Source organism: Pseudomonas sp. CDFA 610, assembly GCF_021147865.1.
Lineage (GTDB): Bacteria > Pseudomonadota > Gammaproteobacteria > Pseudomonadales > Pseudomonadaceae > Aquipseudomonas > Aquipseudomonas alliivorans.
Genome location: NZ_JAGTPM010000005.1, coordinates 173015 through 227344 on the forward strand (window position 1 = coordinate 173015; position 54330 = coordinate 227344).

The 54330-nt window shown below is 59.8% G+C and carries 60 protein-coding genes (1 of these 60 running past the window's edge); 32 read left to right on the forward strand and 28 right to left on the reverse strand.

The genetic code is table 11. The annotated features are described in order from the left end of the window. A protein-coding gene (gene fmt / locus KDX39_RS10775) for a methionyl-tRNA formyltransferase (protein ID WP_231660352.1) crosses the window boundary here: on the reverse strand, window positions 1–294 show its 5' portion. 663 nt of this gene lie to the left of the window's left edge; 294 of the gene's 957 nt are visible here — the first part of the coding sequence; its start codon is at window positions 292–294; the stop codon falls past the left edge of the window. 59 nt (window positions 295–353) lie between these two features. Further along, complete coding sequence (gene def / locus KDX39_RS10780; protein ID WP_210041867.1) at window positions 354–860, reverse strand: peptide deformylase; 507 nt, start codon at window positions 858–860, stop codon at window positions 354–356. Between the two features lie 123 nt (window positions 861–983). Here def and KDX39_RS10785 point away from each other — a divergent pair, with 123 nt between their 5' ends. The 3 genes from KDX39_RS10785 (at window position 984) to KDX39_RS10795 (ending at window position 3840) form a co-directional block, all read left to right on the forward strand. Beyond that, window positions 984–2009, forward strand: a complete 1026-nt coding sequence (locus tag KDX39_RS10785; protein WP_099231058.1) for a LysM peptidoglycan-binding domain-containing protein — start codon at window positions 984–986, stop codon at window positions 2007–2009. 123 nt (window positions 2010–2132) lie between these two features. Further along, window positions 2133–3245 carry a DNA-processing protein DprA gene (gene dprA, locus KDX39_RS10790; protein WP_231660354.1) on the forward strand — a complete coding sequence of 371 codons (1113 nt, stop codon included), beginning with the start codon at window positions 2133–2135 and terminating at the stop codon, window positions 3243–3245. A 37-nt stretch (window positions 3246–3282) separates the two neighbouring features. After that, entirely contained in the window at window positions 3283–3840 is a 558-nt protein-coding gene (locus KDX39_RS10795; protein WP_099231054.1) for an L-threonylcarbamoyladenylate synthase, read from the forward strand. 24 nt (window positions 3841–3864) lie between these two features. Here the strand turns inward: KDX39_RS10795 and KDX39_RS10800 are convergent, their stop codons facing one another. Continuing rightward, the gene (locus KDX39_RS10800; RefSeq protein WP_231660355.1) at window positions 3865–4842 is read right to left on the reverse strand and encodes an NADPH:quinone reductase; all 978 of its coding nucleotides are present in this window, start codon (window positions 4840–4842) and stop codon (window positions 3865–3867) included. A gap of 165 nt (window positions 4843–5007) precedes the next feature. On the opposite strand from KDX39_RS10800, the gene hemF reads away from it, so the two are divergent. Both hemF and aroE read left to right on the forward strand, forming a co-directional pair. Then, window positions 5008–5922, forward strand: a complete 915-nt coding sequence (gene hemF / locus KDX39_RS10805) for an oxygen-dependent coproporphyrinogen oxidase (RefSeq protein ID WP_099231052.1) — start codon at window positions 5008–5010, stop codon at window positions 5920–5922. A gap of 144 nt (window positions 5923–6066) precedes the next feature. After that, the gene (gene aroE / locus KDX39_RS10810; RefSeq protein WP_184322444.1) at window positions 6067–6888 is read left to right on the forward strand and encodes a shikimate dehydrogenase; all 822 of its coding nucleotides are present in this window, start codon (window positions 6067–6069) and stop codon (window positions 6886–6888) included. A 28-nt stretch (window positions 6889–6916) separates the two neighbouring features. Here the strand turns inward: aroE and KDX39_RS10815 are convergent, their stop codons facing one another. The 4 genes from KDX39_RS10815 to betC all read right to left on the reverse strand — a co-directional run bounded on the left by KDX39_RS10815 (window position 6917) and on the right by betC (window position 11646). Beyond that, window positions 6917–8485 (reverse strand): SulP family inorganic anion transporter, encoded by a 1569-nt coding sequence (locus KDX39_RS10815; protein WP_231660357.1) that lies wholly within the window; start codon window positions 8483–8485, stop codon window positions 6917–6919. A 235-nt stretch (window positions 8486–8720) separates the two neighbouring features. Then, a complete protein-coding gene (locus KDX39_RS10820; protein ID WP_231660359.1) occupies window positions 8721–9038 on the reverse strand; it encodes a hypothetical protein in 318 nt (105 codons plus the stop codon). 139 nt (window positions 9039–9177) lie between these two features. Next, window positions 9178–10104, reverse strand: coding sequence for a choline ABC transporter substrate-binding protein (locus tag KDX39_RS10825; protein ID WP_231660360.1), 927 nt, complete (start codon window positions 10102–10104; stop codon window positions 9178–9180). A gap of 36 nt (window positions 10105–10140) precedes the next feature. Beyond that, the gene (gene betC / locus KDX39_RS10830; protein ID WP_231660362.1) at window positions 10141–11646 is read right to left on the reverse strand and encodes a choline-sulfatase; all 1506 of its coding nucleotides are present in this window, start codon (window positions 11644–11646) and stop codon (window positions 10141–10143) included. A gap of 114 nt (window positions 11647–11760) precedes the next feature. Here betC and KDX39_RS10835 point away from each other — a divergent pair, with 114 nt between their 5' ends. The 3 genes from KDX39_RS10835 to KDX39_RS10845 all read left to right on the forward strand — a co-directional run bounded on the left by KDX39_RS10835 (window position 11761) and on the right by KDX39_RS10845 (window position 14126). Beyond that, window positions 11761–12711 carry a choline sulfate utilization transcriptional regulator gene (locus KDX39_RS10835; protein WP_231660363.1) on the forward strand — a complete coding sequence of 317 codons (951 nt, stop codon included), beginning with the start codon at window positions 11761–11763 and terminating at the stop codon, window positions 12709–12711. A 31-nt stretch (window positions 12712–12742) separates the two neighbouring features. Beyond that, window positions 12743–13075 carry a DOPA 4,5-dioxygenase family protein gene (locus KDX39_RS10840; RefSeq protein WP_231660364.1) on the forward strand — a complete coding sequence of 111 codons (333 nt, stop codon included), beginning with the start codon at window positions 12743–12745 and terminating at the stop codon, window positions 13073–13075. A gap of 226 nt (window positions 13076–13301) precedes the next feature. Beyond that, on the forward strand, window positions 13302–14126 hold the full coding sequence (locus tag KDX39_RS10845; RefSeq protein WP_231660365.1) for an alpha/beta fold hydrolase: 825 nt from the start codon (window positions 13302–13304) through the stop codon (window positions 14124–14126). Window positions 14127–14190: 64 nt separating this feature from the next. Here the strand turns inward: KDX39_RS10845 and KDX39_RS10850 are convergent, their stop codons facing one another. The 3 genes from KDX39_RS10850 to trpB form a co-directional block, all read right to left on the reverse strand. Continuing rightward, window positions 14191–14664, reverse strand: a complete 474-nt coding sequence (locus KDX39_RS10850) for an anti-virulence regulator CigR family protein (RefSeq protein ID WP_231660366.1) — start codon at window positions 14662–14664, stop codon at window positions 14191–14193. 125 nt (window positions 14665–14789) lie between these two features. Beyond that, window positions 14790–15602, reverse strand: coding sequence for a tryptophan synthase subunit alpha (gene trpA, locus KDX39_RS10855; protein WP_099231020.1), 813 nt, complete (start codon window positions 15600–15602; stop codon window positions 14790–14792). Beyond that, window positions 15599–16828 carry a tryptophan synthase subunit beta gene (trpB, locus tag KDX39_RS10860; protein ID WP_231660367.1) on the reverse strand — a complete coding sequence of 410 codons (1230 nt, stop codon included), beginning with the start codon at window positions 16826–16828 and terminating at the stop codon, window positions 15599–15601. The genes trpA and trpB overlap by 4 nt, the downstream gene beginning before the upstream one ends. A gap of 79 nt (window positions 16829–16907) precedes the next feature. Here trpB and KDX39_RS10865 point away from each other — a divergent pair, with 79 nt between their 5' ends. Continuing rightward, window positions 16908–17864, forward strand: coding sequence for a LysR family transcriptional regulator (locus KDX39_RS10865; protein WP_269439882.1), 957 nt, complete (start codon window positions 16908–16910; stop codon window positions 17862–17864). Here KDX39_RS10865 and KDX39_RS10870 read toward each other — a convergent pair whose 3' ends face one another. Next, entirely contained in the window at window positions 17865–18191 is a 327-nt protein-coding gene (locus KDX39_RS10870; RefSeq protein WP_099231014.1) for a DUF883 family protein, read from the reverse strand. It abuts the gene before it with no gap. Window positions 18192–18357: 166 nt separating this feature from the next. Here KDX39_RS10870 and KDX39_RS10875 point away from each other — a divergent pair, with 166 nt between their 5' ends. Both KDX39_RS10875 and KDX39_RS10880 read left to right on the forward strand, forming a co-directional pair. Next, entirely contained in the window at window positions 18358–18576 is a 219-nt protein-coding gene (locus tag KDX39_RS10875; RefSeq protein ID WP_004882494.1) for a dodecin, read from the forward strand. A gap of 147 nt (window positions 18577–18723) precedes the next feature. Continuing rightward, on the forward strand, window positions 18724–18948 hold the full coding sequence (locus tag KDX39_RS10880) for a DUF1161 domain-containing protein (protein ID WP_231660369.1): 225 nt from the start codon (window positions 18724–18726) through the stop codon (window positions 18946–18948). A 133-nt stretch (window positions 18949–19081) separates the two neighbouring features. Here KDX39_RS10880 and KDX39_RS10885 read toward each other — a convergent pair whose 3' ends face one another. Beyond that, on the reverse strand, window positions 19082–20083 hold the full coding sequence (locus KDX39_RS10885) for an LLM class flavin-dependent oxidoreductase (protein WP_231660371.1): 1002 nt from the start codon (window positions 20081–20083) through the stop codon (window positions 19082–19084). Window positions 20084–20297: 214 nt separating this feature from the next. Here KDX39_RS10885 and KDX39_RS10890 point away from each other — a divergent pair, with 214 nt between their 5' ends. Together KDX39_RS10890 and KDX39_RS10895 are read left to right on the forward strand one after the other, a co-directional pair. Further along, the gene (locus KDX39_RS10890; RefSeq protein ID WP_231660372.1) at window positions 20298–20729 is read left to right on the forward strand and encodes an OsmC family protein; all 432 of its coding nucleotides are present in this window, start codon (window positions 20298–20300) and stop codon (window positions 20727–20729) included. A gap of 148 nt (window positions 20730–20877) precedes the next feature. After that, a complete protein-coding gene (locus KDX39_RS10895; RefSeq protein WP_099231006.1) occupies window positions 20878–21111 on the forward strand; it encodes a DUF1161 domain-containing protein in 234 nt (77 codons plus the stop codon). Here KDX39_RS10895 and KDX39_RS10900 read toward each other — a convergent pair whose 3' ends face one another. Next, the gene (locus tag KDX39_RS10900; RefSeq protein ID WP_231660373.1) at window positions 21112–21525 is read right to left on the reverse strand and encodes a PA0061/PA0062 family lipoprotein; all 414 of its coding nucleotides are present in this window, start codon (window positions 21523–21525) and stop codon (window positions 21112–21114) included. 93 nt (window positions 21526–21618) lie between these two features. On the opposite strand from KDX39_RS10900, the gene KDX39_RS10905 reads away from it, so the two are divergent. Continuing rightward, entirely contained in the window at window positions 21619–22674 is a 1056-nt protein-coding gene (locus KDX39_RS10905) for an aminopeptidase (RefSeq protein WP_231660374.1), read from the forward strand. Window positions 22675–22827: 153 nt separating this feature from the next. Here KDX39_RS10905 and KDX39_RS10910 read toward each other — a convergent pair whose 3' ends face one another. Together KDX39_RS10910 and KDX39_RS10915 are read right to left on the reverse strand one after the other, a co-directional pair. Further along, window positions 22828–23481: an HAD family hydrolase gene (locus KDX39_RS10910; protein ID WP_231660529.1), complete on the reverse strand. Its 654-nt coding sequence runs from the start codon at window positions 23479–23481 to the stop codon at window positions 22828–22830. A gap of 23 nt (window positions 23482–23504) precedes the next feature. Next, the gene (locus tag KDX39_RS10915) at window positions 23505–24053 is read right to left on the reverse strand and encodes a gamma carbonic anhydrase family protein (RefSeq protein ID WP_231660375.1); all 549 of its coding nucleotides are present in this window, start codon (window positions 24051–24053) and stop codon (window positions 23505–23507) included. Window positions 24054–24129: 76 nt separating this feature from the next. On the opposite strand from KDX39_RS10915, the gene prlC reads away from it, so the two are divergent. Together prlC and KDX39_RS10925 are read left to right on the forward strand one after the other, a co-directional pair. Beyond that, window positions 24130–26217, forward strand: a complete 2088-nt coding sequence (gene prlC, locus KDX39_RS10920) for an oligopeptidase A (RefSeq protein ID WP_231660376.1) — start codon at window positions 24130–24132, stop codon at window positions 26215–26217. Further along, window positions 26214–26501 (forward strand): YheV family putative zinc ribbon protein, encoded by a 288-nt coding sequence (locus KDX39_RS10925; protein ID WP_099230989.1) that lies wholly within the window; start codon window positions 26214–26216, stop codon window positions 26499–26501. Before prlC ends, KDX39_RS10925 begins: the two co-directional genes overlap by 4 nt. A gap of 65 nt (window positions 26502–26566) precedes the next feature. Here the strand turns inward: KDX39_RS10925 and KDX39_RS10930 are convergent, their stop codons facing one another. Further along, window positions 26567–26854, reverse strand: a complete 288-nt coding sequence (locus KDX39_RS10930) for a hypothetical protein (RefSeq protein ID WP_231660377.1) — start codon at window positions 26852–26854, stop codon at window positions 26567–26569. 63 nt (window positions 26855–26917) lie between these two features. Next, on the reverse strand, window positions 26918–27148 hold the full coding sequence (locus tag KDX39_RS10935) for a hypothetical protein (protein ID WP_231660378.1): 231 nt from the start codon (window positions 27146–27148) through the stop codon (window positions 26918–26920). Between the two features lie 220 nt (window positions 27149–27368). Here KDX39_RS10935 and KDX39_RS10940 point away from each other — a divergent pair, with 220 nt between their 5' ends. The 3 genes from KDX39_RS10940 to KDX39_RS10950 all read left to right on the forward strand — a co-directional run bounded on the left by KDX39_RS10940 (window position 27369) and on the right by KDX39_RS10950 (window position 31008). Further along, window positions 27369–28427, forward strand: a complete 1059-nt coding sequence (locus KDX39_RS10940) for a PA0069 family radical SAM protein (RefSeq protein ID WP_231660380.1) — start codon at window positions 27369–27371, stop codon at window positions 28425–28427. Window positions 28428–28633: 206 nt separating this feature from the next. Further along, window positions 28634–29374 carry a carbonic anhydrase gene (locus KDX39_RS10945; RefSeq protein WP_004882512.1) on the forward strand — a complete coding sequence of 247 codons (741 nt, stop codon included), beginning with the start codon at window positions 28634–28636 and terminating at the stop codon, window positions 29372–29374. A 101-nt stretch (window positions 29375–29475) separates the two neighbouring features. Beyond that, window positions 29476–31008 carry a SulP family inorganic anion transporter gene (locus tag KDX39_RS10950; RefSeq protein ID WP_231660381.1) on the forward strand — a complete coding sequence of 511 codons (1533 nt, stop codon included), beginning with the start codon at window positions 29476–29478 and terminating at the stop codon, window positions 31006–31008. Between the two features lie 123 nt (window positions 31009–31131). On the opposite strand, the gene KDX39_RS10955 is transcribed toward KDX39_RS10950, so the two are convergent. Beyond that, window positions 31132–31782 (reverse strand): hypothetical protein, encoded by a 651-nt coding sequence (locus tag KDX39_RS10955; RefSeq protein ID WP_231660384.1) that lies wholly within the window; start codon window positions 31780–31782, stop codon window positions 31132–31134. 352 nt (window positions 31783–32134) lie between these two features. Here KDX39_RS10955 and coxB point away from each other — a divergent pair, with 352 nt between their 5' ends. The 4 genes from coxB (at window position 32135) to KDX39_RS10975 (ending at window position 36523) form a co-directional block, all read left to right on the forward strand. Next, complete coding sequence (coxB, locus tag KDX39_RS10960) at window positions 32135–33256, forward strand: cytochrome c oxidase subunit II (RefSeq protein ID WP_231660386.1); 1122 nt, start codon at window positions 32135–32137, stop codon at window positions 33254–33256. 196 nt (window positions 33257–33452) lie between these two features. After that, a complete protein-coding gene (ctaD, locus tag KDX39_RS10965; RefSeq protein WP_231660388.1) occupies window positions 33453–35045 on the forward strand; it encodes a cytochrome c oxidase subunit I in 1593 nt (530 codons plus the stop codon). A 7-nt stretch (window positions 35046–35052) separates the two neighbouring features. After that, window positions 35053–35631 carry a cytochrome c oxidase assembly protein gene (locus tag KDX39_RS10970; protein WP_231660389.1) on the forward strand — a complete coding sequence of 193 codons (579 nt, stop codon included), beginning with the start codon at window positions 35053–35055 and terminating at the stop codon, window positions 35629–35631. Between the two features lies 1 nt (window position 35632). Beyond that, a complete protein-coding gene (locus tag KDX39_RS10975; protein ID WP_231660390.1) occupies window positions 35633–36523 on the forward strand; it encodes a cytochrome c oxidase subunit 3 in 891 nt (296 codons plus the stop codon). A 73-nt stretch (window positions 36524–36596) separates the two neighbouring features. Here the strand turns inward: KDX39_RS10975 and KDX39_RS10980 are convergent, their stop codons facing one another. Then, window positions 36597–36791: a twin transmembrane helix small protein gene (locus KDX39_RS10980; RefSeq protein ID WP_231660391.1), complete on the reverse strand. Its 195-nt coding sequence runs from the start codon at window positions 36789–36791 to the stop codon at window positions 36597–36599. A 74-nt stretch (window positions 36792–36865) separates the two neighbouring features. Here KDX39_RS10980 and KDX39_RS10985 point away from each other — a divergent pair, with 74 nt between their 5' ends. The 5 genes from KDX39_RS10985 to KDX39_RS11005 are packed head-to-tail and all read left to right on the forward strand — an operon-like array spanning window position 36866 to window position 40755. After that, entirely contained in the window at window positions 36866–37615 is a 750-nt protein-coding gene (locus tag KDX39_RS10985; RefSeq protein WP_231660392.1) for an SURF1 family protein, read from the forward strand. Next, complete coding sequence (locus KDX39_RS10990; protein ID WP_231660393.1) at window positions 37581–38165, forward strand: hypothetical protein; 585 nt, start codon at window positions 37581–37583, stop codon at window positions 38163–38165. Before KDX39_RS10985 ends, KDX39_RS10990 begins: the two co-directional genes overlap by 35 nt. Before the next feature lie 12 nt (window positions 38166–38177). Beyond that, entirely contained in the window at window positions 38178–39230 is a 1053-nt protein-coding gene (locus KDX39_RS10995) for a COX15/CtaA family protein (protein WP_331462075.1), read from the forward strand. After that, window positions 39227–40126: a heme o synthase gene (cyoE, locus tag KDX39_RS11000; protein ID WP_231660394.1), complete on the forward strand. Its 900-nt coding sequence runs from the start codon at window positions 39227–39229 to the stop codon at window positions 40124–40126. Before KDX39_RS10995 ends, cyoE begins: the two co-directional genes overlap by 4 nt. Next, on the forward strand, window positions 40123–40755 hold the full coding sequence (locus tag KDX39_RS11005; RefSeq protein ID WP_231660395.1) for an SCO family protein: 633 nt from the start codon (window positions 40123–40125) through the stop codon (window positions 40753–40755). The genes cyoE and KDX39_RS11005 overlap by 4 nt, the downstream gene beginning before the upstream one ends. A gap of 198 nt (window positions 40756–40953) precedes the next feature. On the opposite strand, the gene KDX39_RS11010 is transcribed toward KDX39_RS11005, so the two are convergent. The 3 genes from KDX39_RS11010 to KDX39_RS11020 are packed head-to-tail and all read right to left on the reverse strand — an operon-like array spanning window position 40954 to window position 43461. Beyond that, window positions 40954–41727, reverse strand: coding sequence for a MetQ/NlpA family ABC transporter substrate-binding protein (locus tag KDX39_RS11010; RefSeq protein WP_099230960.1), 774 nt, complete (start codon window positions 41725–41727; stop codon window positions 40954–40956). A gap of 52 nt (window positions 41728–41779) precedes the next feature. Next, window positions 41780–42454: a methionine ABC transporter permease gene (locus KDX39_RS11015; RefSeq protein WP_083181110.1), complete on the reverse strand. Its 675-nt coding sequence runs from the start codon at window positions 42452–42454 to the stop codon at window positions 41780–41782. Then, window positions 42454–43461, reverse strand: a complete 1008-nt coding sequence (locus KDX39_RS11020) for a methionine ABC transporter ATP-binding protein (RefSeq protein WP_231660396.1) — start codon at window positions 43459–43461, stop codon at window positions 42454–42456. The genes KDX39_RS11015 and KDX39_RS11020 overlap by 1 nt, the downstream gene beginning before the upstream one ends. 158 nt (window positions 43462–43619) lie before the next feature. Between KDX39_RS11020 and KDX39_RS11025 the strand changes: the two genes are divergently transcribed. Together KDX39_RS11025 and katE are read left to right on the forward strand one after the other, a co-directional pair. Next, complete coding sequence (locus KDX39_RS11025; RefSeq protein ID WP_180274445.1) at window positions 43620–43772, forward strand: hypothetical protein; 153 nt, start codon at window positions 43620–43622, stop codon at window positions 43770–43772. Beyond that, a complete protein-coding gene (katE, locus tag KDX39_RS11030) occupies window positions 43772–45919 on the forward strand; it encodes a catalase HPII (protein ID WP_231660397.1) in 2148 nt (715 codons plus the stop codon). Before KDX39_RS11025 ends, katE begins: the two co-directional genes overlap by 1 nt. A gap of 150 nt (window positions 45920–46069) precedes the next feature. Here the strand turns inward: katE and KDX39_RS11035 are convergent, their stop codons facing one another. From KDX39_RS11035 to KDX39_RS11050, 4 genes are read right to left on the reverse strand one after another with little or no spacing between them, the layout of a single operon-like run. Further along, window positions 46070–46786: a PA5502 family lipoprotein gene (locus tag KDX39_RS11035; RefSeq protein ID WP_184322425.1), complete on the reverse strand. Its 717-nt coding sequence runs from the start codon at window positions 46784–46786 to the stop codon at window positions 46070–46072. Window positions 46787–46824: 38 nt separating this feature from the next. Continuing rightward, window positions 46825–47613 (reverse strand): zinc ABC transporter permease subunit ZnuB, encoded by a 789-nt coding sequence (znuB, locus tag KDX39_RS11040; RefSeq protein WP_231660398.1) that lies wholly within the window; start codon window positions 47611–47613, stop codon window positions 46825–46827. Continuing rightward, the gene (znuC, locus tag KDX39_RS11045; RefSeq protein WP_231660399.1) at window positions 47606–48403 is read right to left on the reverse strand and encodes a zinc ABC transporter ATP-binding protein ZnuC; all 798 of its coding nucleotides are present in this window, start codon (window positions 48401–48403) and stop codon (window positions 47606–47608) included. Before znuC ends, znuB begins: the two co-directional genes overlap by 8 nt. Then, complete coding sequence (locus KDX39_RS11050; RefSeq protein ID WP_231660400.1) at window positions 48403–48885, reverse strand: Fur family transcriptional regulator; 483 nt, start codon at window positions 48883–48885, stop codon at window positions 48403–48405. The genes znuC and KDX39_RS11050 overlap by 1 nt, the downstream gene beginning before the upstream one ends. A 67-nt stretch (window positions 48886–48952) precedes the next feature. Between KDX39_RS11050 and KDX39_RS11055 the strand changes: the two genes are divergently transcribed. Beyond that, window positions 48953–49891 (forward strand): zinc ABC transporter substrate-binding protein, encoded by a 939-nt coding sequence (locus tag KDX39_RS11055; protein WP_231660401.1) that lies wholly within the window; start codon window positions 48953–48955, stop codon window positions 49889–49891. Window positions 49892–50027: 136 nt separating this feature from the next. Here the strand turns inward: KDX39_RS11055 and KDX39_RS11060 are convergent, their stop codons facing one another. Together KDX39_RS11060 and KDX39_RS11065 are read right to left on the reverse strand one after the other, a co-directional pair. Further along, window positions 50028–50978, reverse strand: coding sequence for a homoserine kinase (locus KDX39_RS11060; RefSeq protein WP_231660402.1), 951 nt, complete (start codon window positions 50976–50978; stop codon window positions 50028–50030). A 34-nt stretch (window positions 50979–51012) separates the two neighbouring features. Next, a complete protein-coding gene (locus tag KDX39_RS11065) occupies window positions 51013–51300 on the reverse strand; it encodes a DUF2782 domain-containing protein (protein WP_231660403.1) in 288 nt (95 codons plus the stop codon). 74 nt (window positions 51301–51374) lie between these two features. Between KDX39_RS11065 and polA the strand changes: the two genes are divergently transcribed. Next, window positions 51375–54140 (forward strand): DNA polymerase I, encoded by a 2766-nt coding sequence (polA, locus tag KDX39_RS11070; protein ID WP_231660404.1) that lies wholly within the window; start codon window positions 51375–51377, stop codon window positions 54138–54140. The last annotated feature ends 190 nt before the right edge of the window (window positions 54141–54330 follow it).

Consider the following 54330-nt stretch of genomic DNA (forward strand, 5'->3'; position numbering starts at 1 on the left):
CACCTGCGGCAGGATCAGGCCGTAGGCGACCACCACCATCAGGTCCGGCTTCAACGCCGCCAGCTCTGCCTGGGCTTCGGGTGCTCGCAGCGTCGGCGGCTGCATGACAGGCACGTTATGCTCGAGCGCCAGCTGCTTGACCGGGCTGGGCATCAGTTTTTGTCCACGACCGGCCGGGCGATCAGGCTGGGTGTAGACCGCAACGATCTGATAAGGGCTGTCGAGCAGGGCCTTGAGGTGTTCGGCGGCGAATTCCGGAGTGCCGGCGAAGACGATGCGCAGTGGCTCAGTCATGGACTTCTCGTTCTGGAAAAAGAAAAAGGCCTTCGACAGGCCTTTTGGGTGATGACGGATCAGGCGTTGAGCTTGTGCTGCTTTTCCAGCTTCTTCTTGATCCGGTCACGCTTGAGGTTGGAGAGGTAGTCGACGAACAGCTTACCGTTCAGGTGATCGCACTCATGCTGAATGCAGATCGCCAACAGACCTTCAGCCACCAGTTCGTAAGGCTCGCCGTCGCGGCCCAGCGCCTTGATGCGGACTTTTTGCGGGCGGTCGACGTTCTCGTAGAAACCGGGCACCGACAGGCAGCCTTCCTGATACTGATCCATTTCATCGGTCAGCGTTTCGATTTCAGGGTTGATGAATACGCGCGGCTCGCTGCGATCTTCACTCAGGTCCATCACCACCACACGCTTGTGGACGTTGACCTGGGTCGCTGCCAGCCCGATGCCAGGCGCTTCGTACATGGTTTCAAACATGTCGTCGACCAACTGGCGAATGCCGTCGTCTACTATCGCCACAGGTTTGGCGATGGTGCGCAGGCGCGAATCGGGAAATTCGAGGATGTTTAAAATAGCCATATACGTAAGAGCTGCACTGTTAAGGTAAAGTCAATGTCGGCTGCGGGCTCGGACGTCAAAGCGGGCAGCCCATGATGGGACTCTATTGTTCACGCGAGGCAACATGATAAAGGGATTCACCGCATGAGGAAATCACTACTCGCCTTGCTGCTGTTGACCGCCAGCGGTCTTGTCCAGGCGCAAGTGCAGCTCAGGGAAGGCCATCCGCAGACTTATACCGTCGCCACAGGCGACACCCTCTGGGATATTTCCGGCAAGTTTTTGCGTGAACCGTGGAAGTGGCGCGAGATATGGCGCGCCAACCCGCAGGTACGCGATCCCGATCTGATCTACCCGGGCGACACGCTTTCGCTCTCCTACGTCGATGGCCAGCCACGCGTGACATTGAACCGGGGCGAGTCCCGAGGCACGATCAAATTGTCACCGCGTGTGCGCAGCACGCCGATGGTCGAGGCGATCCCCAGTATCCCGCTGGGCGCCATCAATGCGTTTCTGATCAGCAACCGGATTGTCGATAACGTCGAGCAGTTCCAGCAGGCGCCTTACATCGTTGCCGGCAACGCCGAGCGCGTGCTCAGCGGCAGTGGCGATCGGGTCTATGCGCGCGGCGCACTGGATCCGGCTCATACCGTTTATGGCATTTTTCGGCAGGGCAAGGTTTACACCGATCCCGACACTGACGAGGTGCTGGGCATCAATGCCGACGACATCGGGGGCGGTGAAGTCGTGGCCACCGAGGGCGACGTATCCACGCTGATGCTTCAGCGCTCGACTCAGGAAGTAAGGCTGGGCGACCGTCTGTTCGCCAGTGAAGAGCGGGCGATCAATTCGACCTTCATGCCCAGCGCTCCTCAGACGCCGGTGGAAGGATTGATTCTGGATGTGCCACGCGGTGTGACTCAGATTGGTGTCATGGACGTGGTCACGCTGAACAGAGGACGGCGCGACGGCCTGACCGAAGGCAACGTGTTGGCAATCTACAAGACCGGAGAAAGAGTGCGTGACCGGGTCACCGGCGAGTCGGTGAAGATCCCGGACGAGCGGTCGGGACTGCTGATGGTGTTCCGCACCTACGACAAGCTTAGTTACGCCTTGGTCCTGCACGCCAATCGATCTTTGGCCATTATGGACAAGGTCCGTAACCCATAGCGCCATGTTGCAGTTTTGATACGGATTTTTCCTGAGGCGCGCCCACTTATCATATTGTTGTCAACAGAGTTATCCACAGGTTTGTGCACTGCTTGAGGTGCACAATTGATCAAGGACGATCTCATGCCGCTGTTCGAAAAAGCCGTTCCGTCGCCCTCGGAGCTGGAAGCGCGTCTTCGCTTGCATCGTTTGCCGGAAGTCGGCCTGAAACGCTTCTCCCGATTGATTGATGCCTTCGGCAGCGCGTCAGCGGCACTCTCCGCACCCGCCAGCGCATGGCGGGCGCTGGGTCTTCCAACGGCCAGCGCAGAGGCTCGCCGCGACCCGTCGGTACGCGATGGTGCAAGCGCCGCACTGGCCTGGCTGGAGCGTCCCGGCCAGCATTTACTGATGTGGGACGACCCTGGCTACCCTGCCTTGCTGGCGCAGATCGCCGATCCGCCGCCCCTGCTGTTCATTGCCGGTGACCCTTCAATTCTTGATCGACCGCAGTTGGGAATGGTCGGCAGCCGACGTGCATCCAGACCTGGGCTGGACACTGCCGCAGCGTTCGCCCGAAGTCTGGCCGGTGCCGGTTTTGTGATCACCAGCGGTCTGGCACGCGGTATCGACGGTGCTGCACATCAGGGCGCACTGGATGTCGGAGGCCTTACCATCGGCGTCCTGGGCACGGGACTCGAAAAACTTTATCCACAGCAGCATCGGACACTCGCCGCGCAGATGGCCGCGCAGGGCGGCGCTGTGATTTCCGAGTTCCCTCTGGACGCTCAAGCGCAGCCCAGTAACTTTCCGCGGCGCAATCGAATCATCAGCGGCTTGTCCCTTGGTGTGCTGGTGGTTGAGGCCAGTATCGCCAGCGGTTCGCTGATCACGGCACGTCTTGCAGCGGAACACGGGCGCGAGGTGTATGCGATACCAGGCTCGATCCACCACCCAGGTGCCAAAGGGTGTCACCAGTTGATTCGTGATGGCGCAACACTGGTCGAGACGGTCGATCACATTCTGGAGGGCTTGCAACACTGGCACGTGACTGCCCCCGACAACGCCGACTCTGCTCCAGTCTCTGCCTGCGATCACCCGCTGCTCGACTTGCTTCACGCCGCGCCCCACACCAGCGAGGGCTTGTCGGTCTCAATCGGCTGGCCGTTACCCAAGGTGCTCGCGGCACTCACCGAGCTTGAACTCGACGGAAGGATCAGCAGTGAAGCCGGACGATGGTTCGCCAGAGCCCCCTGAGGTTAAACTGCCGCCAGGATTTCGTGGAGAGACGACAATGGTCAGCAGTTGGCGTGTGCAACAAGCCGCTCGTGATATTCGAGCCGGAGCAGTCATCGCCTACCCGACCGAGGCAGTCTGGGGGCTGGGGTGCGACCCATGGGACGAAGAGGCGGTCTATCGCCTGCTGGCAATCAAGTCACGGCCTGTGGAAAAAGGACTGATTCTGATCGCCGATAACATTCGCCAGTTCGACTTCCTGTTCGAGGACTTTCCCGAGCTGTGGCTGGACCGCATGGCCAGCACCTGGCCCGGCCCGAACACCTGGCTGGTGCCCCATCAGAATCTGTTGCCGGAGTGGATTACCGGGATTCACGAGACTGTCGCCCTGCGCGTAACAGATCACCCGACGGTGCGTGAACTGTGCGCGCTGGTCGGTCCGTTGATCTCGACATCCGCCAACCCTGCGGGCCGGCCTGCTGCCAGGTCGCGGTTGCGCGTCGAGCAGTATTTCCGTGGCCAGATCGATCTGGTGCTCGGTGGCAGCCTGGGCGGTCGCCGAAACCCTAGCGTGATTCGCGATATTGCAACCGCGCAGGTCGTTCGCGCGGGCTGAGCCGAACGCGAACGACGGCACGCTTCACGGGATCAGAATGGTCGATCCCGTGGTGCGACGGGCAGACAGCTCAATGTGTGCCTGTGCTGCATCGGCGAGCGCGTACTGCTTGATCTCGCCAACCTTCAGTTTGCCGCTGGCGAGCATGTCGAACAGCTCGTCGGCCATGGTCTGCAGGTTTTGCGCGTTATTGGCGTAGCTTCCCAGCGTCGGGCGGGTGACGTAGAGCGAGCCCTTCTGCGAGAGGATGCCCAGGTTTACCCCGGAGACCGCTCCGGAAGCATTGCCGAAACTCACCATCAGACCGCGCGGCGCAACGCAATCCAGCGACGTGAGCCAGGTATCCTTGCCGACACCGTCGTAGACCACCGGGCATTTGCGGCCGTCTGTCAGCTCCAGCACTCGCTTGGCGACATCTTCATGGCTGTAATCAATGGTTTCCCAGGCGCCCAGCGCTTTGGCGTGCGCCGCTTTCTCCGGCGTGCTGACCGTGCCGATCAGTTTTGCGCCCAACGCCTTGGCCCATTGGCAGGCCAGCGAACCCACGCCGCCAGCGGCAGCATGAAAAAGGATGATCTCGCCCGGTTTGACCTGATACGTCTGGCGCAGCAGGTATTGAACGGTCAGTCCCTTGAGTATCACGGCGGCGGCCTGCTCGAAGCTGATCGCGTCAGGCAGCTTCACCAGATTGGCTTCCGGTAACGCATGAACATCGCTGTAACTGCCGAGCGGCCCCGTGCCGTAGGCAACCCGGTCACCGACCGCAAAGCGCGTCACTTCAGCGCCCACGGCCTCGACCACGCCTGCCCCTTCGGTGCCCAGGCCGGACGGCAATTCGGGTGCCGGATACAGACCACTGCGGTAGTAGGTATCAATGAAGTTCAGGCCGATGGCCTTGTTGCGTACAAGCACTTCCTGCGGACCAAGCGCTTCGGGCTCGAAGTCGATGTATTCAAGTACCTCGGGTCCTCCGACAGTGCTGAACTGGATACGCTTTGTCATTGTTCTCTCCATGATTAAACAGACTGCAAAACGGCTATCCAACTCCTTCCCCCGACCCTCGTCAACTGCCACACCCGTCTGCCGATGGTATGCTACGCGCCAATTTGCCTGCGCCGCTTGTGTTCCGTGGGCTCAGCCGTTTGAAGTCAGCCGTAAGGGATCGCCATGAGTACCCGTACCGAGGCCGTGAAGGCTTACCTGCTCGACCTGCAGGATCGCATCTGTACTGCGCTTGAGCAGGAAGATGGCAACGCGCACTTCGTCGAAGACGCCTGGACTCGTCCGGCAGGCGGTGGTGGCCGTACGCGCGTGATCGAGAACGGCGCGGTCATCGAGAAAGGCGGCGTGAATTTCTCTCACGTCTTCGGCAGCAACCTGCCTCCTTCGGCCAGTGCGCATCGTCCCGAACTGGCCGGACGTGGTTTCGAGGCGCTGGGTGTGTCGCTGGTCATCCATCCGCATAACCCGCATGTGCCGACGTCCCACGCCAACGTACGGTTTTTCATCGCCGAGAAAGAAGGCGAGGAACCGGTCTGGTGGTTCGGTGGCGGTTTCGATCTGACGCCCTACTACGGCGTCGAAGAAGACTGCATCCACTGGCACCGGGTTGCCGAGCGGGCCTGTGCGCCGTTTGGCGATGATGTCTATCCGCGCTACAAGGCCTGGTGCGACAGCTACTTCCACCTCAAGCATCGCGATGAACCGCGCGGGATCGGCGGTCTGTTTTTCGATGATGTAAACCAGTGGGATTTCGAGACCAGCTTTGCGTTCATCCGGGCGATTGGCGATGCGTTCATCAACGCTTATCTGCCGATCGTGCGCCGCCGCAAGGCCAACGCCTACACCGTTCAGCAACGCGAATTTCAGGAATTCCGCCGCGGGCGCTATGTGGAATTCAATCTGGTGTATGACCGCGGCACGTTGTTCGGTTTGCAATCGGGTGGCCGTACCGAATCGATCCTGATGTCGTTGCCGCCGCAAGTGCGCTGGGGCTACGACTGGAAGGCTGCGCCCGGCAGTGAAGAGGCTCGCCTGACCGAGTACTTCCTGACGGATAGGGACTGGCTGGCTGAGGAATGATTGCACTGTGCAGTCAAGCCCGTGGAAGGCTTCACCACGTCTCCAGGCACCCACCGGGAGTCGTGGGAGCTTTTCTTCAGTGGGCTGAACGTCGTTTGCGAGACCGAGCGCTGCAGGCGCTGCAATACATCAACAGGAACCACAATGGACCAGTACGTCGTCTTCGGTAACCCCATCGGCCACAGCAAGTCGCCACTGATTCATCGTCTGTTCGCCGGGCAGACCGGGCAGGCGCTGGATTATCAGGCATCGCTGGCCCCGCTGGACGATTTTACTGCGTTCGCTCGGGCGTTTTTCCTGCAAGGACGTGGCGCCAACGTCACAGTCCCGTTCAAGGAAGAAGCCTTTCGGCTTGCCGACAGCCTGACCGAACGGGCCCGGCGGGCAGGTGCGGTCAACACCTTGAGCAGGCTCGACGACGGCTCTGTGTTGGGTGACAACACTGACGGCGCCGGCCTGGTGCGCGACCTGACCATCAATTGCGGCGTCAGTCTACGCGGGCAGCGCATTCTGTTGCTGGGTGCGGGCGGAGCCGTTCGCGGTGCGCTGGAACCGCTGCTTGCACAACAGCCGCTGGCGCTGGTGATTGCCAATCGCACGGTGGAAAAAGCTGAAAAACTGGCTCAGGAATTCGCGGACCTCGGCCCTGTATTTGCCAGCAGCTTCGACTGGCTTCAGGAGTCGGTGGACGTGATCATCAACGCCACCTCCGCGAGCCTTGCCGGTGAACTGCCGCCGATCTCACCCAGCCTGATCGAGCCGGGCCATACCTTCTGCTACGACATGATGTATGGCAAGGAGCCTACGGCGTTCTGCCGCTGGGCCACTGAGCAGGGCGCTGCGCAGTCGGTCGATGGCCTGGGCATGCTCGTCGAACAGGCTGCTGAAGCTTTTCTGCTGTGGCGCGGTGTCCGCCCTGACTCAGCGCCGGTGCTTGCCGAACTGCGCGGGCAGTTGGCCGGCTGAGGCTGCCCGGGACGCTTTCGATCAACCTTTAATCCTCAAACACAATCGGGCATTGATCGGCACCTTCCAGCTTGTGCAGTTCCTCGATCACCTGCGGTCTCGCATGGCGCAGCACCAGCGCCCTGCCCTGTCTGGCCAGGCGGCGCGCTTCCTGATGCAGCATTTCGACACCTGAATAATCAATGAAGTTGATCTGTTGCGCCTCGATCACTACACGCTGGCCCTGGGTGCGTTGCAGGCGGGTTTGCAGGTAGTGGCTGGCGCCGAAGAAGATCGAGCCGCCGATGCGCAGGATGTCCTCGTCGCCTTCACGCAGCTGCTGCACGCGCGGCTGCGAGGTGCGTTTGAGGTAAAAGAACAGTGAAGCCAGCACGCCCGCGTAAATAGCCGTCTGCAGCTCCAGCAGCAAGGTGGCCAGGCAGGTCAGCGCCATCACGAAGAACTCCGAGCGACTGACCCGGAACAACGCCGTAATACCACGACGATCAATAAGCCCCCAACAGATCAGCAGAATGGACGCCGCCATGCTGGGGATCGGTATGTGCGCGACTACCGAAGCCCCGGCAACCGCAAACAATGCGACCCACAAAGCCGAAAAAACCCCAGCCAGTGGCGAGCGGGCACCGGCTTCGTAGTTGAGCGCAGCACGCGTGAACGAGCCTGCCGACAGATAGCCGGAGAACAGCGGCCCGATCATGTTCGACAGGCCCTGTGCCCGGACTTCCTGGTTGGCGTTGAGCATCTGTTGCGAACGCGTCGACAGCGAGCGGGCAATCGACAGGCTGTTGACCAGCCCGAGCATGCCGACGGCTACGGCCGTCGGCAGCAGTTTGAGGATCAGCTCGGCATCCAGCGGCAGAGGGGCAAAGGGTGGCAGGCTTCCGGCAAAGGCGCTGACCAGCCTGACGTGGCCGAACATCGCAGGCCATAACCAGACCAGCAGGCTGCTCGCGACCAACGCGATCAGCAGCGTGGGCCAGCGCGGCACCAGCAACTTCAGGACAATGCCCAGCGTGAGGGTCACCAGACCCAGCGCGAGCGACAGCGTGTCGACCTCGCCCCGGTGCTCAAGCAATGCGGTCAGGCTGTCGAGGGCTGTGGTCTGGCTGGGCAGATTGATGCCCATCAAGTTGGGCATTTGCCCCAACGCGATCACGACAGCAGCCCCCAGCGTGAATCCGATCACCACCGAGTGCGAGACGAAATTCACCAGCGCACCGAAGCGCACCATGCCGAGCAGGAGCTGGAAGACCCCGGCAATGAACGTCAGTAACAGGATCAGGGTGATGTAATCCTGACTCGCCGGAACCGCAAGCGGGCTAACGCTGGCATACAGCACGATTGAGATGGCGGCGGTCGGGCCGCAGATCAGATGCCAGGAAGAGCCCCACAGGCAGGCGATGATCACTGGGACGATCGCGGCATACAGGCCGTACTCCGGAGGCAACCCTGCGATCAGCGCGTAGGCGATGGATTGCGGCAGGGCCAGAATGGCGCCGCTCAACCCCACTAATGCATCACGCCCGACGCTGGTGCGGGTCTGCTGAGGAAGCCAGGCCAGAAAAGGCAGGAATTTATGGCGGTTGAGCCAGCGCATCGGTCCCTCATGATTGGTGAATTGCTGCCAGATTACACGCCTGTGGCTCGACCTGATCGTGTACATGCCCTGTGCATGTTGTTAATTCTGCCTGAATAAACGCAGGCGTTAGTGTGGGAGCGGACTCGTCCGCGAGCGTTGCACTTCGGTCCATGCTTTTCTATCGCGTGTCAGCGCCTCGTCGCTGACACGTCTTGCGGCTGATATGGCGTCGATGGGTAGCAGATGCTTCAATCTAATTCATCACATAACACTTCGACGTTGCGACGTTCTGGTCCGACCCCATGCCGGCACCTTTGAGCATGCAGATGGCATAGTGTTTCTTGTTGAGCACCGTCACCACCGGGCCGTCCTGCGCCACGTAGGAAGACACCACTTTTGCGCCGTCATTGAGCATCTTCTCCAGAGAAACGTCGGTCGCTTCCAGCTTGGTCGGGACTTCCAGTGCATTGCCCACCACTTTGGCCCCGGTCTCTGGTGGCCAGCCCGCTGCCGAGGCGAAAGTCGTACTCAGGACGAAAGCCAGCGGAAGCGACATCAGTAATTTATTCATCAGTATTCTCCAGTTCAGCCGGTAGGTGCTGCACGGATGCAGCGACGCCCGTATTTAGCACGTACCCGCACGCGCTGAAGAAATGTGAGGAAAACTTAATCCGTCGCTACCTGTCTTGCAGGGCGGCGAGAACGTGTGTTCAAAGCTTCGCCTTCACCGCCGCCAGCGCTTCCTTGTCGTCGATGGTTTTCACCCCATCCAGCCATTTATCCAGTACCGCCGGGTTGGCCTTGATCCACGCCTTGGCAGCTTCGGTGTTGCTGACCTTCTTGTTCACCACATCGGCCATGATGGTGTTTTCCATGTCCAGCGTGAAGCTCAGATTGGTCAGGAGTTTGCCTACGTTCGGGCAGGCTTCGGCGTAGCCTTTACGGGTCAGGGTAAAGACAGAGCCGGTGTCTCCGAAGTATTTTTCGCCACCCTTAAGGTAATGCATGCCCTTGATCTGCACATTCATCGGGTGCGGGGTCCAGCCCAGAAACACCACGAACGATTTGCGCTTCACGTTACGATTGACCTCGGCGAGCATTGCCTGCTCGCTGGATTCCACCAGCTTCCAGCCGCCCAGATCGAACTCGTTCTTCTTGATGATTTCCTGAAGCGACAGGTTGGCGGGCGCGCCGGAGCCTATGCCGTAGATCTTCTTGCTGAACTTGTCGGCGAATGTGTTCAGGTCGGCGAAGGTGTGTACGCCCGCATCCCAGACGTAGTCGGGCACGGCCAGGGTAAATTCGGTACCTTCCAGGTTTTTCGCCAACTGGGTAACGTCACCGGTGGCCACGAATTTGTCGTAGAAGCCCTGCTGCGCCGGCATCCAGTTGCCCAGAAAAACGTCCAGTTGTCCGTCTTTCAGACCACCGTAGGCAATCGGCACCGCAAGGGTGTCGACCTTGGTCTTGTAACCGAGGCCTTCAAGCACAACGCTGGTGATTGCATTCGTGGCGGCGATGTCGCTCCAGCCAGGGTCTGCCATCCGGACGGTGCTGCAACTGGCATCTGCGGCGTGGACCGCAACGCTCCCCAACGTCATGACACTGACCGCCAGTGTGGTGAATAGCTTTCTCATCGGTGTACCCCTTTTGATTTTTTGGTGTGGGCAGGGTCAGGGTTGCGGATAACGTGCCTTGCGCTCCAGATCGTCCAGATCAATGTGGTTGCGCATGTATTGCTGACTGGCGTCGACCAGTGGCTGGTGATCCCAACTCTTCAGCTTGCCGGTTGCCAGCGATTTGGCGACGAAGCGCCGCCTGCGCTGGCTAGCGAGCACCTGATGGTGTATCGCCGGTATGTCCCATCTGGCCCGTGCTTCGGCCAGGAAGTCGTTGAACAGTTGTTGATAGTCGGGTGACTGGCTCAGGTCCTCCAGTTCCTCCGGATCGTTCTTCACATCGAACAGCAGGCAGGGATCCTGCTCCGAATAGATGAATTTGTAGGCGCCGCGACGGATCATCATCAACGGGCTGGTCGTGCCTTCGGCCATGTATTCGCCAAAGACTTCATCGTGACCGGCCTTGCCTTTCAGGTGCGGCAGCAGGGAGCGACCGTCCAGCGGCAATCCTTTGTCCAGCTTGCCGTCGGCCAGATCGACGAAGGTCGGCAACAGGTCGGCGGTGGACACTGAGGCTTTCACGCGACGTGGCTTGAACTGGCCAGGCGCGTACACCACCAACGGCACGCGCGCGGCCATCTCGAACCAGTGCATTTTGTACCAGAGGCCCTTCTCGCCCAGCATGTCGCCGTGATCGCCGGAGAACACCACGATGGTGTCTTCGGCCAGCCCTACCTCGGAAAGCGTCTGCATCAATTTGCCGACGTTCATGTCAATGTAGCTGCAGGCGCCGAAGTAGGCGCGCCGCGCATCGCGGATCTTGTGCGCCGGCATGGGTTTGTCCCACAGGTCATAGACCTTGAGCAGGCGTTTCGAATGCGGATCCAGCGCGCTCTGATTGGCGTGCAGCGGCGGCATCGGTATTTCGACGTCGTCGTACAGGTCCCAGAACGGTCGGGTGATGGTATACGGGTCGTGGGGGTGGGTCATCGAGACCGTCAGGCAAAACGGCGCATCGCCGTCCTCGCGCACGTGGTCATAAAGGTACTGCTGCGCCTTGAAGACGACTTCCTCATCGAAATCCAGCTGATTGGTGCGTACGCAGGGCCCGGCCTGCAGCACTGACGACATGTTGTGATACCAGGTTGGGCGTACGTCCGGCTCGTCCCAGTTCACGGCCCAGCCGTAATCCGCCGGGTAGATGTCGCTGGTGAGGCGTTCTTCGTAGCCGTGCAACTGATCCGGTCCGCAGAAATGCATCTTGCCGGCCAGTGCCGTCTTGTAGCCCTGAGCCCGCAGGTAGTGAGCGTAGGTCGGAACGTCAGCCGGGAAATCGGCAGCGTTGTCGTACGCGCCGATCTTGCTGGGTAACTGGCCGCTGACCAGCGTAAACCGCGAGGGTGCACACAGCGGGCTGTTGCAATACGCCGAATCGAACACCACGCCTTGAGCGGCGAGGCGGGACAGGTTCGGCATCAGAATCGGCGAGGGGGCGTAGAACGGCAGCATCGGCGCGGCCATTTGATCGGCCATGATGAACAGAATATTTTTGCGCTTCATGTAATCGCTGCATCCCATAGTGAAGAGTTATGCGAAAGTGCCGGTAACGAGAATGAAGGCCACAGTAGCTGTGGTAAAGCCCATATGAAGAGATGTCTAGGATAAGCTCAGCTTATGTATGAACTCCTCGGTGATCTGTCACTGGATCTGTTGCGCTCGTTCGAAGCGGCGGCCCGGTTGCGCAGCTTCACGGCAGCCGCCATCGAACTGGGCACCACGCAGCCTGCGGTCAGCCAGCAGATCAAGCGTCTGGAAGAACAACTGGCGACGCGACTGTTTGATCGTATCTATCGGGGCATCGAGTTGACCGAAGCGGGCGAGGTCCTGTTCAGTCACGTACAGGCTGGCATGCAGTCCATCGAGAGCGGTCTGGTGGCGATCACCGACCAGGGCCAGCATGAGGTGCTTCAGGTCGCCACGGATTTTGCTTTTGCATCCTATTGGCTGATGCCCAGACTGCACCGTTTTCACAAGGTCAATCCGGACGTGGACGTCAGCCTGGTGACCAGCGAGCGTACCCATAGCATGCTGCGCCCGGATATCGACGTCGCTGTGCTGTTCGGCGATGGGCGCTTCAAGCAGGGCGAAAGTCATTGGCTGTTCAGCGAGGAGGTATTTCCAGTATGCAGCCCACAGTTGATTGCAGGTCGAGCACTGCCTTTGCCCAACGACGCCTTGCGTGAGTTTCCGCTGCTGCACTTGCGCGGTGAAAGCAACAACAACTGGTTCGATTGGGGCGGCGTATTTCGAGCGCTGGACATACCCCAGTCACCGGCACCAGGACAATTGCGTTTCGACAATTACACGCTGCTGATCCAGGCTGCGATTGGCGGCCAGGGCGTGGCCATCGGCTGGCGGCATCTGATCGACGATCTACTCGAGCAAGGCCTGTTGTGTAGACCTGTCGCGGCTTCGGCGGTGTCCGGTTACGGGTACTACGTGGTACTGCCACAGCGCAAACGCCGTGTGCAGATCGTCCAGCAGTTCGTCGACTGGTTGACCCGCGAGCAGGCACTGAGTGGTGTTTCTCTGACGGGCAGGCCGTTGCCTTTCATTGCGGTGTGATCGGATTATTTTCAGGTTAAGGAGGACGCTCATGGCGGGTATTCAGGGTTATCACGCCCACGTTTATTTCGATGCAAACACGCTCGAGCAGGCGCGCGCCCTGTGTGAAGCGGCCGCTGACAGGTTTGCCGTGAAGATGGGACGGGTTCATCAGAAACGCGTCGGCCCGCACCCTGACTGGAGCTGTCAGTTGGCGTTCGGACACGCGCAACTGGCCGACCTGATGCTCTGGCTGGCGCTTAACCGCAACGGACTGGTGGTGTTCACCCATCCGCTGACAGGCAATGAGCGACTCGATCATACCGAGCATGCCATCTGGATGGGCGTAATGCGGCCTCTGGACCTGAGCGTTTTCGACGACTGACAAGTTTGGCACCGGGTCTTTCTCTCGATGATGCTATGTCGACCGTCAGCCAAAATCTGCGGTGTAACATGGCCCCGCCAAAAAACGTGACCGGTCGGTCCGTTGAAGTGCAGATCAGCGAAAAGTGATCAATCATTTGCCTGTTTATCAGGCATCAGGGGCGGTTGCAGGCCACTTTTCTGGCCTGCACTGAATGCTGAGAGACCAAGACAGAGGATCATGAGAGATGCCGGATCTAATCATCGAAGGCAAGAAGCTTCATTATTCTGACCAAGGCAGCGGGCCGGTTCTTTTACTCGGGCACAGCTATCTCTGGGACCGGAACATGTGGAGCGCGCAGATTGACCTTCTGGCCAGTTATTATCGTGTGATCGTGCCTGACCTTTGGGGGCATGGTGATTCCGGTGCGTTTCCTGACGGCACCGGGAATCTGAGCGATTTTGCCCGCCACGCGCTGGCGTTGCTCGACCACTTGAACATCAGGCGCTGCACCATTATAGGTTTATCGGTCGGCGGCATGTGGGGCGCAATCGCTGCGCTTTCCGCGCCTGAGCGCATCAACGGTCTGGTGCTGATGGACACCTATCTGGGCAGTGAATCAGAGGCCATGAAAGCCTACTACTTCTCCCTGCTCGACAAAGTGGAAGCCGCGGGCAGCTTTTCCGAACAACTGCTGGACGTGGTGGTGCCGATCTTCTTCCGCCCCGGCATCGATCCGCAGTCGCCCGTGTGCCTGGGACTGAGAACCGCACTGGCCAGCATGAGCTCGGAACAACTGCGCCAGATCGTGGTGCCGGTCGGTCGTATCATTTTCGGACGTGAGGATCGGCTTGGGCTCCTGCATCAGCTGGATGCCGATACCACATTGATCATGTGCGGCGACGCCGACATTCCGAGGCCGCCAACGGAAACCCGCGAGATGGCCCGCCTGATTGGCTGTCCTTATGTGCTGGTACCAGAGGCCGGGCATATCGCCAATCTGGAAAACCCGGCGTTCGTCTCGGGTGCCCTGATGGCGTTTCTGGCCGGGCTGCATCAAAAGACCGCGTAGTGTATTTCCCACGTTGGAATGCGCGCCCCGCGTGGGGTGCGGACGTGTCCGCGAAGTTACCGGGTCAGTTCAGAACACCGTCCAGAATGGCATAGACAATACCCGAGCCGACGGCGATCAGCACGACGTCGGTGCCCAGTCGACGCCATTCATACCCGTCGTAATGCGGCAGCAATTGCAGCGAGCGAGGGTCCAGACGTTTGCCGTAGCCTGGCGGCAATGGTCGGCCTTTGGCGATATGAACGCCCGGAGGCAACGGCTGGCCACGGCCGATAACGTCACGGTGTTGCTGGAAGGTCTCGCGCACCGGCCCGAAGTCCTGTGGCGGGCCGCGACGATTGTCGTGGCTGGCTGGCCCCGGACCTTTGCCATTGCCGCGATTGCCGGGGCCGTCGTTGTCGCGCGGGCCTTGCTGGTGGCCGCCGCGATTGTCGTCCGGGCCGTTGCCACGCTGATCGGGCGGTGCTGCCTGGAGCAGCGGACTGGCGCTGATCAACAGGATACCCAGACCGTTGATGATACGGTTTGGCAGTTTCATGGGATGCTCCTCGGTTCCACGCTGTGCAGTAAAAAGGGGTTCATGAACTGGTCATGAACCCCTCGTGTCTTGCTACATAGAACCGCTGCTGACGCTTTGATTCCTCTGTATCGGAATCTTTACCCTCAGCTGACGCGGGCGTTACGTACGCCCTCTGCCAACGCCGCGCACAAGGTCAGCACGCCATCCACCGCATGCTCCGGCGACTCGGCAGTGGCGATCTTGTCGACCAGCGCCGACCCCACCACCACGCCATCGGCCAGACGTGCAATGGCAGCGGCCTGCTCTGGCGTACGAATACCAAACCCGACGCTGATTGGCAGGTCGGTGTGACGACGCAGGCGCGCGATGGCCTCGGTAACGTGTTCGGTGGTCGCCGAACCCGCACCCGTCACACCTGCGACCGACACGTAGTAAACGAAGCCGGAACTGCGCTCCAGCACGCGTGGCAGACGCGCATCGTCTGTGGTCGGCGTGGTCAGACGAATGAAGTCGATACCGGAGGCCTGTGCCGGTGTCGCCAGTTCCGCGTCGTGTTCAGGCGGCAGGTCGACGATGATCAGGCCATCGACGCCCGCTTCCCTGGCTTCAGCCACGAACGCTTCGACGCCAAAACGGTGAATCGGGTTGTAGTAACCCATCAGCACGATAGGTGTGGTCTGGTCTTCGACACGAAACTCACGAACCATTTGCAGGGTTTTCGGCAGGGTCTGACCCGCATCCAGCGCACGCAGGGTCGCCAACTGAATGGCAACGCCGTCGGCCATCGGATCGGTGAACGGCATGCCCAGTTCGATCACGTCTGCGCCGGCAGCCGGCAGGCCTTTAAGGATTTTCAGCGAAGTGTCATAGCCGGGGTCGCCTGCGGTGACGAAAGTAACCAGAGCCGCACGACCTTCAGTTTTCAGCTGGGCAAAACGTTGTTCAAGGCGGCTCATACCAGCATCTCCTGAGTCTTTTCGGCAGCGGCCATGTGGTTCATGACAGTCTGCATGTCTTTGTCGCCGCGTCCGGACAGGCACACGACCATCAGGTGGTCGTCGCGCAGGTTGGTGGCGCGCTTCATGGCTTCAGCCAGGGCGTGGGCAGTTTCCAGCGCCGGGATGATGCCTTCGAGCAGGCAGCACTGATGGAAAGCGTCCAGGGCTTCTTCATCGGTGATGCTCACGTATTCGACGCGCTTCACTTCATGCAGGAAAGCGTGCTCCGGGCCGATACCCGGGTAGTCCAGACCTGCGGAAATCGAGTGAGCATCGGTGATCTGCCCGTCCTTGTCCTGCAGCAGGTAGGTGCGGTTGCCGTGCAGTACGCCCGGAACACCGCCGTTGAGGCTGGCCGCATGCTTGTCGGTCTCGACGCCATGACCGCCCGCTTCCACGCCAATGATTTCCACGCTGGCGTCATCCAGGAACGGATGGAACAGGCCCATCGCGTTGGAGCCGCCGCCGACGCAGGCGACCAGACTGTCAGGCAGACGCCCTTCCTTCTCCAGCATCTGCTCTTTGGTTTCCTTGCCGATGATGGCCTGGAAATCACGCACCATTGCCGGATACGGGTGTGGACCGGCCACGGTGCCGATCAGGTAGAAGGTGTCTTCAACGTTGGTGACCCAATCACGCAGGGCCTCGTTCATGGCATCTTTCAGGGTGCCGGTGCCGGAAATGACCGGGACGATTTCGGCGCCTAGCAGCCGCATGCGGAACACGTTGGCCTGCTGGCGCTCGATGTCGGTAGCACCCATGTAGATCACGCAAGGCAGACCGAAACGTGCAGCGACGGTCGCCGTGGCAACGCCGTGCATGCCTGCACCGGTCTCGGCGATCAGGCGTTTCTTGCCCATGCGCTTGGCCAGCAGTACCTGGCCGATGCAATTGTTGATCTTGTGCGCGCCGGTGTGGTTCAGCTCTTCGCGCTTGAAATAGATCTTCGCACCGCCGCAGAACTCGGTCAGGCGTTCGGCGAAATACAGTGGATTCGGACGACCCACGTAATCGCGCTGGAAGTACGCCATCTCTTTGATGAATTCAGGGTCGGCCTTGGCGGCTTCGTACTCGCGGTTCAGGTCGAGAACCAGCGGCATCAGGGTTTCAGCAACGTAGCGGCCGCCGAAGGAGCCGAACAGGCCGTTGGCGTCGGGGCCGTTGCGCAAATTGGTCTGGGTCATGAAGTGCTCCAGTGGGTATATCAAACGAATGAGATGAGCCGGTCTGGCAATGAGTCCACTTTAACCAGCGCACGCCCGGATGAAAACCGATAAGATCGCCACAACCTGTCAGGAAAACTCACAGATCATGAGCCGCGATCTTCCACCGCTGAATGCGTTGCGCGCCTTTGAAAGCACCGCCCGCCTGGGCAGTGTCAGTCAGGCGGCCGAGCAACTGCACGTTACGCACGGCGCCGTCAGCCGTCAGTTGAAGCTGCTCGAGGAGCATCTGGGCGTCAATCTGTTCAGCAAGGATGGACGCGGCCTGAAACTCACAGATGCAGGCATCCGACTGCGTGATGCCAGTGGTGAAGCATTTGATCGGTTGCGCAATGTGTGTGCTGAACTGAGCCAGGGCAGCGCCGATGCACCGTTCGTGCTGGGGTGTTCCGGGAGCCTGCTGGCGCGCTGGTTCATTCCGCGCCTCAGTCGCTTGAATGCCGAGTTGCCGGATCTGCGCCTGCACCTGTCGGCAGGCGAAGGCGATCTGGACCCGCGCCGTCCCGGTCTTGACGCCTTGCTGGTATTCGCCGAACCGCCCTGGCCTGCCGACATGCAGGTGTTCGAACTGGCCAGCGAACGAATCGGCCCTGTGCTGAGCCCACGCTTCGCGCGCTTCGACAGCCTGCGAAACGCGCCCGCGAATGCACTGCTGGAAGAGTCCCTGCTACAGACCACCTCTCGACCGCAGGCTTGGCCAAGCTGGGCACAGCACAACGGAATCGACCCGCAATCATTGCAGTTCGGACAGGGTTTCGAGCATTTGTATTATTTGCTGGAGGCGGCCGTGGCAGGCCTTGGAATCGCAATCGCGCCGGAGCCGCTGGTGGTCGATGACCTCAGGGCCGGACGCCTGGTTGCGCCATGGGGCTTCAGTGAAACCCCGGCGCAACTAGCGTTGTGGGTCCCCAGACGTGTGGCCGATGGCCGTGCGCAGCAGTTGGCTCAATGGCTGAAAAATGAGCTGCTGCGGTCTGAAGATCCGATCAGAATCTGATCAGTTGCCGCGCTTGCACAGCAGGTAGGCTGCCAGCAGGCCGAGGGCACCGACAGCGACGCCAGCGGTAGTCCAAGGGTGCTCCTGAGCATAGTCACGAGTGGCCAGAGCATTTTCGCGGGTTTTCTCTTTGACGTCTTCGTAGACATCGCTGAGCAGGCTGCGCGAATGGCTCAGAGCACTTTCAGCATTGGCCTTGAGATTTTTCAGGGTCTTGCGCGACTCGTCAGTGGCGTCGGCTTTCAGACCTTCAAGAGACTTCAAGAGGCTCTCGATCTCCGCTTCCATACTCTGCAACGAGGCCTTGCGAAGTGAATTACTAGCCATGGTGTTTCTCCTGCAATGATGAGTGGGCGTGTGATGATTCCGACTGCGGGCTTATTGGAAAGTGCGATGCCATTTTGCAAAGTCTGAACTTTTACCCGCTTTTTCCTGACAGAAGTCTGGAGCGTTGGTTTTAACGACGTGTTCCCAGACCTTCAGGAGAACTGCCATGAGTGATCATCACACGTACAAGAAAGTCGAAATCGTCGGATCGTCCACCACCACAGTCGAAGACGCCATCCAGAACGCGTTGGCTGAAGCCAGCAAGAGCATCAAGAACCTTGAGTGGTTCGAAGTGACTGAAACCCGTGGCCACATCGTCGACAACAACAAGGTCGGCCACTACCAGGTCACTTTGAAAGTGGGCTTTCGCATTGAACGTAGCTGATCGTCCCTGAACCTTTCGGCTGGCCGATTGCCATAACCTGCGCTACACACTTACATGAGCCATCATGGCTCACATGTGGGCGTAGGGATGTTTAATGGGCGCCTGTTCCGATGGCGTCTTTATTTGGCCGGACGAGAGGGGATACCCATGAAAAAGATTTTGTTGGCAGCATGTTTGTTGAGCATCGCGGGCACTGCTCTGGCGGCAGGCAAGCCGTGTGAGGAGCTGAAAAGCGAAATCGACGCCAAGCTTCAGGCCAAAGGCGTTTCTTCCTACACGCTTGAAGTGGTCGAGAAAGGCAGTGCCGCTGATCAGCAAGTGGTTGGCACCTGCGAAGGTGGCGCCAAGGAAATCGTTTACAAGCGCGGTTGATAGTCAGGCCGGCTCGATGTAAATCCAGCCCGTTGCTCGACCCCGTGTTCACGCTGTAAAAAAGCCCGTGCCACACGCTGAACAGTGATTCAGCGGGTGGCGCGGGCTTTTCCGTTTCTGTGCAGCAAGGCGCTTAGCCGCGTGCGACCTGCGCCAGAATCTCGTAGGACCGCAGACGGTCTTCATGCTCGTACATGTCGCAGGTGAAGATCAGTTCATCGGCGTCGGTCTGCTCAAGCAGCACATCCAGCTTGGCGCGGATTTTGTCCGGTCCGCCGACCATCGCCAGCCCCAGAAAGCTCGCCACCGCTTCGCGTTCATGAGGCAGCCACAGGCCATCCATGGACTCCACGGGTGGGCGCTGCATCAGGCTGTGGCCACGCATCAGCGCCAGAATGCGCTGATACACCGATGTCGCCAGATATTCGGCCTTTTCGTCCGTTTCTGCGGCCGACAGCGGCACGCCCAGCATCACGTAAGGCTTGTCCAGCACCGCCGAGGGCTGGAAGTGATTGCGATAGACGCGAATCGCTTCATGCATGTAGCGCGGCGCAAAGTGCGAAGCGAAGGCGTATGGCAAGCCACGTATGCCCGCCAGCTGTGCGCTGAACAGACTTGAGCCCAGCAGCCAGATCGGCACATGGGTACCCGAACCCGGCACGGCGATCACTTTTTGATCAGCTGTACGCGGCCCCAGGTATTCCATCAATTCGGTCACGTCATCCGGGAAGTCATCGGCACTGCCGGAACGTTCGCGACGCAGCGCACGGGCAGTCATCTGATCGGAGCCTGGCGCACGGCCAAGGCCCAGATCGATCCGGTCCGGATACAGGCTGGCCAGGGTGCCGAATTGTTCTGCGATCACCAGTGGCGCATGGTTGGGCAGCATGATCCCGCCTGCGCCGACCCGGATAGTCGAGGTGCCGCCTGCCAGATACGCCAGCAGCACTGACGTTGCCGAACTGGCGATGCCGTCCATGTTGTGGTGTTCGGCAACCCAGAAACGGTTGTAGCCCAGTTTCTCGACGTGTTGCGCCAGATTAAGCGAGTTGCGCAGGGAATCGGCGGGGCCTTTGTCGTGGCGCACGGGCACCAGATCCAGGGTGGAAATCTTTACATCTGCCAGACGTTTCATAGGCCGGGGTAGCTCCTCGAATTGTGTTGGGTCGGCTCAAGGAGCTGCCCACGATGAAACAACAGTGCGGGCACAAGCTTGGTGTTTCAATAGATGAACCGGAAAAAACCTACTTAAATGCTAGGTCTTTAGTCAGTTTGAACTTTCCAGTGCCGTCTATCCTCAGAATCCTGTCACGTGTAAAAGACTCAACCCATTCCTTCAAGGAGCGACCATGAGCATCGTCAAGAAAGCATCGGCACACTGGGCCGGTGATCTGAAAACCGGCATCGGCAGCATCTCGACTGAAACCGCAGCACTGCGCGAGCACCCGTATGGCTTCAAGGCCCGCTTCGAAGGCGGCAAAGGCACCAACCCGGAAGAACTGATCGGTGCGGCGCATGCCGGCTGCTTCTCGATGGCGCTGTCGATGATTCTGGGTGACGCAGGCTTCACTGCCGATAGCATCGACACGCACGCTGAAGTGTCTCTGGATCAGGTCGAGGGTGGATTCGCGATCACGGCTGTGAAGTTGATCCTGAAGGCCAAAGTGCCAAACATCACCCAGAAAGAGTTCGACGAACTGACCACCAAAGCCAAAGAAGGCTGCCCGGTGTCCAAGGTGCTGAACGCCAACATCACGCTCGACGCTACCCTGTTGAGCTGATCCGGTCGTTCGGATTTCGTGTGAGGTGGCTGGCCGACGATAGCGTCAATCCAGCTGTTGCCGGATTGGTCAGGCTATTGATTCGTCGGCAAGCCGCTTCCCACCTATAGTTTTTCGGTTGGCTGTGTGTCGTCAATGAGGGTCAGGCATGAAACGTTTTGCTTTGGCAGTGGCCTGTACACTGCTGGCTGTAAATGCTGTAGCAGCCCCGAAGTCCTGTGATGAGCTCAAGGACGAGATCGAGGCGCGGATCCAGGCGAACAATGTCACGTCCTACACACTGGAAATCGTCACCAATGACGAGGTTCAGGACCCGAACATGGTCGTGGGCAGCTGTGAGAACGGCACAAAGAAAATCATCTATCAGCGCAATGATCGCTGATCAGATGCAGTGAACATTCCCTTCCTCTGCGACCACTTTGCGTTCAGCGTCATATAGCCACGCATCGACATCGTTGGTCAGAGACCTCACCTCAAGCACATAGCGCTGCCCCGCAGCGAAATGCGTGTAATCGATCTCCACGAAACAGGTGATCTCGGTGTAGTCGTCGCCCATCAGACCCAGGCTTCCGTAGCGGTATTCATAGTCGTAACGCACCTGCAGCGAATGGCTGCCAGGCGTGACCTGAAAGTAACGACCGTCATACGTGTTCTTGCCGTCGAGTTTGTCGGCCATCACCACTTTGCCGGTGATGGTGTGCAGATCGACCCACGCCATGTTCGGGTCAACGGCAGGTAATGGACCGGCGCAACCGGCAAGGGTGGTGAGGGCAAGAATCAGTGTCATGACGCGCATGCTGTGCTCCGTTTCTGAACCGGCGGCGATGTTAGTTGCGTCGGTCTTGTCTGTCCTGCATAACAGCACTGTGTTCCGATTTGAAGGCTGTGTATGCCACGACTCATTGTTTTACGCCTTTGGCAGGTTTTGCCGGTACTGGCGGTTTTGTTGCTCGGTGGCTGTTCCAGCGTGGCCTATTACGGTCAGTTGGCGCAGGGGCAGTGGCAACTCTTGCAGGCCCGCGAACCGGTGGACGATATCATCGCCGATCCCGGTCGCAATCCAACGCTTCGTGCCCACCTGGCCCAGTCGCAAAAGGCCCGCGCCTTTGCCAGCCAACACCTGCATCTGCCGGACAACATGAGTTACCGTCTGTATGCCGATCTGGGCCGTCCTTACGTGGTATGGAACGTGTTCGCCACTGACGAGTTCTCCCTCGATCCCGTTACGCACTGTTTTCCGATTGCCGGTTGCGTGGCCTACCGTGGCTATTACAGCCCTGGAGGTGCTCGCGGTGAAGCCGCGTTGCAGCGTCAGGCAGGCAAGGACGTGTACCTCAGTGGCGTAGAAGCCTATTCGACATTGGGCTGGTTCAATGACCCCATCCTGAGCACGATGCTGGGCTGGGGCGACGAGCGACTGGCCACGCTGATTTTTCATGAACTGGCGCATCAGCGCTTCTATGTGAAAGACGACACGGAATTCAACGAATCTTACGCCAGCTTCGTCGAGCAGGAAGGCACGCGTCAGTGGAGAGAAGCCCGTGGCCTGCCGCCGGAGAGTGTCTCGCAGTCCAGGCGACGCGATCAGTTCATCCAGTTGGTGCTCGACACACGCGAGCGTCTGAAAACCCTTTATCGCCAGCCGTTGACGCCTGATGCCATGCGTGAACGCAAGGCCGCCGAGTTCGAACGCTTGCGCCGCGATTATCGACAACTTCGCGACGGGCAATGGGGTGGCGACAAACGTTTCGACGGCTGGATCAACAGCCCGATGAACAACGCCAAACTGCTGCCCTTCGGGCTTTATGATCAATGGGTGCCTGCGTTCGAAGCGTTATTCAAACACGTGAATGGCGACTGGGAAGGGTTCTTCCAGGCAGTGGAGAAGCTCGGTGGCTTGCCTGCTGAATCACGCAAGGCGGCGTTGCAGCGATTGATGCCGTGAGCGCGCACCAGAGCCGAAACGAAAGTGCCTGACTGAATGCATACCCCGTGAGACGGTTTGCTGGCGATGGCGTCCGTTCAGTTATTGATATATCGCTTCAGAAAAAGCCTCGCCGGCAAGCCGCCTAACCACAGTCCTTTGAGTGGCGTCACATCAAGGCTTGCCCACAAAAGCCCGATGCAACTCGGCCACTGTCGCAAAGTGATACGTGGGATTTTCCGCCGTCAGCTCTTCATGGCTGCCGAACCCGTAACCCACCGCCGCAACGTCCAGCCCATTGCGGATGCCGCCGATCAGGTCGTGTTTGCGGTCGCCGATCATCAGGGTGTGCGCCGGGTCGAGTTTTTCTTCGGCGAGCAGGTGGGCGATGAGTTCGACCTTGTCGGTTCGGGTACCGTCCAGTTCGCTGCCGTAAATCACAATGAAGTGCCTGGCAAAATCGAAATGCCGGGCGATTTCCCGGGCGAACTCCCAAGGCTTGGACGTGGCGATATAGAGACGTCTGCCCTGCTGACCCAGCGTTTCAAGCAGCTCGGCAATGCCGTCGAACACTTCGTTTTCATACAGCCCGGTCACACGGAAGCGCTCGCGGTATAAGCCGACGGCTTTCCACGCGCGCGCTTCGTCCATGTCGTAAAACTGCATGAACGCCTGCAACAACGGCGGACCGATGAAGTGTTCCAGTTTAGTGATATCCGGCTCGTCGATACCCAGCCGGGCCAGCGCGAACTGGATCGAGCGAGTGATGCCCAGACGCGGGTCGGTCAGCGTGCCGTCGAGGTCGAAAAGGATGTTCTGGTAATGCATGGGCGCCTCGAACTGCACATTCTTCAGCATGGCTGGTCAAAGCCTTCTGCCAGGTGCTGGTCCTTGAGTTTCACGTAGTTGGTCGCGCTGTAAGGAAAGAACGCGATTTCCTTTTCGGTCAGCGCCCGCACCTGTTTTACCGGGCGGCCGACATACAGGAAGCCGCTTTCCAGCACCTTGCCCGGCGGCACCAGGCTTCCCGCGCCGATGATCACCTGATCTTCCACCACTGCACCGTCCATGATGGTCGAGCCCATGCCGATCAGGATACGGTTACCGATGGTGCAGCCATGCAGCATGGCTTTGTGGCCGATGGTCACTTCATTGCCGATCAGCAGCGGAAAACCGTCGGGGTTGAACGGTCCCGCATGAGTGATGTGCAGCACGCTGCCATCCTGCACGCTGGTACGGGCTCCGATGCGGATGCGGTGCATGTCGCCGCGCACCACGGTCAGTGGCCAGATGGAGCTGTCGGCACCGATTTCCACATCGCCGATCACCACCGCCGAATGATCGACGAAGGCCCGTTCGCCGAGGGATGGTGTGTGGTCCTGAAACTTGCGAATGGCCACGATAGGCTCCTTCTTTGGCAGTGATAGGTGAGTGAAGCGGGTTTCGATGCTGCGGTCGGCGTCGATTGTAATTAAGATGCAGGAGTGTTTCTTCCAGCCAAGGTGCAAAACCGTGAGCGCGAACAACCCGCTTCTGCAATCGTACGACCTGCCACCCTTCTCGGCGATCCGTGCCGAGCATGTCAAACCTGCCATCGAACAGATTCTGGCGGATAACCGCGCTGCAATTGCCGACATTCTCGCCAGACAGGGATCGACACCGACCTGGGCCGGACTGGTACTGACCATGGACGAGCTGAATGATCGTCTCGGCGCCGCCTGGAGCCCGGTCAGCCATTTGAATGCCGTGTGCAACAGCGCCGAACTGCGCGAAGCCTATGAGTCGTGCCTGCCTGCATTGAGCGCCTACTCCACGGAGATGGGTCAGAACCGCGAGCTGTTCCAGGCTTATGAGGCGCTGGCCAATAGTCCGGAAGCAGCAAATTTCGACGTTGGCCAGAAGACCATTCTGGAACAGTCGCTGCGCGACTTCCGCCTGTCCGGTATCGACCTGCCGCCCGAGCAGCAAAAACGATATGCCGAAGTGCAGAGCAAGCTGTCGGAGCTGGGCAGCCAGTTCTCCAACCAGTTGCTGGACGCCACTCAGGCCTGGACCAAGCTGGTCGCCGATGAATCCGCCCTCGCTGGCCTGACCGACTCGGCCAGGCAGCAGATGGCGGCCGCCGCCAAGGCCAAGGGTCTGGATGGCTACCTGATTACCCTGGAATTCCCGAGCTACTACGCGGTGATGACCTACGCCGAAGACCGCGCGTTGCGTGAAGAAGTCTACGCGGCGTATTGCACCCGCGCCTCGGACCAAGGCCCGAACGCGGGCAAAAATGATAACGGTCCGGTCATGGAGCAGATCCTCGACCTGCGTCAGGAACTGGCCCAGCTATTGGGTTACGCGAATTTTGCGGAACTGAGCCTGGCGACCAAGATGGCCGAGTCCAGCGATCAGGTGCTGAGTTTCCTGCGCGATCTGGCCAAGCGCAGCAAGCCGTTTGCCGTACAGGATCTGGAAGAGCTCAAGGCGTACGCCGCCGAACAGGGCTGTCCGGATCTGCAAAGCTGGGACAGCGGATTTTACAGCGAAAAATTGCGTGAGCAGCGCTACAGCGTTTCCCAGGAAGCCCTGCGCGTCTACTTCCCGATCGACAAAGTGCTGAGCGGCCTGTTCGCTATCGTTCAGCGTCTGTACGGCATCGAAATCGCCGAGCAGAAAGGCTTCGATACCTGGCACCCGGACGTTCGTCTGTTCGAAATCAAGGAAAACGGTCAGCACGTCGGCCGCTTCTTCTTCGACCTGTACGCCCGCGCCAACAAGCGTGGCGGTGCCTGGATGGACGGCGCCCGCGACCGTCGTCGCACCGCTGAAGGCACTCTGCAGAGCCCGGTTGCCAATCTGGTCTGCAACTTCACCCCGGCCGTCGGCGGCAAGCCTGCCTTGCTGACCCATGACGAAGTCACCACGCTGTTCCACGAGTTCGGCCATGGTCTGCATCACCTGCTGACCCGCATTGATCACGCCGGTGTATCCGGGATCAATGGCGTGGCATGGGACGCGGTCGAGCTGCCAAGCCAGTTCATGGAAAACTGGTGTTGGGAGCCGGAAGGCCTGGCGCTCATCTCCGGTCATTACGAAACCGGCGCACCGCTGCCGCAGGACTTGCTGGAGAAGATGCTCGCTGCACGTAACTTCCATTCCGGCCTGATGATGGTCCGTCAGTTGGAGTTCTCACTGTTCGACTTCGAACTGCACGCCACTCATGGAGATGGCCGCGGTGTGCTGCAGGTACTGGAAGGTATTCGCGACGAAGTGTCGGTCATGCGCCCGCCCGCTTACAACCGCTTCCCCAACAGCTTCGCGCATATCTTCGCGGGCGGCTACGCAGCGGGTTACTACAGCTACAAGTGGGCTGAAGTGCTTTCGGCTGATGCGTTTTCGAAGTTCGAGGAAGACGGCGTGCTCAATGCCGAAACCGGTCGCGCCTTCCGCGAAGCGATTCTGGCCCGTGGCGGTTCGCAGGCACCGATGGTGCTGTTCGTCGACTTCCGCGGACGCGAGCCGTCGATTGACGCACTCTTGCGCCACAGTGGTTTGAGTGAGGACGCGGCAGCATGACCGATACACCTGCGGTCGTTACCAAAAAACGCTTCATCGCCGGTGCGGTCTGCCCGGCGTGCAGCGAGCCGGACAAGTTGATGATGTGGAGCGAGGACGAGGTTCCGCACCGTGAGTGCGTGAACTGCGGCTACAGCGATACGCTCAACGAGCAAGGGCTTTCGGTGCCGAAAGAGTTGGGCACTCGGGTCAACAAGGTGGCGGTCAAGCCCGCCGATCCGAAGGTGCAGGGCGTGCAGTTCTTTCCGAATCCGAAGTTGAAGAAGCCGGTAGATCCGAGCTGACCGGCCTCGATCACACGGTGCATCAGGGGCTTTGTCAAAGTCCCTGATGCACCGGAGCCCAATGCTCAGCTTTTTATGGAAAGATCCATTTTCATGAAGGCATTGACCAGTTCAAGCAATATCTCGTCGTCCGCAGCGTCGGTTATTTGGTTGCCATCGACGTCCGCCTTACTTTTAACCGTGTCATAAGGCGCCCCTTTTGCCGGGGCTGTCACGAACGCGGTAAATTCGGTGTCGCCCTTCTGGTCTGGCTTTCGATTGGGAAGCTCGCTGTTCCAGAACTCGACTGTTACTTCGGGGGTGTCATCGCCCTCAATTTCGGCAATAGACAATCTGACCTCATAGGTAGCCATTTCCTTGATCTCCTGTTTCTTGATTTTGTCTGGAGCGGTATCACAGATCTTCTGAGGAGCGTTCTATCCTTCCGACAATTCAACGATTTTTTCTTTGAATGAGCGAGCAAGCTCAATCAGTATTTCGGCTATGTCTTCATCACCCCTGATGTCGAGTTCGCACTCCTGACGGGTGTCCAGCGTGAGTAAAACAGAGCTGATGAGGATTCTGTTTTCATACAATTCGGCAGAAATTTCGGGGTACTTCTTTTTACTCAAATCGTCTGCTGACAATCGAACCACATATTTGGCCATACCCACCTCTTCATCAGGCAAGTTGCCAGGGTCAACCGATCTGGCATTCGATCAAGCTATGCCTGGTCGATAAAGCCGTCTACTGACAGAAATGACAGGTGGTCGAACGTACAGGGCGGTTTTACCGCTGGTCAGCAGACCGAGGTTTTTGGCTCACGTTGGTCGGGTATTCACTGATTTTAGTTTACTGTATGTATAAACAGTATCCGGGTCATGTCAGATGTCCAACTCCCTTCCCGTGCGCGGCCGCGGCACCGCCACTAATCCGCATAACCGCTTCGCGCCCAGTCGTTCGGTTGCCGAGGACGATGGCTGGTATCAGGAAGTCCCGATGACTCAGGGCACCACGGTCACGTTCGAGACCGCCAAGAGCATCATCACCCGCAATACCTCGCCGGATATTCCTTTTGATCGCTCGATCAATCCCTATCGGGGATGTGAACACGGCTGCATCTACTGCTTCGCCAGGCCCAGCCACGCGTACTGGGACATGTCGCCGGGGCTGGATTTCGAGACGAAGCTGATCGCCAAGACCAACGCGGCCGCGTTGCTGGAGCAACAGCTGTCGAAACCCGGCTATCGCTGCGCGCCGATCACGCTGGGTGCCAATACCGATCCTTATCAGCCCATTGAGCGCGAACACAGGATCACCCGCGCCACGCTGGAGGTATTACTGCGCTATCGTCACCCGGTGAGCATCATCACCAAGGGTTCGCTGATCCTGCGTGACCTGGATCTGCTGGCGGAGATGGCCAGGCTGCGGTTGGTGTCGGTGTTCATCAGCCTGACAACGCTGGACGACGACCTCAAGCGCATTCTTGAGCCCAGGGCGGCAGCACCCAAGGCGCGGCTGAGGGCGATCAAGGTGTTGCGTCAGGCCGGGGTGCCGGTTGGCGTGCTCTGTGCGCCGATGATTCCGATGATCAACGACAGTGAGCTGGAAGCAATGCTGAGCGAGGCCAAGGCGGCCGGTGCGCTGAGTGCAAGTTATGTGATGCTGCGCCTGCCACTTGAAGTGGCGCCATTGTTCGACGAGTGGCTAAAGACGCACTATCCCCAGCGCGCCGATCATGTGCTGAGTCTGATCCGCCAGAGCCGGGGCGGTGCGCTTTACGACAGCCAGTTCGGCACTCGCATGCGTGGTGAAGGTCCATTTGCAGACCTGCTTGCTCAACGCTACACGATGGCGATCAAACGCCTGGGACTGAACAAACGTGAAAGCTTCGTTCTGGATTGCGATGCGTTTTGCCCACCGGGCGGCCAGATGTCATTGCTGTAACGAATTTGGGACTATCGTGCAAACCCGCGTTCCAGAGCGGTCGCATTCAGTTTCACTTAAGCTTGGGCGTTTAGTCTGTAACTCGGAGTGACACCAGCGGTAGCGTTCAAAGGATTTGTTCGTGAGGCCAAACAACAGGGATCACATCCGGCTCTGGTTAAGCACGCATGAAGAATCCACATCAATCCGTCAGAGAGGATGAAGACATGAGAGACATGGATAAACAGCCGTCGGCTACGTCGGCCAGCACACATAGCCACTCGGATAGCGCCGACGTAGCGTTGAAACACATCGTCGATGGCTTCGTACATTTTCGTAAGGAAGTCTTCCCACAGCAGGAAGAACTCTTCAAGAAACTGGCTACCGCACAATCGCCGCGAGCCATGTTCATTACCTGCGCGGATTCGCGCATCGTTCCCGAGCTGATCACTCAGAGCTCGCCGGGCGACCTTTTCGTGACTCGTAACGTCGGCAACGTCGTTCCGCCGTACGGCCAGATGAACGGTGGTGTATCCACGGCTCTGGAATACGCGGTCGTTGCGCTGGGCGTGCAACACATCATCGTCTGCGGTCACTCTGACTGCGGTGCCATGCGAGCGGTACTCAACCCCGACAGTCTGGACAAAATGCCAACGGTAAAAGCCTGGCTGCGCCACGCAGAGGTTGCCCGTACTGTTGTCGAACAGAATTGCAGCTGCAGTGGCGAGCTGGAAACCATGCAGGTCCTGACTCAGGAAAACGTGATTTCCCAGTTGCAGCACTTGCGCACGCACCCTTCGGTTGCAGCCAAGATGGCCAGCGGTCAGCTGTTCATTCACGGCTGGGTCTACAGCATCGAAACCAGTGAAATTCTGGCTTATGACGCTGAGAGTGATCGCTTCGTGCCGCTCGACGGCTCGGGCCCGACACCGATGGCTTCCCCGAAAGCACGCTTTTCAGCTGACTGACCACAGTCACGACTGACGGCACACCCTTCTTTAGCTGGTGGCGGCTGCGCATGGAGCGCGCCGCCAGCTTTGCCTCGTCTGAAGAATCCCGGAGAAGTGTCATGGGTGCTACAGCATTGAAATCCGTTTTACCACGGGAGCTGCTCGCTTCCGTGGTCGTGTTCCTGGTGGCCCTGCCCTTGTGCATGGGCATTGCAATCGCGTCCGGCATGCCACCTGCCAAGGGTTTGATCACGGGCATCGTTGGTGGTCTTGTCGTGGGCTGGCTGGCCGGCTCGCCTTTGCAGGTCAGCGGTCCGGCCGCAGGCCTCGCCGTCTTGGTCTTCGAAGTAGTACGCGAGCACGGAATGGCGATGTTGGGGCCGATTCTCTTGCTGGCCGGTCTGCTTCAATTGCTGGCCGGTCGATTCAAACTCGGCTGCTGGTTCCGTGTCACGGCACCTGCGGTCGTTTACGGAATGCTCGCCGGTATCGGCATTCTGATCGTGCTGTCACAGGCTCATGTCATGTTCGACAGCGGGCCGAAACCTTCCGGGCTGGATAACCTGATCGGTTTCCCGGCAACGCTGGTCCAGGCCATCGGGCCGGGAGCGGGCATGCAGGCGGGTATGCTGGGCCTGGGGACAATCCTGATCATGTGGGGCTGGGACAAGATTCGTCCCGCGTCGCTGCGCTTTGTTCCAGGCGCCCTGCTGGGCGTCGGTATTGCGACCGCCGTGAGTCTGTTCATGGCGCTGGACGTCAAGCGTGTGCAGGTGCCTGAAAACCTCTCCGATGCCATCGACTGGCTGCGCCCTGCCGACCTGATGAACCTGGCCGACCCTGCGATCCTGATTGCGGCAATCGCTGTAGCCTTTATCGCCAGTGCCGAAACGCTGCTCTCTGCCGCAGCGGTCGACCGCATGCACAGCGGTGTGCGTTCGGACTTCGACAAGGAGCTGAGTGCCCAGGGCGTGGGTAACATGCTGTGCGGTCTGTTGGGCGCACTGCCGATGACAGGTGTGATCGTGCGCAGTTCGGCCAACGTTCAGGCCGGTGCGACAACACGCTTCTCGACGATTTTCCATGGCCTCTGGCTGCTGGCGTTCGTCCTGCTGCTGTCCAGCGTGCTGCAGAGCATTCCGGTCGCCAGTCTTGCAGGTGTGCTGGTGTATACCGGTCTGAAGCTGGTCGATCTGAAAACGTTCAAGGGGCTGGGGCGCTATGGTCGCATGCCGATGTTCACATACGCCGCGACCGCTGGCGCGATCATCTTCACCGACTTGTTGACCGGTGTTCTGGTGGGCTTCGGTCTGACACTGGTCAAGCTGGCGCTCAAGGCTTCGCGACTGAAGATCAACCTGGTCGAGCTGCCGGGCAAGAGCGAGTACGAGCTGCGTCTGGTGGGTGCGGCGACGTTCCTCAAAGTGCCTGCGTTGACCCAGGTGCTGGGCACCGTTCCGGTCGGCAGCACCTTGCATGTGCCACTGAACAACCTGTCCTATATCGACCACTCCTGTCTGGAGCTGCTTGAAGACTGGGGGCGTGCCAATGCCGCTCACGGAACCAAGCTGGTGATCGAACCCCGGGGCTTGAAGCGTCGACTCGAAGGTAGGGTGTACACCAACACGGGGATTGGCTCAGGCGCTGCCTGATCAAGTCTGCTGTTGATCGGCGCACAGGTTGATCGGCACCAGGGAGCCGGATGGGTCTTCGCGTAGCAGCGGAGCATCATTCGGCTCCTTCCTTTGCGGCGAAGACATGAATTCGGTGGCGAATCAGCCCGCGGAACGTTCCAGTTCCAGACCGATACCCAATTGACGTGACAGGCTCGGCCAGCGCTTCCAGGCGGCTTCGGTGTCGGGACTGCTCAGTTTCTCGCGATAGGCCTCGACCGAGTCCAGCGCGAAACCCTCATCATCAAGCAACTGATCGACGGCATGGTGGACAGCCTCGTCCAACTGGTTGGCAAACTGTTCGCCGATCAGCTGGTGAGCGATCACGCTGGCAACCGTCGTGTTGGATGGAATCAGCGGCTGACCGAAGTGCTTGATGTAAAGGTCGTTTACTTCCTCGACCAGACGATGCGCCAGATAAGCCTCATCCAGCAGGCTGTCGAGTCCTTCGTGGCCTTGCATGATTTCAGGGGGTGCAGTGAAGAAGTGCTCGGCAATCTTGAGCACCGGTTTTATCTGTCCTTCGATGCCCGCCTCGATTGCCACTTCGTGCGCGGCTTCCAGCAGGTCGGGGACCAGATCGATATACGCAGTGACAAAACGCGTCAGTGCTCCCTGTGCGTCAACTTCGGGCAGGTGGATGGCAGGATGAAGGTGCGGAAGCTGAGTTTTCAGCTGTTGCAGCAACTGGCCTGTCTCGGCCTCGTGCTGGTGTGCTCGTTGGATCTGCTCGCGCAATGCGGCCGTGTTCATGAGGGCATGGGCTCCTGAAAGCATATAACCAGGTGGGTGTTATTGATCAAAGTCATACGTTAGCTTGATTAACTAAATAGCTCAGATGTTTTTGTCATAACTAATTCACATTTATATGTTTTTGCTCTAAAAACCCTTTTTTGAAGCGGTTGCCAGGGTTCGACCGGTAAATACATTCGCTGTTTGCCACGTTGCACTCATCCGGCACTGCGTTGCGCTCCTCTGGCCGTGTCTATACTCGACGTCTGAGGAAGTCGGCTTGTGACCTCTGGTCATGGTCCTGCAGTCGGTAGCCCACTGCCTTGCCCGCGGCCTGATCCGCGTAGAACAAGAGTGTGTGGGGGAACCCGAAATGCGGCATCCAAGGGTCTGGATGGGCCTGCTGCTGTGGTCCGCGTTCGAGCAGACACATGCAGACTGGACGACCAACATGTCACCCGGCGCGTCAGTGGTCAGCGGCGCCGTTTTCGATCTGCACATGACCATTTTCTGGATCTGTGTCGTGATAGGGGTCGTGGTGTTTGGCGCCATGCTCTGGTCTATTGTCGCGCATCGTCGTTCCTCCGGTCAGAAAGCCGCGCATTTCCATGAAAACACCACGGTCGAGATTCTCTGGACCGTGGTTCCGTTCCTGATACTGGTCGCCATGGCGATTCCGGCGACCCGTACGTTGATCAGCATGTACGACGCCAGCGAGTCGGACGTTGATATCCAGATCACTGGTTATCAATGGAAATGGCATTACAAATACCTCGGGCAGGATGTCGAATTCTTCAGCAACCTCGCCACCACGACCCACCAGATCCACAACCGCGATGACAAGGGCGAGCACTATCTACTGGAGGTGGATCAGCCTCTGGTGCTGCCTGTCGGCCAGAAAATCCGCTTTCTGGTCACCGGTGCGGACGTGATCCACTCCTGGTGGGTGCCAGCGTTTGCGGTCAAGCGTGACGCGGTCCCCGGGTTCATACACGAAGCCTGGACACGGATCGAGAAGCCCGGCATCTATCGAGGCCAATGCACCGAACTGTGTGGCAAGGACCACGGCTTCATGCCCATCGTGGTCGATGCCCGCTCGCCCGCCGATTATGAAAACTGGCTGGCCGGGCGCAAACAGGAAGCTGCACGGCTCAAGGAACTGACCAGCAAGGACTGGACCCGCGAAGAGCTCATTGCTCAGGGCGATAAGGTCTATCACACCGTTTGCGCGGCCTGTCACCAGCCTGAGGGGCAAGGCCTGCCGCCGATGTTCCCGGCGCTCAAGGGTTCGAAAATCGCCACCGGGCCGATTGCCGATCACATCAATATCGTCGTCAACGGCAAACCGGGTACGGCCATGGCGGCGTTCGGCAAGCAGCTGTCGGAGGTAGATATCGCGGCCGTCGTGACCTACGAACGTAATGCCTGGGGCAATAACCAGGGCGACATGGTGACGCCCAAGGACGTGCTGACGCTCAAGCAGGCCAAGCCATGAATGGAATGCTGAAAATGCTGGCTTGTGTCTTTGACAGGACGCTGTCTTGCAGAACACACATGCCTGTGGGAGGCGGCTTGCCGACGATGGCGTCAGTTCAGTCGCTGACAGGGCGCTTGAGAAACCGCATCGCCGGCAAGCCGCCTCCCACAGACGCGATGTCCATTGAGGACATCCTTCGCCACCGGAGGCCGACATGAGTGCAGTGATTGACGACCATGGCCACGTCGGCCATGACCCTGCCCACGGCCCCGCCAAGGGCCTGATGCGTTGGGTGCTGACCACCAATCACAAGGACATCGGCACGATGTACCTGTGGTTCAGTTTCACTATGTTTCTGCTGGGCGGTTCGTTCGCCATGGTGATTCGCGCCGAGCTTTTCCAGCCGGGCCTGCAGATCGTCGCACCCGAATTCTTCAACCAGATGACGACCATGCACGGCCTGATCATGGTGTTCGGCGCCGTGATGCCTGCCTTTGTCGGACTGGCCAACTGGATGATCCCCTTAATGATCGGTGCGCCGGACATGGCCCTCCCGCGCATGAACAACTTCAGTTTCTGGTTGTTGCCAGCGGCGTTCCTGCTGTTGGTTTCTACGCTGTTCATGCCCGGCGGCGGACCCAATTTCGGCTGGACCTTCTACGCCCCGCTTTCGACGACCTATGCACCCGAAAGCGTGACTTTCTTCATTTTTGCCATTCATATGATGGGTATCAGTTCGATCATGGGCGCGATCAACGTGGTGGCGACCATCCTCAATCTGCGCGCGCCCGGCATGACGCTGATGAAAATGCCGCTGTTCGTCTGGACCTGGCTGATCACCGCCTTTCTATTGATCGCCGTGATGCCGGTGCTGGCCGGGTGCGTGACCATGATGTTGATGGATATTCATTTCGGGACCAGTTTCTTCAACGCGGCAGGCGGCGGTGATCCGGTGCTGTTTCAGCATGTGTTCTGGTTCTTCGGTCATCCCGAGGTGTACATCATGATCCTGCCTGCCTTCGGCGCAGTCAGTTCGATCATCCCGGCGTTCTCGCGCAAGCCGCTGTTCGGCTACACCTCAATGGTCTATGCGGTTGCGGCCATCGCGTTTCTGTCGTTTATCGTCTGGGCGCATCACATGTTCGTGGTCGGCGTGCCATTGGTGGGCGAGCTGTTCTTCATGTACGCCACCATGCTGATCGCCGTACCGACCGGGGTGAAGGTGTTCAACTGGGTCAGCACCATGTGGAAAGGGTCGCTGACGTTTGAAGCGCCAATGCTGTTTGCCGTGGCGTTCGTCATTCTGTTCAGCATCGGCGGGTTTTCCGGCTTGATGCTGTCGATTGCGCCTGCGGATTTTCAGTATCAGGACACCTACTTCGTGGTTGCGCACTTTCATTACGTGCTGGTGCCGGGAGCCATCTTCGGGATCTTTGCATCGGCGTACTACTGGCTGCCGAAATGGACCGGGCACATGTACGACGAAACCCTGGCGAAGCTGCATTTCTGGCTGTCTTTCGTGGGCATGAACCTGGCGTTCTTCCCCATGCATTTCGTCGGTCTGGCTGGCATGCCGCGGCGGATCCCCGATTACAACCTGCAGTTCGCAAATTTCAACATGCTCTCGTCGGTTGGCGCCTTCACGTTTGGCGCAACCCAGCTACTGTTTCTGTTTATCGTGATCAAAACCATCCGGGGTGGCGCACCGGCACCGGCCAAACCCTGGGACGGTGCCGAGGGGCTGGAGTGGAGCGTGCCCTCGCCTGCGCCGTATCACACCTTCAGTACACCGCCGGAAGTGAAGTGAGTTGCGCATGAACCAGACCTTGCCTCTCAAACGACTCATCACTCGCCTGCTGCTGATGGCCTTGGTCATGTTCGCTTTCGGTTTCGCGCTGGTGCCGCTGTACGACGTGATGTGCAAGGCCTTCGGTATCAATGGCAAGACCGGCGACCAGTATCAGGGCACGCAAATCGTCGACGAAACGCGTCAGGTGAAGGTGCAGTTCCTGTCGTCCAATTCGGCCGGGATGGTCTGGGCGTTCTATCCCCGCAATGACCAGATAGCGGTCCATCCGGGCGCGATCAACGAGATGATTTTCGTGGCGCAGAACCCGACCGACAAGCCGATGACGGCTCAGGCCGTACCGAGCATTTCGCCGGGTCAGGCCGCTGCCTACTTCCACAAGACCGAGTGCTTTTGCTTCACCCAGCAAGTGCTGCAGCCGGGCGAGCGCATCGAGATGCCGGTGCGTTTCATCGTGGATCGCGACCTGCCCGAAGAGGTGAAGAGCCTGACGCTGGCCTACACGCTGTTCGACATCACCGAGCGCCGCACGCCTGCTGTTCCAGTGGCCAAAAGGCTCGAAAGAGTTGTGGTCAAAGGAGACTGAAATGGCAACGCCCCCCGAGCATTACTATGTTCCGGCCCAGAGCAGATGGCCGATCATTGCCACCGTAGCGCTGTTGATCACGATGTTCGGGCTCGGCACCTGGTTCAATGACATGAAAGCCGAGCGGCCCGATTCCAATGGTCCGCTGATTTTCTTTATCGGCGCGCTGCTGGTGGCGTACATGATGTACGGCTGGTTCAGCGCAGTGGTGAAGGAAAGTCGAGCAGGTCTGTACAGCGCGCAGATGGACCGCTCGTTTCGCTGGGGCATGGCCTGGTTCATCTTCTCCGAGGTGAGCTTCTTTCTGGGGTTCTTCTTCGTCCTGTTCTACGTGCGCATCTGGGCCGGTCCCTGGCTGGGCGGCGACGGGGCGAACGGAATTTCGAACATGCTCTGGCCGAACTTCGAATACACCTGGCCGATGCTCGACACGCCGGATCCCAAGCTCTACCCGGCGCCCAGCGGTATCGTTGATCCCTGGAAACTGCCATTGCTCAATACCGTGCTGCTGGTCAGCTCCAGCGTGACGATAACCTTTGCCCATCATGCGCTGAAGAAAGGACACCGCTGCGCGCTTAAGCGCTGGCTGGCGCTGACCATCCTGCTGGGCTGTACCTTTCTGTTCTTTCAGGTCGAAGAGTACATCCATGCCTATCAGGAGCTGGGGCTGACTCTGGGGTCCGGCATCTACGGCGCGACCTTCTTCCTGCTGACCGGGTTTCACGGTGCTCACGTCACGATGGGCACGCTCATTCTGCTGGTGATGATGATCCGCATCCTGCGCGGCCATTTCGACGCCGAGCATCAATTCGGTTTCGAAGCGGCAAGCTGGTACTGGCATTTCGTGGATGTGGTATGGGTCGGGCTGTTTGTGTTCGTGTACGTGATTTAGAACGCGGTTTCTGATCGTTTCCACGGGCTGGATACCGACGCGGAGGCTGGGCTCGATCATCGTTTTTCTTCATTCAGGGTGAGGGCAATTGCCCGCTGTAGAACCCCCAAGTGATCAGGATCAGGGTCAGCCCGGCGAGGATAACGCGCAGCGCGAGAGCCTTGAGCAGACGGGTCGAGTGATTGTCGTCCTTGACCAGAAAGGACAGCCCGCTGAACAGGCTGGCTATGGTGGCAGCCAGCATTAGAACAATCGCTGCTTTGAGCATGAGAGGACTCCAGGAGCAATCGCGATGATGCAGTGGAGTATAGGTCCGGCCCCAGTGCCGAACCGGAGGCTGTGATGAAGCGCTTCACACCGGGGCTGTGGCCGACGCTGATCGTATTGCTGCTGCTGCCGTGCCTGATTTCTCTGGGGTTCTGGCAATTGGAGCGCGGCGAACAGAAGCGGTCGATGCTCAGCCAGTACACCGAACGCCGCGCCGCCGCTCCCGTCAGCATCGGCGAGCTGTTATATGCCGAGGATGCCGCCTGGCGTCGTGTGCATGTTCGTGGCCATTTCGATTCAGCCCATAGCGTGCTGCTGGACAACAGCATTCGCGATGGCCGCGCGGGCGTCGAGCTGCTGCAGCCCTTCATGGATCACGCCAGTGGGCTCTGGCTACTGATCAATCGCGGCTGGCTTTTCTGGCGGGATCGACGCACGGCGCCGGTCGTCAATACGCCCAACCAAGTGCTGGAGCTCGATGCGTGGGTCTACGTGCCGGTGCGTGCCCCCTTTCAGCTTGAACCTGATGCGCCACAAGGCGCCTGGCCAAGGCTTGTAAACGCGGTCTTTGCCGATCAGCTGTGGAGCGAGCTGGGGCGTGAAGGGTATCCCGGTGAGCTGAGACTTGAACCGGGAGCGGCGGCCTATCGGGTCGACTGGCCGGTGGTTGCGATCAGCCCTGAAAAGCACGTGGGCTATGCCGTGCAGTGGTTCGCGCTGTCGGCCGCGCTGTTAGGCCTTTATCTGCACCGAGGCCGGGTGCTGGGCCGAACCGCGCAGGAGGACGCGCATGGGAGCCGCCATGAACCCCATCGACATGTCTGATGCACAGCGTCGACGCAAAGGACGTCTGCAACTGCTGTTGGTGGTGCTGATTGCCTTTGCGCCCATGATGCTGGCCACGTGCATGTACGTATTCGGATTCTGGGTGCCCGAGAGCCGCAGTTATCACGGTTACCTGATCGGCAATGGCCAGAGCCGCATGGACCTGGGTGTCTCGGCCGGGGAGCGGCGCTGGCAACTGCTGGTCAGCGCACCCCGGCGTTGCGAGGCGACGTGTCAGCAGCTGGTGTATCTGGCGCGGCAGGTGCAGACAGGGCTGGGGCGGGACGCAGCTCGCGCCAGTCATGCGCTGGCCGGGGCTCAGCCGCTGGACGTCGAATACGCTGAAAAGCTGAACCGGGAATACCCACGCCTGCTGCGTTATCCGCTGGACCTTTCGCGTTACGGCACGCTCGCGCCTGATTTGCAGGCGCCTTACCTGTGGATCATCGATCCGCACGGCAACCTGGTGTTGCGCTACGACGCGGGGATCAACGGCAAGGACCTGCTCGAAGACCTGCGCCGTCTGCTGAAACTCTCGAATATCGGCTGAAGGGAGGTGGTCATGACCCGCCCCGGATTTCGTCTCGCGTTACTGGCTACCGTACTTGCACTGGTGGTCGTGATGCTCGGTGCCTACACGCGCCTGACCCACGCAGGGCTGGGATGCCCAGACTGGCCGGGCTGTTACGGCTTCATCGGTGTGCCCGGCACCGAGCAGCAACTTGAGCATGCGCAGCTTAATTTTCCGGACACGCCAGTGGAGGCGGACAAAGGCTGGAGCGAGATGACCCACCGTTATTTCGCCGGTGGTCTGACGCTGCTTATCCTGCTGCTGGCGGCGCAGGCCTGGAGGCACCGGCATCTGGCGGGGCATCCGTTCGGGCTGGCAGCGGGACTGCTGGGCATCGTGGCCGCGCAGGCGGCGTTCGGCATGTGGACCGTTACGCTGCAGCTCTGGCCGCAGGTGGTCGCTGTTCATCTGCTGGGCGGCGTCGCAACCTTGAGCCTGTCGTTCCTGCTGAGCCTGCGCCTGAGAGGCGCCCGCCCTGTTCTGCCTCGAGTGCCTGCGCGCCTGAGAGTGCTGGCAGTGCTCGGGTTGATCCTCGTCGCCTTGCAGATCGCGCTGGGTGGCTGGGTGAGCGCCAATTACGCCGCGATGGCCTGCACGGACCTGCCTACCTGTCAGGGCCGCTGGTGGCCGGAGGCCGACTTTAGCAATGCGTTTCATCTGACCCAGCACATCGGCCCCAATTATCAGGGTGGCCATCTCGACAGTGAGGCCCGTACCGCCATTCACCTCACGCACCGGATGGGCGCGGTGCTCGTCTCGCTGACCCTGCTCGCACTGGCCTGGCAGCTCAGGCGGGTCGGTCTCACGCGGCTGGCGCTGCTGCTGGTGTCGGCACTCGGGGGGCAACTGCTGTTCGGGCTGGGCAACGTGCTGCTGCACCTGCCTCTGGTCCTTGCGGTGGCACACAGTGCGGGCGGAGCGGCTCTGATGCTGTGCATGACCTTGATCAACTACCGCGTTGCAGCGCCATTGCCGCGTCTCCAGCATGGCGCGTTGGCAGAGATCACCCGTCCGAGCCTGACATCGAGAGATGCGTTGAGATGACGTTACTGACCCGCCAGCGTTCGCGGTACAGCCTGTGGCAGGACTACCTTGAGCTGACCAAGCCCAAGGTGGTCCTGATGATGCTGATCACGTCCATGATCGGCATGCTTCTGGCCACTGACACGGCGGTGCCATGGACGACGTTGATCATCGGTAATCTGGGCGTCGGACTGTGCGCAGCAGGCGCGGCTGTCGTGAATCATGTAGTGGACCGGCGCATCGACGCACAGATGGCGCGCACGCATCGTCGGCCGATTGCTCAGGGACGCGTCCCGCCTGTCGCGGCACTGAGCTTCGCGCTGCTGCTGGCGCTGTCGGGTCAGGCGCTGCTGTTCATTTTCATCAACGCCCTGACCGCCTGGCTGACGCTGGCGTCGCTGCTGGGTTACGCGGTGGTCTACACCGGCTTTCTCAAGCGCGCCACGCCGCAGAACATCGTCATCGGCGGGCTGGCCGGGGCCGCGCCGCCGTTGTTGGGCTGGGTAGCGGTGACCGGTCAGGTCAGTGCCGAACCCTTGCTGTTGATGTTGATCATCTTCGCGTGGACGCCGCCGCACTTCTGGGCGCTGGCTCTTCACCGCAAGGCTGAATACGCCAGTGTCGCTATCCCGATGCTGCCGGTGACTCACGGCGAGCCCTACACCAAGCTGCATATCGTGCTGTACACCTGCATCCTGCTGGCGGTCAGTCTGCTGCCGTACGTGATTCACATGAGCGGCCTGCTGTACCTGCTCTGCGCACTCGCGCTGGGGTTGCGCTTCCTGCAATGGAGCTGGGTGCTGTACCGTGGCACTCGACCGCACGCGGCGATCGACACGTTCAAGTACTCTGTGTGGTACCTGTTCCTGCTGTTCATCGCGCTGCTCGCCGATCATTACTTACCGTTGATGCCATGACCCGAACCCAGAAAACCGTTTTTATCCTTGTCGCTGTCGTTGCCCTGATCATGGGCCTGACCATCAACCGTGTGCTGTCCGGCAAAGGCCCTGGAGACCAGACAGCGTTGATCGACGCAGGCGTCATCCTGCTGCCGCAAAGCCGCAGCCTGCCTTCGTTGAGCATGAGCGATCAGAACGGCGCACCGGTGGCCGTGGACGAGTTGAAGGGTAAATGGACGCTGGTGTTCTTCGGCTACACCTATTGCCCGGACATCTGCCCCACTACGCTGGCGCAGCTGCGTGACATCAGAACGAAGCTGCCGCAGGAGGCCGTGGACAACATGCGCGTGGTGCTGGTCAGCGTCGACCCCAATCGCGACACGCCGCAGCAGCTCAAGCAGTACCTGGGCTACTTCGACCCTCGTTACATCGGCCTGACCGCGCCTGTGGCGGACATTCAGAAACTGGCCAGCGCACTGAGCATTCCGTTCATTCCGGCAGACACCAGCAAGCCGGGTTACACCGTCGATCACAGCGGTAATCTGGCCCTGATCGGCCCTGACGGCAGACAGCGCGGCTTCATCCGCTCGCCGCTTAACGCGCAAAAGCTGGTGGCGCAGTTGCCAGTGTTACTGGAAAGGGATTGAGGTGTGGTGTCTGACTGAGCGCATATTCTGTGGGAGGCTGCTGGCTGGCGATGGCCTCAGTTCAGTCACCGACAGGTCGGTTCAGGACGACATCCCGTGTTCGCCGCAAGACAGCGCAGCCCCGAAAAGGCTGCGGTATCTCCCACTGTTCGTTGGCATGCAGTTCGTCGACATGCAGCGGTCAGGGGGCTGTGCCCATCAAAACGCCGGAACCACAGCGCCTTTGTACTTCTCGGCCAGGAAGGTTTTGACTTCCGGGCTGGTCAGCGCGGCGGCCAGTTTCTTCATCGCGTCCGAGTCCTTGTTGTCCGGGCGGGCAACCAGAATGTTGGCGTAAGGCGACTCGGCACCTTCGATGATCAGCGCGTCTTTAGTCGGATCAAGCTTGGCACTCAGCGCGTAGTTGGTGTTTATCAGCGCCAGATCGACCTGAGTCAGCACGCGAGGCAGCGTGGCGGCTTCCAGTTCGCGGAATTTCAGGTCTTTCGGGTTGTTCACCACATCCGAAGGCTTGGACAGAATGCTGGTCGGATCCTTCAGGGTGATCAGACCGGCCTTGGCCAGCAGCAACAGCGCACGACCTTCGTTGGTGGCGTCGTTGGGCAGCGCGACGTTGGCACCGTTTGGCAGCTCATCCAGCTTCTTGAACTTGTCGGAGTAAGCACCGAACGGCTCAACGTGAACCTTGGTCACGGCCACCAGATCGGTGCCCTTGCCCTTGTTGAACTCATCCAGGTAAGGCTGGTGCTGGAAGAAGTTGGCATCCATGCGCTTCTGCGAAACCTGCACGTTCGGCTGAATGTAGTCGTTGAAGACCTTGATGTTCAGGTCCACGCCTTCTTTGGCCAAGGCCGGTTTGACGAACTCCAGGATCTCGGCGTGGGGCACGGCCGAGGCTGCGACGGTCAGGGTTTCGTTGGCCTGCGCGGACAGTGCGGTTACGGCGGCAAATACGGCCAATAGCTTTTTCATGCAACAACTCCTTTGAGGCCCGCCTTCGGCAGGCCGATGCCAACTGATTCGATCAACGGTGTGTGAAGTGTGCGACCAGTCTGTCACCGACGGTTTGCAGAATCTGCACCAGCACCAGCAACAATACGACCGTCACGAACATCACATCGTTCTGAAAACGTTGGTATCCATAACGAATGGCCAGATCGCCCAACCCGCCTGCACCGACCGCACCGGCCATGGCGGTAAACGACACCAGCGCAATGGCAGTGACCGTGATCGCCGCGAGAATACCAGGCCGCGCCTCGGGCAGCAGCGCCTTGAGGATGATCTGCCGGGTGGTGGCCCCCATGGCCTGAGTGGCTTCGATGATGCCGCGGTCGACTTCACGCAGGGCGGTTTCCACCAGCCGCGCAAAGAACGGCGTGGCGCCTGCAATCAAAGGCGGCAACGTGCCCAGAATACCCAGCGACGTACCAGTAATGATCTCGGTCAGCGGCATCATCACGATCAGCAGGATGATGAACGGCAAGGCACGCAGCATGTTCACGATCAGGCCGACCGTGGCGTACAGCTGTTTGTGTTCCAGCAACTGGCGTGGCGAGGTCAGGAACATCAACACGCCCAGCGGCAGACCGAGCAGGATGGTGAAGCCCAGCGAAACACTCAGCATGATCAGGGTATCGCCGGTAGCAACCCAGATTTCGTACCAGTCGACGTTGGAGAACAGGTTCAGAAAGGCGTCCATCAGCGCAGCACCTCCATGTGGACATCGGCAGCGGTGAAGCGCGCGAAGGCAGCGTCCATGTCGCCGCCGGTAATGGCCAGCGTCAGTTGCCCGTAAGGGGTGTCCTTGATGCGGTCGATACGACCGGCCAGGATGCTGTAATCGACGCCGGTTTCCCGCGCCACGGTGCCCAGCAGCGGTGCATAGGTCGCCTCGCCCTGAAAGGTCAGGCGCACGATACGGCCCTGAACGTGGGCGAAGTCGTCGCGTTGCTCGTTTTCATCGATCTGCTCGTCTTCCTGCACGAAGCGTTTGGTGGTCGGGTGCTGCGGATGCAGAAACACATCGGCCACCTTGCCCTGTTCAACAATCACGCCAGCGTCCATGACGGCGACCTGATCGCAGACACGACGAATCACGTCCATCTCGTGGGTAATCAGCACGATAGTCAGCTTCAGTTCGCGGTTGATCTCGGCCAGCAGTTGCAGGACCGACGCCGTGGTCTGCGGGTCCAGTGCGCTGGTGGCTTCGTCGCACAGCAGAATCTTCGGTTTGGTGGCGAGGGCGCGGGCAATGCCGACGCGCTGCTTCTGGCCACCCGACAATTGCGCCGGGTATTTTTTCGCGTGATCGGACAGTCCAACCCGCTCCAGCAACTCGGCAACGCGCTGGTCGATCTGGCTGCGCGGCATGTCGCCGGCCAGGGTCAGCGGCATGGCGACGTTGTCGGCCACGGTCCTGGACGCCAGCAGATTGAAGTGCTGGAAGATCATCCCGACCTGCTGACGAAAACGACGCAGGCCATTGGCGTCCAGCGCAGTGACGTCTTCACCGTCAACCACGATCTGTCCGCCGCTGGGCGTTTCCAGGCGGTTGATCAGGCGCAGCAGCGTGCTTTTGCCGGCACCGGAATGACCGATCAGGCCGAAGACCTGGCCGTCTTCGACGCGCAGGCTGGTGGGGTGCAGGGCCGGAATTTCCTTGCCTGCCACCCGATAGGTTTTGTGGACGTTATGAAACTCGATCACGGAGCGAACCTTGTGGGGGCGCGTTAAAAAATCAGCGCAGCGGGCGGTGCCTGCTTGCTTCGTTACCTCGGCCGGATTGAGCCGGGCGCGCATTTTAGCCTGTCCGGCCCGCTGTGCTTAGCATTTATTTGCAGGATGACCTGCCAGACGGACATAACATGACCGCTGGTGCCAACGATCAAAAAATAAACGGAACGGCTGTTTTTCAACCCGGTCACTTCATGGATACCGTGATTTCCGGCAAACGCCCAGGGAGTCGTATTCAGCGAACCCAACTCTATGATTGGGTCGAAAATGAGGAGTTTTTCTGATGGCTAACGAGAAAAAGCCGGTGACCGAAACGTCCAAGAGCGAATTGGCCGGCACCGACACACTGGATCGTGGCAACACCAACGCCAAGCTGGACAGTCTCGAGCAATTCCGTTCCGACGCTACTCAACAGGCGCTGCGCACCAATCAGGGTGTGAAGATTGCCGACAACCAGAACACCCTCAAAGTGGGCAGCCGCGGTCCATCGCTGCTCGAAGATTTCATCATGCGTGAAAAGATCACGCACTTTGACCATGAGCGCATCCCTGAGCGTATCGTCCACGCCCGTGGCACGGCGGCACATGGTTATTTCCAGACGTATGAAAACCACGGCGCGCTGAGCAAGGCAGGGTTTCTGCGTGATCCGGGCCACAAAACCCCGGTGTTCGTGCGTTTCTCAACCGTACAGGGTCCACGCGGATCGGGCGATACCGTGCGTGACGTGCGCGGCTTTGCAGTCAAGTTCTACACCGAAGAAGGCAACTTCGACCTGGTCGGCAACAACATGCCGATCTTCTTCATTCAGGATGCCATCAAGTTCCCGGACTTTGTGCATGCCGTGAAGCCTGAGCCGCACAACGAAATCCCTACCGGCGGGTCGGCTCACGACACGTTCTGGGACTTCGTCTCGCTGGTCCCTGAATCCGCGCACATGGTGCTGTGGACGATGTCTGACCGTGCCATTCCGAAAAGCCTGCGCACCATGCAGGGCTTCGGTATCCACACCTTCCGCATGATCAACACCGACGGCAAATCCAGCTTCGTGAAATTCCACTGGAAACCGAAGTATGGCGTCTGCTCGCTGGTCTGGGATGAAGCCCAGAAGCTGGCCGGTAAAGACACCGACTTCCACCGCCGCGACCTGTGGGAATCCATCGAGATGGGCGACTATCCCGAGTGGGAGCTGGGCGTACAGATCGTGTCCGAAGAAGACGAGCATAAGTTCGACTTCGACCTGCTGGACCCGACCAAGATCATTCCCGAGGAACTGGTGCCGGTCACGCCGCTGGGCAAGATGGTGCTCAACCGTAATCCGGACAACTATTTTGCCGAGACCGAACAGGTCGCGTTCTGCCCGGGCCACGTGGTGCCAGGCATCGATTTCTCCAACGATCCGCTGCTGCAAGGTCGTCTGTTCTCCTACACCGATACGCAAATCAGCCGTCTGGGTGGGCCGAACTTCCACGAGATCCCGATCAACCGTCCAGTCTCGCCGAACCATAACGGCCAGCGTGACGCGCAGCATCGCACCACCATCGACAAGGGCCGCGCTTCCTACGAACCGAACTCGATCGATGGCGGCTGGCCTAAAGAAACTCCAGCGGCGGCCGTTGATGGCGGTTTCGAGACCTATCCCGAGCGCGTCGAAGCGCACAAGGTCCGTGAGCGCAGCGAGTCGTTCGGCGATCACTTCTCCCAGGCCACGCTGTTCTTCAATAGCATGAGCCACCACGAGAAAGAGCACATCATTGCGGCCTACAGCTTCGAGTTGGGCAAGGTCGAGCGCGAGTACATCCGTGCCCGCCAGGTCAACGAGATTCTGGCCAATATCGATCTGGAACTCGCCAGCCGTGTCGCGGCGAACCTGGGTCTGCCAGCGCCGACCAAAGGCACTGTCGATGTGCGCAAGACCTCGTTGAAAGAGTCCCCAGCACTGAGCCAGGACAATCTGCTGTCCGGTGATATCGCTTCGCGCAAAGTGGCGATTCTGGTTGCCAACGGCGTTGACGGCAAAGCGGTCGATGCGATGAAGGCGGCACTGGAAGCAAAAGGCGCACATGCCAAGGTACTCGGCCCGACCTCTGCTCCGGTCAAAACGGCCGATGGCAAGAGCCTGCCGGTCGATGCTTCAGCCGAAGGTCTGCCATCGGTAGCGTTCGACGCGGTGTTCGTGCCGGGTGGTGCCGATTCGGTGAAAGCGTTGAGCACCGACGGTGTGGCGCTGCACTTCATCCTGGAAGCCTACAAGCACCTCAAGGCCATCTCGCTGTCTGGAGAGGCCAAAGAGTTGTTGAAGCTGCTGCATCTGGATGAAGACGCTGGCCTGCTGTGCGTATCGGATAGCGCTTCGTTCGAAGCGTTCTTCGACGCCATTGCACAGCACCGTGTCTGGGCGCGTGAGCCGAAAGCCAAGGCTGTCCCGGCTTGAGGATCTAGCGGTCTGATGAGCATTCCCACGCTTTGCGTGGGAATGCCTCTTGGGACGGTCAGCGTCTGCTTTCGAATATGACGCCAGGCGTTAAGGGTCGCATGCCAACGCGGTGCATTGGCACGGTCATGTTCAGTGATGAACGCCGGATCAGGACCTGGCCGGCTTCAGAACGATGTAAGCCTGTTCCTTGCGATTGATCTGGCGGCTCATGTCCAGTTCGAAGTCCGGATTGATCTTCACCACACGCTTGGTCAGCAATGTCGCCAACCACGGGTAATCGTCGGTGCGCGGCACGACCAGAAGCACGTCACAGTTGAACGCCACGGTATCTGCCGCGATGTCATCCAGCTGACGACGCAGTTTCGGCATGTCGCCGATTTTCAGGTCGATGGTGGTGCTCATGGCCGATGGATCGATCAGTTTCGCCACGCGACGCGCTTCGGCTTCGCGCAATTCAGCTTCTGCCTTTTCCAGCTCAGCCTTGCGGGCGTGCGCGATAGCGCCATTCACGCCGCTGGTGAGTGCCGGTGCCTTGGGCATCAGTGCACGTGCACGGCTCAGGGCGTTGGCGGCGGCGTTCATGTCACCTTTCTGCAGGCCGATCTGGCTGCGACTTAAATAGGCTTCTGCCAATCGACGCTGGAAAGCCTCCAGGCGAATGTCGGTGGGAGCCGCTGCCTGCAAGGCCGCGAGCTGATCTTCGGCTGTCGCCAGCTCATTGCTGGTGATGCTTTGATCAAGCTGTGCGAACCCGCTCGGCTGAGCTTCCGCCGCGGGCGTCTCGACCGTGGGCGCACTCTGACAGGCACCCAACAGGATGGAAAAGGCGATCAGCAGCAGATGGCGTGGGGCGAGCGGCTTCATTCCTGCGATTCTCTAGTTTGCGCAAAAAACGAGCAAGTCTACACCGCTCGCTTGGGGAGAACAAAGCTGAGCAAGAACAACGCCGCAGCGGATACCACTATAGACGGTCCGGCCGGGGTGTCCTTGAACCACGATAACGATAGTCCAATACACACCGCCGTCACGCCCAGCAGGCTCGCGCCGAGTGCCATCTGCTCCGGCGAACGCGCGTGACGTTGTGCCGCAGCCGCCGGGATGATCAGCAGTGACGTGATCAGCAAAACACCGACGATTTTCATCGCCACCGCAATCACCACCGCGATCAACAGCATCAGCGCCATACGCAGGGCAGCCACGGGAAGGCCCTCGACCTTCGCCAGTTCTTCGTGCACGGTCACGGCCAGCAACGGTCGCCACAGGGCCACGATCATCACCAGCACCAGCGTGCTGCCACCCAGAATCCAGGCCAGATCGGCCGGGCTGATCGCCAGCAGATCGCCGAACAGATACGCCATCAGGTCAATACGCACTTCATGCATGAAGCTCAGCACCACCAGTCCGAGGGACAGCGTACTCGGCGCGAGAATGCCCAGCAGGGTGTCCGACGCCAGCGGCTGACGCTGTTGCAGCGTGACCAGCAGCACCGCTAGCAACAGGCAGCCGCAGGTCACTGCGATGGTCGGACTGACATCCAGCAGAAAGCCCAGTGCCACGCCCAGCAAGGCGGCATGAGACAGGGTGTCACCGAAGTACGCCATGCGCCGCCAGACCACGAATGACCCCAGCGGGCCTGCAACCACGGCCAGAGCAACGCCTGCGAGCAAGGCATACAGTAGAAAATCAGCCATGCTTGCAGCTGTCTCCATGAACATGAGTGTGGGAATGCGCTGTCGCATTCGAAGCATCGCTCACGACTTCGCCATGCAGATCGTGGGCGTGGTCGTGATGGTGGTGATAAATCGCCAGACTCTGTGCGTTCTTGCCGAACAGCTCGACGAACGCCGGGTCGTGGCTGACCTGTTCAGGATGCCCCGAGCAGCAGACGTGGCGGTTCAGGCACACCACCTGATCGGTCGTGCTCATCACCAGATGCAGATCGTGGGACACCATCAGCACGCCACACTGATGACGGTCGCGCAGGCGGGTGATCAGGCTGTACAGTTCGGCCTGTCCGGCCACATCGACACCCTGCACCGGCTCGTCGAGCACCAGGAGCTCCGGTTTGCGTAACAGGGCACGGGCCAGCAGAACGCGTTGCATCTCACCGCCGGAGATCCCCTGAAGCGGGCTGTCGATGACTTTTTCGGCGCCGACTTCTTCCAGCGCGGTCATGGCAGCCGCACGGTCTACGCCGGGAACCAGACGCAGGAAGCGCAACACGGACAGCGGCAGGGTCTGGTCGATATGCAGTTTCTGCGGCATGTAACCGATGCGCAGCTTCGGTTTGCGCCACACGCTGCCCGAGTCGGGCTTGAGCAGGCCCAGCACGGCACGTACCAGCGTGGTCTTGCCTGCGCCGTTGGGGCCGATCAGCGTCACTATCTCGCCGGGTTTGACGCTCAGCTGAATGTTGTCCAGCACGTTTTGCCCGGACAGCGTGACGGCCACCTGTTCCAGGCGAATCAGTGCATCACTCATCAGGCGGCCTTGCAGCCAGCGCAGATCCCGACGATTTCGACCGTCTGACCTTCGACTTCGAAACCGACTTCAACCGCCGCACTGACCACGGCGTTACTGATGGCCTGATGTTGCAGCTCAATGGCGGCATGGCACTCGCGGCAAATCAGGAACTGGCCCTGATGCGCGTGCGTCGGGTGGTTGCAGCCGGTGAAGGCGTTAAGGGACGCGATGCGATGGACCAGACCGTTTTCCAGCAGGAAATCCAGGGCGCGGTAAACCGTCGGCGGCGCCGCGCGACGGCCATCTTCTTCGCTCAGGACCGCGAGGATGTCGTAGGCACCCAGCGGCTTGTGACTTTGCCAGACCAGCTCCAGCACGCGACGGCGCAATGCGGTCAGGCGCAGACCTTGTCTGGCGCACAGCGCATCGGCTTCGGCGAGAGCCGAATGCACGCAGTGGGAGTGATCATGAGGGCGACTAGCCAGGGGAGTATTGGGCATGAGCAGCGACGATATTTGCCAGAGACGTTATTATGTTACCTGTTCCCGCCCGATATGAGTGTTTTACGTGCGCCGTTTTCTTAACCTTTGCGTCATTTTGTGGGCCAGTCTGCTGGCCGTCTCTTCCGCCCAGGCCGAGGTCAGGGTCCTGACCAGCATCAAGCCGCTGCAGCTGATTGCCGCGGCTGTGCAGGAGGGTGTCGGTACGCCTGAGGTGTTGCTGCCGCCGGGCGCATCGCCACATAACTATGCGCTGCGGCCATCCGACGTACGGCGCGTCAGGGATGTGCAGTTGCTCTACTGGATCGGCCCGGGCATGGAAACCTTCCTGCCACGTGTTCTTGAGGGACGCAGCCTCCCGTCTGTTGCCGTGCAGACCTTGCCCGGCATGCATTTACGCCACTTCGGTGCAGACAACGCCTCGCACGATGACCATGACGACCATGGACATGGCGCGGATGAACACGACCACGATCACATGCCCGGCAGTCTCGACTCGCACCTGTGGCTATCGACCATAAACGCTCGGGTAATCGCCGCAAAGATGGCGTCGGACCTTGGTGTCGCGGATCCGGCCAACGCGGCGCGTTACACAAGTAATGCCGAGGCGTTCGCCAAGCGGCTGGATGCGCTGGACAGCGGCATCAAGAAGCAGATGAGCGCCGTCACGGATAAACCGTTTTTCGTGTTCCACGAAGCGTTTGATTATTTCGAAGAGGCGTACGGCCTCAAGCACACTGGCGTATTTGCCATCGCTGCCGAAATCCAGCCCGGTGCCCAGCATGTGGCGGCGATGCGTGAGCGCTTGAAAGAAGCCGGCAAGACGTGTGTGTTCAGCGAACCTCCGCTGCGGCCGCGCCTGGCGGAAACCCTGAGCGCAGGCCTGCCGGTCAAACTGGCCGAGCTGGATGCGCTGGGCGGCTACACGCCAGCGACCGCACAGGGTTACGAGCAGGTCGTGCAGAAACTGGCGGACGATCTGAGTAGGTGTCTGTCGGGAATTTGAACAGCCACTGATCACGCCTACGCTCCACGCTCTGAACGCATACCCTGTGGGAGGCGGCTTGCCGGCGATGGCGTCCGTTCAGTCACCGGTGTGTCGCTTCAGAAAAAGCAAGTCGCCTCCCACAGTTGGCGATCGTTTACAGCGCGAACGGCAGCGGTATATGTGTTTCCTGACGCTGTGCCAGGCGCTGTTCGAACTCTGCGGGGTCGTGAATCAGCACGTCCTGTCCGGCAAAGGTGTCTGCCGCGATCAGGCGTGACAGCCAGAAACGCACGCAGCCAACGCGCAGCATGGTTGACCAGAGTTTGGCTTCAGCCGCATTGAACGGCCGCAGGGCCGCGTAGGCACCCAGCATGGCGCGGGCGCGAACCGGGTCGATCTGGCCGTCCTCACGGGAGCACCAGTCGTTCAGCGCAATGGCCAGGTCGTAGAGCATCGGCCCTGAACAGGCGTTGTAGAAATCGATGAGTCCGGTCAGGTGTGTGCCTTCGAACAACACGTTGTCGCGAAACATGTCTGCATGCAGGTTGGCCCGTGGCAGCGCCAGAATCTGCGGCTTGAGGTCTTCGATTTCCTGCAGCGACTGATCCAGCAAGGCGTTCTGCGCATCACCCAGATGCGACAGGAAATTGCGACCCTCGCTCAGCATCCAGTCCAGACCGCGATCGGTCTTGCGTTCCAGCACGTGCTCGCGTGTCGCCAAATGCAGGTTGGCCAGCAGATCACCGATCTGTGCGCAATGCTGCGTGTTCGGCTGGCTGATGTGCTTGCCCGGCAGGCGCGGCTGCAGGAGCGCCGGTTTGCCCGCCAGCTCGCGCAATGCCTGGCCGTCAGTGGTACGCAAGGCGTAGGGCACCGGCAGATCGGCGTCGTGCAGCACGTCCAGCAACTCGATGAAGAACGGCATTTCCTGCACAGGACCACGCTCGACCAGCGTCAGAACGAACTCGCCCTGCTCCATGCTGATGAAGTAGTTGGTGTTTTCGCTACCGGCGGCAATGCCTTGAAAGTCGTGCAGACGGCCGAGCCCATAGGGGGCGAGGAATGTTTCCAGCTCGGGCCGAGCCAGTGGGGTAAAGACGGACATATCAGGACTGCCAGCAATAAGTGAATGTAAGGTGTTACCAGCTGAATATTTCCCACTGCGGGATCAGCATGTCCGGTTGGTCCGAACGGATGAAGTTGGGGCTTGTACCATCGGCGCGCACCAGAAAATAGGGTTTGCCATGCTTGGGCGTGATCTTCACCGCATACAGGAAGCCGTTCTGGCGGTACTCCTGGATGGTCTTGTCGCCGTCGGTGCGGATCGTGACGTCCGGAGCCGCCGAGGGCGAATCTTCAGCGCCCATTGCGAACAAAGGACAGATTACCAACAGGCCGGTCAACAACAGTCGATTTGTCTTGCGCATGATAACCTTGTCCCTTTGTCGTCAATGGTCCTCGCATTCTAGCGCCGGACCCGCCGAAAAGGTTGATTCTGCTCATGAGCCAAGCACCCCTCGTCCTGGTGGACGGTTCTTCTTATCTCTACCGTGCCTTTCACGCGCTGCCTCCACTGGCCACGTCCAAAGGGTTGCCGACCGGCGCCGTCAAAGGCGTGCTGAACATGCTCAAGAGCCTGCGTCGGCAATACCCGGAAAGCCCGTTTGCGGTGGTGTTCGATGCCAAGGGCGGCACTTTTCGCGACACGTTGTACGCCGAATACAAGGCCAATCGTCCCAGCATGCCGGATGACCTGCGCGTGCAGGTCGATCTGCTGCACGCGTGTGTCAAAGGCCTGGGCTACCCGCTGTTGTGCGTCGAAGGCGTAGAGGCGGACGACGTGATCGGTACCCTGGCGCGCAGCAGCGCGGCAGCCGATCGTCCGGTGATCATCTCCACCGGCGACAAGGACATGGCGCAGTTGGTCGATGGCCACATTACACTGGTCAACACCATGACCGGCAGTGTGCTGGACGTCGCTGGCGTCAAAGAGAAATTCGGTGTCGGTCCTGAGCACATCATCGATTTCCTCGCGCTGATGGGCGACAAGGTTGACAACATTCCCGGCGTTCCCGGCGTGGGCGAGAAAACAGCCGTCGGTCTGCTGGTTGGCGTCGGCGGTGGCCTCAAAGAACTGTACGGCAACCTTGAAGCGGTGGCAGGTCTGCCGATCCGTGGCGCCAAGACGCTCGCTGCCAAGCTTGAAGAGCATCGGGAGATGGCGTTTCTGTCCTATGAGCTGGCGACCATCAAGATCGATGTGCCGCTGGATATCGAGCTGGACCAGTTGCACTGCGGCGAACCCGATCGCGATGCGCTGATGGAGTTGTACGCCGAGCTTGAATTCAAGAGCTGGATCGAGGACCTGCAACGCGACGCCAAACGTGCCGGCCAGGAGCTGGTGGTCGAAGATGCGCCTGTAGTGACCAGAGAGGCTGCGTACGAGGTGATTCTCGAGCAGGCGCAGTTCGATGCCTGGCTGAAGAAACTCGAGGCTGCGCCGCTGTTCGCCATCGTCACTCAGAGCAATGGCACCGACGCGCAGCGTGCGCAACTGGTCGGCCTGTCGTTCGCCATCCAGACTCACGAGGCGGCCTACATCCCGCTGACCCATTCCTACATGGGCGTGCCCCAGCAACTGGACCGCGACACCGTGCTCAAGGCCCTCAAGCCGCTGCTTGAAGACCCGAGCAGGATCAAGGTCGGTCAGCACGCCAAGTTCGCCATCAACCTGCTTGCCAACTGCGCGTTGGGTGGCGATCAGAGCCAAGGCATTGACCTGCAGGGTGTCAGGTTCGACACGATCCTCGAATCCTACGTGCTGGACTCCACTGCCACTCGCCACGACCGTGACAGTCTGGTGGCCAAGTACCTGACGCATACTCCGATCAACTTTCAGGACATTGCCGGCAAAGGCGCCAAGCAGCTGACCTTTGATCAGATTGCTCTGGAGCAGGCTGGCCTCTATGCCGCCGAAGAAGCTGACCTTACCCTGCGCCTGCACGAAGTCTTCGAAGCCCGACTGGCTGCGATTCCGACCCTGCAACCGGTGCTGAACGACATCGAGATGCCCCTGGTGCCGGTGCTGGCGCGCATCGAACGCCAAGGTGCGTTTGTCGACGCCAACCTGCTGGGCATTCAGAGCGTGGAGCTGGGCGACAAGATGACCGCGCTGGAGCGTGAGGCCTTCGCCATCGCCGGTGAAGAGTTCAATCTGGGCTCACCCAAGCAACTGGGCGTGATCCTTTACGAAAAGCTTGGCATGCCGATCATCAGCAAGACCGCGACCGGCCAGCCGTCGACGGCTGAAGCCGTGCTCGCCGAACTGGCCGAGCAGGATTTCCCGCTTCCCAAGGTTTTGATGCAGTACCGCTCCATGAGCAAGCTCAAGAGCACCTACACCGACCGACTGCCTGAGCAGATCAACCCGCGCACCGGCCGGGTCCACACCTCCTACCATCAGGCCGTGGCGGTGACCGGGCGTCTGTCGTCCAGTGATCCAAACCTGCAGAACATCCCTATCCGGACCGCTGAAGGTCGTCGTATCCGTCAGGCGTTCGTGGCGCCGAAAGGCTACAAACTGCTGGCGGCCGACTATTCGCAGATCGAACTGCGGATCATGGCGCACCTGGCGCAGGACGAAGGCTTGTTGCACGCTTTCCGCAACGACCTGGACGTGCACCGTGCGACGGCCGCGGAAGTCTTTGGCGTAGAACTGGAAAACGTCACCAACGACATGCGCCGCAGCGCCAAGGCGATCAACTTCGGGCTCATTTACGGTATGAGCGCTTTTGGTCTGGCCAAGCAGATCGGCGTGGACCGCAAGCAGTCGCAGGCTTACGTGGATCGCTACTTCGCCCGCTACCCCGGCGTGCTCGATTACATGGAGCGCACCCGGGCTCAAGCGGCTGAGCAGGGCTTCGTCGAGACCATCTTCGGGCGTCGCCTGTACCTGCCTGACATCAATGCCAAGAACCAGTCACTGCGCAAGGGCGCGGAACGTATGGCGATCAACGCGCCCATGCAAGGCACCGCAGCCGACATCATCAAGAAAGCGATGGTGGCTGTGAATGGCTGGCTGGATGAGTCAGGCCTGGATGCGCGTGTCATCCTTCAGGTGCACGACGAGCTGGTGCTGGAAGTACGCGAAGATCTGGTCGATCAGATCAGCGAGCAGATCCGTCCGCACATGAGCGGCGCAGCTGAATTGGCGGTTCCGTTGCTGGTTGAAGTGGGTGTGGGCAGCAACTGGGACGAAGCGCACTAAGGGGCGTAGTGGCGAACTTGTCATCAAGTTCGCCAAATGTTGTAGGAAATATGAACTTTTCTTTATCGCTGGAACTTAACCCTCCAGACAGGAGTCAGACGTGGCGATTGGCTGAAAAGCTGATCGCGCTCCTATGTTGTGTTAAGTGTTGGCAGATATCCGGACCCCACCCTAAGGTCTGGACCTTGAA

Bases quoted from the DNA above. Each gene is read 5' to 3' on its own strand.
- def (WP_210041867.1), bottom strand. From the start codon at position 860: ATGGCTATTTTAAACATCCTCGAATTTCCCGATTCGCGCCTGCGCACC.
- KDX39_RS10785 (WP_099231058.1), top strand. From the start codon at position 984: ATGAGGAAATCACTACTCGCCTTGCTGCTGTTGACCGCCAGCGGTCTT.
- dprA (WP_231660354.1), top strand. From the start codon at position 2,133: ATGCCGCTGTTCGAAAAAGCCGTTCCGTCGCCCTCGGAGCTGGAAGCG.
- KDX39_RS10795 (WP_099231054.1), top strand. From the start codon at position 3,283: ATGGTCAGCAGTTGGCGTGTGCAACAAGCCGCTCGTGATATTCGAGCC.
- KDX39_RS10800 (WP_231660355.1), bottom strand. From the start codon at position 4,842: ATGACAAAGCGTATCCAGTTCAGCACTGTCGGAGGACCCGAGGTACTT.
- hemF (WP_099231052.1), top strand. From the start codon at position 5,008: ATGAGTACCCGTACCGAGGCCGTGAAGGCTTACCTGCTCGACCTGCAG.
- aroE (WP_184322444.1), top strand. From the start codon at position 6,067: ATGGACCAGTACGTCGTCTTCGGTAACCCCATCGGCCACAGCAAGTCG.
- KDX39_RS10815 (WP_231660357.1), bottom strand. From the start codon at position 8,485: ATGCGCTGGCTCAACCGCCATAAATTCCTGCCTTTTCTGGCCTGGCTT.
- KDX39_RS10820 (WP_231660359.1), bottom strand. From the start codon at position 9,038: ATGAATAAATTACTGATGTCGCTTCCGCTGGCTTTCGTCCTGAGTACG.
- KDX39_RS10825 (WP_231660360.1), bottom strand. From the start codon at position 10,104: ATGAGAAAGCTATTCACCACACTGGCGGTCAGTGTCATGACGTTGGGG.
- betC (WP_231660362.1), bottom strand. From the start codon at position 11,646: ATGAAGCGCAAAAATATTCTGTTCATCATGGCCGATCAAATGGCCGCG.
- KDX39_RS10835 (WP_231660363.1), top strand. From the start codon at position 11,761: ATGTATGAACTCCTCGGTGATCTGTCACTGGATCTGTTGCGCTCGTTC.
- KDX39_RS10840 (WP_231660364.1), top strand. From the start codon at position 12,743: ATGGCGGGTATTCAGGGTTATCACGCCCACGTTTATTTCGATGCAAAC.
- KDX39_RS10845 (WP_231660365.1), top strand. From the start codon at position 13,302: ATGCCGGATCTAATCATCGAAGGCAAGAAGCTTCATTATTCTGACCAA.
- KDX39_RS10850 (WP_231660366.1), bottom strand. From the start codon at position 14,664: ATGAAACTGCCAAACCGTATCATCAACGGTCTGGGTATCCTGTTGATC.
- trpA (WP_099231020.1), bottom strand. From the start codon at position 15,602: ATGAGCCGCCTTGAACAACGTTTTGCCCAGCTGAAAACTGAAGGTCGT.
- trpB (WP_231660367.1), bottom strand. From the start codon at position 16,828: ATGACCCAGACCAATTTGCGCAACGGCCCCGACGCCAACGGCCTGTTC.
- KDX39_RS10865 (WP_269439882.1), top strand. From the start codon at position 16,908: ATGAAAACCGATAAGATCGCCACAACCTGTCAGGAAAACTCACAGATC.
- KDX39_RS10870 (WP_099231014.1), bottom strand. From the start codon at position 18,191: ATGGCTAGTAATTCACTTCGCAAGGCCTCGTTGCAGAGTATGGAAGCG.
- KDX39_RS10875 (WP_004882494.1), top strand. From the start codon at position 18,358: ATGAGTGATCATCACACGTACAAGAAAGTCGAAATCGTCGGATCGTCC.
- KDX39_RS10880 (WP_231660369.1), top strand. From the start codon at position 18,724: ATGAAAAAGATTTTGTTGGCAGCATGTTTGTTGAGCATCGCGGGCACT.
- KDX39_RS10885 (WP_231660371.1), bottom strand. From the start codon at position 20,083: ATGAAACGTCTGGCAGATGTAAAGATTTCCACCCTGGATCTGGTGCCC.
- KDX39_RS10890 (WP_231660372.1), top strand. From the start codon at position 20,298: ATGAGCATCGTCAAGAAAGCATCGGCACACTGGGCCGGTGATCTGAAA.
- KDX39_RS10895 (WP_099231006.1), top strand. From the start codon at position 20,878: ATGAAACGTTTTGCTTTGGCAGTGGCCTGTACACTGCTGGCTGTAAAT.
- KDX39_RS10900 (WP_231660373.1), bottom strand. From the start codon at position 21,525: ATGCGCGTCATGACACTGATTCTTGCCCTCACCACCCTTGCCGGTTGC.
- KDX39_RS10905 (WP_231660374.1), top strand. From the start codon at position 21,619: ATGCCACGACTCATTGTTTTACGCCTTTGGCAGGTTTTGCCGGTACTG.
- KDX39_RS10910 (WP_231660529.1), bottom strand. From the start codon at position 23,481: ATGCATTACCAGAACATCCTTTTCGACCTCGACGGCACGCTGACCGAC.
- prlC (WP_231660376.1), top strand. From the start codon at position 24,130: ATGCAGGAGTGTTTCTTCCAGCCAAGGTGCAAAACCGTGAGCGCGAAC.
- KDX39_RS10925 (WP_099230989.1), top strand. From the start codon at position 26,214: ATGACCGATACACCTGCGGTCGTTACCAAAAAACGCTTCATCGCCGGT.
- KDX39_RS10930 (WP_231660377.1), bottom strand. From the start codon at position 26,854: ATGGCTACCTATGAGGTCAGATTGTCTATTGCCGAAATTGAGGGCGAT.
- KDX39_RS10935 (WP_231660378.1), bottom strand. From the start codon at position 27,148: ATGGCCAAATATGTGGTTCGATTGTCAGCAGACGATTTGAGTAAAAAG.
- KDX39_RS10940 (WP_231660380.1), top strand. From the start codon at position 27,369: ATGTCCAACTCCCTTCCCGTGCGCGGCCGCGGCACCGCCACTAATCCG.
- KDX39_RS10945 (WP_004882512.1), top strand. From the start codon at position 28,634: ATGAGAGACATGGATAAACAGCCGTCGGCTACGTCGGCCAGCACACAT.
- KDX39_RS10950 (WP_231660381.1), top strand. From the start codon at position 29,476: ATGGGTGCTACAGCATTGAAATCCGTTTTACCACGGGAGCTGCTCGCT.
- KDX39_RS10955 (WP_231660384.1), bottom strand. From the start codon at position 31,782: ATGAACACGGCCGCATTGCGCGAGCAGATCCAACGAGCACACCAGCAC.
- coxB (WP_231660386.1), top strand. From the start codon at position 32,135: ATGCGGCATCCAAGGGTCTGGATGGGCCTGCTGCTGTGGTCCGCGTTC.
- ctaD (WP_231660388.1), top strand. From the start codon at position 33,453: ATGAGTGCAGTGATTGACGACCATGGCCACGTCGGCCATGACCCTGCC.
- KDX39_RS10970 (WP_231660389.1), top strand. From the start codon at position 35,053: ATGAACCAGACCTTGCCTCTCAAACGACTCATCACTCGCCTGCTGCTG.
- KDX39_RS10975 (WP_231660390.1), top strand. From the start codon at position 35,633: ATGGCAACGCCCCCCGAGCATTACTATGTTCCGGCCCAGAGCAGATGG.
- KDX39_RS10980 (WP_231660391.1), bottom strand. From the start codon at position 36,791: ATGCTCAAAGCAGCGATTGTTCTAATGCTGGCTGCCACCATAGCCAGC.
- KDX39_RS10985 (WP_231660392.1), top strand. From the start codon at position 36,866: ATGAAGCGCTTCACACCGGGGCTGTGGCCGACGCTGATCGTATTGCTG.
- KDX39_RS10990 (WP_231660393.1), top strand. From the start codon at position 37,581: ATGGGAGCCGCCATGAACCCCATCGACATGTCTGATGCACAGCGTCGA.
- KDX39_RS10995 (WP_331462075.1), top strand. From the start codon at position 38,178: ATGACCCGCCCCGGATTTCGTCTCGCGTTACTGGCTACCGTACTTGCA.
- cyoE (WP_231660394.1), top strand. From the start codon at position 39,227: ATGACGTTACTGACCCGCCAGCGTTCGCGGTACAGCCTGTGGCAGGAC.
- KDX39_RS11005 (WP_231660395.1), top strand. From the start codon at position 40,123: ATGACCCGAACCCAGAAAACCGTTTTTATCCTTGTCGCTGTCGTTGCC.
- KDX39_RS11010 (WP_099230960.1), bottom strand. From the start codon at position 41,727: ATGAAAAAGCTATTGGCCGTATTTGCCGCCGTAACCGCACTGTCCGCG.
- KDX39_RS11015 (WP_083181110.1), bottom strand. From the start codon at position 42,454: ATGGACGCCTTTCTGAACCTGTTCTCCAACGTCGACTGGTACGAAATC.
- KDX39_RS11025 (WP_180274445.1), top strand. From the start codon at position 43,620: ATGACCGCTGGTGCCAACGATCAAAAAATAAACGGAACGGCTGTTTTT.
- katE (WP_231660397.1), top strand. From the start codon at position 43,772: ATGGCTAACGAGAAAAAGCCGGTGACCGAAACGTCCAAGAGCGAATTG.
- KDX39_RS11035 (WP_184322425.1), bottom strand. From the start codon at position 46,786: ATGAAGCCGCTCGCCCCACGCCATCTGCTGCTGATCGCCTTTTCCATC.
- znuB (WP_231660398.1), bottom strand. From the start codon at position 47,613: ATGGCTGATTTTCTACTGTATGCCTTGCTCGCAGGCGTTGCTCTGGCC.
- znuC (WP_231660399.1), bottom strand. From the start codon at position 48,403: ATGAGTGATGCACTGATTCGCCTGGAACAGGTGGCCGTCACGCTGTCC.
- KDX39_RS11050 (WP_231660400.1), bottom strand. From the start codon at position 48,885: ATGCCCAATACTCCCCTGGCTAGTCGCCCTCATGATCACTCCCACTGC.
- KDX39_RS11060 (WP_231660402.1), bottom strand. From the start codon at position 50,978: ATGTCCGTCTTTACCCCACTGGCTCGGCCCGAGCTGGAAACATTCCTC.
- KDX39_RS11065 (WP_231660403.1), bottom strand. From the start codon at position 51,300: ATGCGCAAGACAAATCGACTGTTGTTGACCGGCCTGTTGGTAATCTGT.
- polA (WP_231660404.1), top strand. From the start codon at position 51,375: ATGAGCCAAGCACCCCTCGTCCTGGTGGACGGTTCTTCTTATCTCTAC.